Here is a 57,671-nt window from a genome sequence, read left to right on the forward strand (position 1 = left end):
ATCTCACGCATATTGTTTACCTCTGATCTTTTCAAGAAAGAGACTATTTTTTCTAAGTTTTATATATTTTAATAAGATTTAATCCGCCCTTCACACACCTCAAAGAAGGAAAAAGATCTTGCCAATCCCACTCTAATTTAAGAGTTATATTTCATGTTTCTTTTACAAACAAGCCAATCAAGCCAATGATGATACCTTTTCATATATTCAACACAGTCACAACTGTAGAATATTTTTTAAAAATATTATTTTAATTAAAAGTTAAATATATTGAATGAAATGGTAGAAGCAATCGTGTTTTACCACTCTATTCGTTATCCACTTACAATACGAACAGCTAAAAAAATACTTTTTGCAAAATTGTAAAGTCGAAAAAGGCTTATTATCCCCAAAAGAACAGTGTGCTTTACACATCATCAACCTTTGCTTCACCATTCCAATCATTCGTCATATCCAACAAATATTCCCTGCTCCAAATTTTTTCTCCCTAATAACTCTCCTAAACAATGATATTTTATGGCATGATAGGGCAATGACAAGACAAAATTATATCGTAAATTTTCTTTCACATATGCATATGTTTTTTTAAGCACTAAATTACCTAACACATTGTGCGTGATATACTCTACATATGCACTAGTTTAAATTGAATCACATAATTAAAAGAATAGAAATCTCATACAACCTGAAAATAATGCTTTTACACTTGTCCCTGCAGATTACTAACTGTGCAGCTGTAGCTTAATAGTGGCTTGACAATCACAATAAAAATATTTTGTCCACTGACTCGAGATCCCGCATTATCTTATAGGCAACTCTTGAAGAAGCATTTGATGAAGACGCTTAGAAAAAGGATGATTATCTCCTAAACCATGCTACTTACCCCAACTTGCATACATTCATATTTACCCGTTTAGGTGACATGCAATTATTTAATAGCTTTATCATGCCTACTCACTCTATAGTTTTAGCTAAACGCAATAACGCTGATGAAATTAAAATCGTAGCGACTCACCCTGCCCCGCAATCTCTGGTAGCTCATCAATATGACAAAGTATTTGCCAACAGCAATGCTGATGCAGCCGTTCTTTGTAAGGCTGAAAAAACCGATGCTTGTATCACAACATCGGTTGCGGCAAATCGCTATAGGCTGAGTATTGTCGAAAATTTTGGATAAGTGCCAATGGCCTTTTTGCTCCACTCGCTAAAGTCAGCTCATCATGAAAAAATCTGAAGTGCTTCTTTCCATTGTTAACTTGGTTGACAAATTTCGTGTGCGCCAAGAACGAAATGGGAGCATTAAGGAACCACCTTCAGCAGATAGTAATATGATCAATGAATTGATCACTCTGCTGAACCACCATGCCAATATTCTTGATGGATTATCTTCGGAACTTTTGGTGATCACTTCTATGATCTTCATCTGTGGATGCTCAGCGGTTTAAGTACTCCTCCTCAATTTGATAACACCTTGACTGCTTTCAAAGCGCCATTACCAGATGCTCCCTTGTTTTTCTTGGCTCCAATGCGTGCAACAAATGAACCTGATCCGGAAGGATCTTGGCTAAAATTAGTTCAAGATACCATCATGAAACGGTCTATCTACGCTTCAAAATATACAAAGAATTATGTATCACCATTTCAATATATAAAAATGGGAATAGCAACAAAGGGGTTTTTAGAAGGCAATTGCATTGTTCTATTCCCAGAATCTGTAGCGACTGCTCAAAAAATTGATAAACAAGCATTTGCTTTGTTTTTTCAGCAAATTTTGTGATATTTACAATAAGCAGACAATTATGGAAGCAGAACGTTTGCTTGGTAGAGACAATAAATTCCTATTCAGTCAATTGTATAGTCGTAACTTATCTAAGGAAGAAATTTACGATATGCGCTGTTTGTGGGGGACTATTATCACGACTATGCACATCACACCGGATACCAGACCTCGACCATTAGATAAAAATTTGTATATAAAATTAAATTGGTTTACAGGACTTTTAGAGGAAACTAAAGTTGACTTAATTACAATGCGTATTATGCTAAAAGGTTGTTCAAAGATTTGGAAAGAAAGAATTGAGTTTGTTCTCTTAGAACGCATATTTCGTTATCCAAAAGGTTCTGATCAGCATATAACATTCGATGCTGATACAGGTTTATTGCTTTTTGAAATATAGATGCGTATCAAAGCATTGATTAAAACAGATCAAGGAGGGATCTTCAATTTAATTTGGAGCATCTCAAGCAAGTAAGAGCATTGATGATTGCCGCTATAAAAGCAATTGAAACTTTAGATAATGATGCTTATTTGGCAGAGGCTAGGGATTATATCCAAAATAATCTTGGAAGACCGCAAACCTCAAAATCACGATTTAATTTTTCAACATCATCTTATCACAGTACATTATTGGGGGATTAAATCATTGAGTTTCTTAAAAGAACGGTTATTCCTATTTACCTTTGCTATTCTAGCATTGTTTTCCATAAGTTGGTTATTATCTAAGAATTTGGTTAGCAATATACCCGTCATGCATGCGGTTGGACTTAGGTTGTTTGCCACCGCTGCCACCTTATGGCTGATTGCAGTATTTCGTGAGAAAGCTGTTTTCAGATCCTTACCATTGCTTTCCATGATACCTGCTTTTTTTATTCTCTCAGTGTTAGGATTTTCGCTGTACTTTGTATGCAGTTTTGGTGCATTAAAATCACTCAAAGCCAGTGATTTAATCATGGTACTCGCTACTATTCCAGGAATTACTTATATATTAGGTGCATTGACAAATGTCCTTAAATTCTCATGGCTGAAGCTTAGTGGAGTGATAATTGTCAGTATAGCAGCTGTAGCATTCAATATAAACAGTGGAGAAGGTGGATATTATAACCTGATAGGAGTAGTTCTTGCCTTAACAGCAGCACTTTCTTACTCTGCTTATGGCTTATTATCTAAACGTTATCTTAAAAATTTACCTTTGCTCACCTCTCTGGCTTGGATCACAACAATTTCTGCCGCATCATTTATGCCATTATTTATTTTTGATCCTGCCCCACTCTTATATCTTAAGTTAGAAGATATATTTAAGATATTGATTTTAGGAACTGTCTGCTCGGCACCAGTTTACGTTTTGTACCAAAAAGTTTTAGCTGAGGGAGGTGTATTATACGCCAACACTATTGGCGTATTATCCCCTTTTGCAGTGGTTACATGTGAATGGATAATCGGCTCTAGCCCTTCTCTCAATGCTATTAAAATAATGGCTATGATGATGGCTGTTATAGGAATGACACTCTTATTTATAGATGCATCAAAGGTATCTACATGGCAACAGAAACGTCGTGCCAAAAATTCCAAATTTAATGAGGAAACAAAATGAAAAAACTCGCGTTAGTTTGTCAGCGCAATGCAAAACTCCCGTTTATATTTGAAGCAGCACAAGCAGCTAATATCGAATTAGTAATGATCTATGATACCGCTGAAAGCGCTCCTACTCAACCCGCAGCAGTCAGTGCAACTTGGCAACTTCCTGTTTTTGATAATCCAGAAGCAGCTCTAGACGCTTTTGCAGCAGGCGTAAAAGAACGCAATATCGCTGGGGTTATGACCCTTCGCGAAGAAGCCATTCTATGGACAGCTTTGGCTGCAAAAAAAATCAACACCCCAAGTATTGAACCAGAAGTAGCAGCATTAACCAGAAACAAATATCTCATGCGTCAAGCTTTTGCTAAAGCAGGCTTAAGAACACCGAAATTTCTGTATATAGATAATCCAGAAGACCTATTACAAACACAAACCTTAGACTATCCGCTCGTTATTAAACCCGTCTCTGGATGGGCGAGTACAGGCGTCATGTTAGCTAAAAATCCTGAAGAATTTTCTAAGCTTATCAAAGCTGTATGGAATGTTCAGTATAAAGACATGGCACGTTTTAATGATAAAAATAAACCTGTAGGTTTAATTGTAGAACGATATTTGCCAGGAAAAGAATTTGTCGTAGAATGTTTTGTTGATACAACAGGTGTGCATGTTTTAGCTGTTGGCGACAAAGGACAACCTGAAGGACCATGGTTTGAAGAAACAATTTATCGTCAACGCTGTGATATAGATGATCCTTTAATTATTGCTTTATGTGAGGCTGCATGCTCTGGAGTCAAAGCTCTTGGTATAAATATGGGTGCTGCCCATGTAGAGCTACGCCTAGATGCTAATAATTTACCTTATATCATTGAGATCGGCGCTCGTATAGGTGGGTCAGGTGTCTCCCATTTTATTGTAGAACAAAGTACAGGAATTTCATTTGCAAAACTCTGTATGAAAGCGGCTTTAGCTGAACAAAATTTAGATCTTCCTGATGTCCTCCCAGCTAAAAAAGTGGCTGCAAATTATATTATTCCTCTTCATGGGGATGGACGCTTCTCTGGATTTTTAGGTCTCGATAAGGTCGTACAACATCCACAAACTAGCAGAACTATCATTTTCTTTGAAACGGATCATATTTCACCACCGCCACCAGCATTTGGTGGATATCCTGGTTTTATTTTCTCTGTTCATGCCTCAAACGAAGAAGCACGCAATTACCATAAATGGCTTGATGATACTTTAAGCATCATATGGCAAAATACTGACTTATAAAAAAAATTTATTTTTTTGCATGTTGAATGAACATTCACAATATCGGAGAACTCTCTCATTCCAACCCTGTTTATATTGAAGCAGTCAAAACCATTTTCTTACACGTTACAAAAGGAGTAAAAATGCCTCTTATGCATCATCTTACGACAAGAGCTGTAGCAAAAAACATTGGAAGCTGGCAAAGTGTGTGATGGTGCCGGCTTGTTACTTCATAAGCGTAAAGATGGGGGGCTCAATGGATTTACCATTAGACCATTCAAAAATGCCGTCGCGAAAGAACTTTTGGAACGTTGAGAGAACTCTCTTTAAAACAAGCGCGTAAAACTGCACCCACTGGAAATACCACGTTTATCAATAACCCGATAAAGATATTTCTCTTACCCTTTTCAAAACCTAATGATTGAGGAAGCGATGATCTACTTTTACACCCCATTTTAATAGACTCTCTTCAATATCTCCATATTTCAAACCATAAAAAAAACTTGTCATCGACTTTTTCGATATGATCAATCTCTTCTCCCCACGCCTTAAAGAAAGAAGAAAATCTTACCACTTTCACTCCGATTTAAAAGTTATATTTCATCTCTATTTAACAAACAAAACAACGGCCTCGTTCATCTATTCAGCAACAATTCTAACAATTTCTTCAAAGGATTTATCTTGATTTTAAAATTAAAGATAGTGAATCTTATGGTGAAAGAAAGCACACTTTACCACTTTTCTTATTCCCCACTTACAATAATGCACTCGATTCCAAAGCTTCAAAAACGCTTTTTGCAAAATTTAAAAGTAGAAAAATGCCCATTATCCATGAAACTATAGAGTTGTGCATTCTTTCCCTTCACATATCCTTAAAAGAAAAGGCTCCCAATCAGCACAAACAATATTCCCCTGCCTTTTTTCATGCCTGATATCAGCATATCTTACACAACGGTGTTTTATGGCATAATAAGATAACAATGCTGTTCTTTTAAAAAGATGATAACGAAGGCATCCCAAATATTTATAGCCAAAACAACACAAAAATATTTAGAATCTAATGGACCAATTTTTTAAAAGCGTTTAAGAAATGCTATACTCAATAAAAATAAATCAACGTGATACTTTTTTATTAAAACACATGGGACTATTGTTAAAAAATTCTGCACAAACAATGGTTTTAGTTCTCGACAACAGAACAAGATTTTGAAAATCACATTTATTATTTTTAAAAAGAGTGATTAAAAATGATAGCGCAATCCACCAGAAAAACGAACTCCAGAAAAACCCGCCTTTGTTAACGTATACTGATAGCCAAGATCACTGTAAAGTGTAACTTTAGAAGAAAACTGTGAATTGACACCCAAGCCAACCTCTAAGGAAGAACCAAAAGAACTCAACTGGAAAACATCTTTAAAATGAACAAATTGTTCTTTATCAAAACAATGAGCAAGATGAATATTGCCATAAAAAGAAGTGATACGATCCTTTTCAGAGGCTGTAAATGTTTTACTTAAACGCCCACCAACACGCACAAACCATTGATCTATTTTTTTCATATCAACATCAAATCCATCAATATCACGAAACTTATCAAATTGCAGATGTTGATAAATAAGCTGAAGCTGCGGATCAAAAATAAGACCTTCACGTCCTATCATAAACACTTTACCAGCAGAAAAAGAAACGTTGAGAGGTTTTGCTTTTAATGTCGCCGTCTTACCCCAAACATGGCTACGCACATCCCCTTTAAACAAACCATAAGATAAAAGACTATCTATATAAAAACCAGTTTTGTGTTCCACACTACCATATGCCGTAAATGACCATTTATTAAACGTACTCTTTTGACTTTGTTCCACGTTATGAGGTTGTAAGGAAAGCTTTCCATAGATCCCCATAATCCCAAAAGATGTCGTACTATGTGCATTCTCTATCGTTTTAAGCAAAATATCTGTTTCTATAGCGTTATAATCAACATGACCATCGTACCCATATTTAAGTGTAGAAAGATCTGAGACATAACGATAACGCCCACCATAACTGTGAATAGATAAAGCAAAATTCTCTTCGTTTTTTAACAATTTACGAGAAATAGACCGCGTAGCTTGCAACTGCTTTTGTTGATGACGAATATCCATGAGTCCAACATGAAACAAAGCATTTGGTAATAGAAGGTAAGTGGGAACTTGTGGAACAACCTCCCTGATCTTTAACTCAGAAGGGGGAATAACAGACATCTCTAAAGTAGGCTGAATATATTTACTTTCAAGGCGGAAATCCCAAAAATCTCCATCTCCTTCAACCAATCTTTGAGAAGTTTGTGCATTTCCAAGAGAAGAATTCGGACCATAAGCATGAAGATAATATTGGTAAGGCAAACCCTCTAATGCAATATAAGCACGATCTAACTGAAAAGAATCTTCTGCCGCTTTTCCAGAAACCTGAATAAGTGAAATACTATGAGCCTTTTCACCGTTTGCTATCTCCCCCTGATTTCCTGGAACAAATTGCACATAAACTGTGGTTTTCCCAGAAACATCACCATGTATCAAAAGTCGGTCAGTCTGTTTATTATCAAGCAAACCATCACGACTGAGATGTGTATTGAGATAAATATCTGCACTATCTTGCGCACTATAAACTTCTTTCTCTCCCTTCCCAATATAAAGTGTCTGATACTCCTGAAACATTGGCGTTTCAAAAGCAATAAAACTATCAGAAAGTTTTACAAATGAAATAAACGAACTTGTACGGTCTGCAATGTGTGAAGCTATTGCTCCTCTTTTTGTCACTAACCATTTTGATCCTTCTGTCAAATAAAGTTCAGCAATAGAATCATCAGCAACACGCGTCCCTCCTATTAATGAAGAAGAAGAAGCCAAAATTGCTACAGTCCCCCCCTTTTCAGCTGTTAATAATAAATCACCAGAAATTTTTGTGCCTTCTGTTACTGCAATATAACTACGACTGTTATGACTATAAATAGCTGTTCCATCTACAATCTCAAAAACCGTCCTTTTCAAAAAAACGAGTCCCTGTTCGTACGCATTGCTCTCTCCCCCCATCTCAAAATGCATACCATGTTTGTTACCGATTACCTTAATTGTTGAATCTTCAATATTAACCCGCGAAATTAAAATATTTTCATCCCAGCCAACATTGGATTGCACCTTAGAATCTTGTCCAACCATTAAAACATGAACATTTGTAGAAACAATATTAGTCTTCTTCAAATAAACAGAACCACGCTGGTCTACATTGAAAACTGTATGCGCAATTTTTTCATTTGTATTTTCTTTATCTTCTGTTTTTTGACGTTTTGAAGTAATGGTAACATCATCTAAAGTTGCATTTCCCCTTATACCCACATAAAGTACAGCGGCATCATTTACATCAATAAGTCCACCTGTCATCTGAATGCCCGCATCAGCACCAACGAAAAGAGCACTCTCTCGACCAATACCCTGACCTTCTACTTTAATTTTTGTATTCGTTAACCTAACAGCTGCTTCTTTCTTCTCTGCATAAGCAGCTATATGAGAAGCTTCAATTGTTCCACGATTGACCTCAATTATTCCACTATCAGCTTTAAGACCTACTGATACATTTTTAAAAGCTGAATCGCTTAAAACAATTCTTCCCCCTCGTGATACAACAGCACCATAAATATCTTCTATACCTGAAATTCCTTCAACCTCTACACGCGTCGCCTGAATAACTGTATTAGGCTCCTGTACTACTATAGCAGCAGGCAATATGAGAGAACTACCTTCCCCATTCTTTTCTTTAACAGGTGCAGTGAACTTATATATTTTATCACTAATTGTATGCTTTGCACCATCTCTGCATTCATAAGGTAATTTGTTTTCACCACATGACAGTAATACAAATGAACGAGAATGTGCCTCAATATTTGTGTTTAACAAAAAAGAAAAAATAGCTGCCGTAAAAACACACGAATATAAGCGATTTTTAGATACCTTGCTTATCATTATTTTCAAAACTTTCTTTTTCTCAACAAACACAAAAAATGCCGGTAAAAAATAAACCATACATTAAATACGATAAGAACAAAATAAACAAAGTTATTTTACTGTTTTACTGATAAATTACAGCATTTCATAATATGTTTTGTATTTTATGTAAAGAAAGAACAAAAAACTTAATAATACCATTTAGGATTACGCTCTCTTAAAGAACTAATCCCTCAATTGCTGAGAATGGCAACACAAAGCGTCGGAAAAATAATCTCAAAAAAAACTTGAAGAAAGGCAAACTTTGGAGAGATATAATCTTAAATTTCTTTCACTACCAAAAAATAAAAATACAATAAAATGAGAATAATTGTTAAGATTTAAAAACTCAAAATGTTTTAATAAAAACACAATACCATGAAATAAGCTATACAAAAGCTATAATTGTACTACTTCTTCAACAGCAAAAACCTAAGTAAATGCTCACTAGCGTATAAGTTAATGTAGGTATCTAATTCTATATAAAAGCTGTAAACTACCTAGTAAAAAAATTGAATAAATTTTCTCTTAAGTCCCTATCATCAATGTTTTCAATTCATCAATAAATCACTCTAGAAGATATCATCTCGAAATAGACCATAAAATAAAAAGATATTTACATCAAAATTACTTGCATAACGCTTTAATATCTTCTGATAAAATTTAAAATACAATAAAACACTCACTTTCCTGAAATTAAAAAACATCAAAATAAAATATTTCATCAAATTCATTTTTATAAAAGTAATCTATTTATTATCGTTAAAGAGGATATTTTAGCAAAGCTATTCTTTGCCATTTTTTATATTGAATAACCTTCTCTAAAAATGCTAACCATCCCCCAATATCATTATCATCTGAAAATAATACATTGCTAAGCTAGTTTCTAATGAATATAACTATATCAAGGGTAAAAGAGCAGCACTTTTACTCCCTCACCCCTATTAATATTTTCATTGAACTATTACTTTAAAGATGAATATATTTTACTGTTAGATCACTTTTTCAAAACTTTTCTATTTTTTATCATTCTGAAGACGTAACATCAAATCTTGTTTCTGTTTCGTTGAATTGGTTACACCAAAAGTATCATTGTCCATAACCTGCTGATACCCTGCTACCATTAAATTGACTAAAAATGAATCACTTCGCGGTGTTGATGAAAAATAGATCCCTTTGAATCCTGCAATTTATACCGATAACCTGCTTTAGTCATGCACTCATAAATTGCTGCAAATTCACTTGCACGCGAATCCATATTTTCAGGAGAAACGTAGATTGGTTTCCATCTACATTTTAACAGTGCTTGTTGAACCATAGATTTATTAACACCAGGCTTTTCCCATCATGCCAATGTCGATAGGGGAGATTTACTAACACATCCCGCAGAGCTTAAAAAATCATAGCACTCAATAACTTCAATATTTTTTTCATTTTCCCCCTCCCTCAATATTTATGATAAAAAAGCCTATAAGCCTGTGCTAATTTTTTCACATGTAAGATTGCTAGTCTATTGAAAAAATAATCCCGCCCCCCCTGCGAGAACAAAAATATAAGGATTATTGATTACAACAGCATCAATATTTAAGGTTGACATTCGGGTTGCTCTTTGTGCTCTTCACAATGAGGACTATTCAAGCGCCTCTCTACACTTCGCTGAGGAATAACAGCATCAGGCTGACAAATTGGAAGATTTTCATACTTTTCACACCACTTTACCCTTCCCAATTTATCTTGGAAACCTGCTTGTATCATGCATGCATTCACAGACTCCTCTGCATTGAATCTCTCATCAGTACTTGTTTCTGTATCAAGACGACCATCAAGATACTGCATTCCACACTCTAACAGAGCTTTTTTTATCTCAAGTTGATCAGCACCAGACTTTTCCCATGCATCTACAACTGTTTGAGAAGGCTTTTCTGGATAACATCCAGCCATAACAAATAGAGTCATCCCACTTAATAATTTTAAAATCTGCTTCATTTTCCTATCCTTGAATAATTTGATATTATGAAACAATCCATAAATTACTTTACATGCTGTTTTTTCACTTCCAAAATAACGATAGACATTATCAACCTTCATGGTCATTTATCTCTTTCCGATAATTATACCTATCTCTTTCCGATAATTATACCGTCGATATTATATCAAAAATACAGCAAAATTACTACTTAAATCGTATTCTATCAACGTTATGCATATAATTATTCTCAATATTTTGATTACAACCCAAATAGATATTTTTATATTATTGTGCCAACAGTTGTGGTCCCCATAAATAAATAGCATTGACATACTAAATTAAGGGCTCTCGTGCACGGGCATGAGAAACATGAAGGTAGAGATTGTGATCATCACCAGCAAAAACTAAGGCTGGCATTCAGGTGTGGTTTTATATTTTTTACAAAACGGGCTGTTCAAACGCTTCTTGACACTTCGTTATGAGATAACAGCACCAAAACAACAAATGGGGAGGTTTTCATCTTTATTTTTCATCTTTATAAGGTATAACACCAATATAATCCTCCCCATTTGTAGTGGAGTTTTTTTGAAGCATGCAAGCTTTAATGGATGTTTTCGCATTGATGCTTATCTTTTTATTTTCTGGCAAAACATCATAAGGGGGTGGCATTCCACATTCTAACAGTGCTTCTCCTACCTCAGTAAAATCTGCTCCAAGTTTCTTCTACACACTCAAGTTCCCTCTGTTTATTAAACTAATATCCCATTATGGTGCATAAAGTGAAGACGCTCAATAATTTCTAAGATTTGTTTCATTTTTTCCTCCTTGAAGAAATTTACATTCGATTGGATTAATCATTAAAATATTCGTCACTTATCCTTCGCATGTCAAAAAAAGTATGGACGTTATAAGGATCTGTAAACACTTTCTATGCTTCTTTTTAAATATTATTGCCAGCAGGCACTATCCCATAAGTATAACCATTGCCACCAACTACTGTTTTTACAAAATCATCTTTATGCCCATCAAAGCCGATAGTGGTTTATTTGCCTCCACTCACATAACTTAATAGACCTGCTGTAGCTTCAGCGTTAGAAGCCGGCGTATAAAGATTGATAGTTGTGTTACCTGCTATATCCTATGCACCTTGTTGTTTTAAAGAATTCAGCATATTCCTCAATATTACGCCCACGCAGCTATGAGCGTAAAACTTACTCTTGTATTGTTATAGAGATACAGCAGATCTTTTGCGTCTCCTGTTGAATGGGTTAAACCAAAAAATTCTTTTCCAGAAACTTCTGGTACCCTGCAAGCATAAGTTCTAAGATAGCAGAATCAGCTTGTGGAAACACGATAAGATAAAACGGTTCATTTTGATTGTTGGCATAGTGCACCGCATAAACAGCAATCTTTTCCAACGAAGTAAAAATGCCATTGAAGAAAACAGGGCCCTTGCTATCAGAACCTGCTTTTAAATGCTATTTTTCTTCATCTCTTAAATAGAATAAGGTATTTTTATCCGCGGCTGTCTTGTATAGGATTTCCATTTTTATCTGTTGCATAGATGATATTGCTCTTTTCATCACGGTCAACGACAGCAATGGAGTGTTCTTTAATAAACATGATTTGACAGGATTAATTGCTGTATTAAAATCTTTCTTCCAGCAATTGCTTTACCATTTCTTGGTTTTCATGAACGAAACGTTCCAACTTTTCTACATCTCTTTGTGATAAACCATGATGCGCTGGCAGTGTCACGGTTAAAGCAGGCGATTGCTACTCATCGCTGCCCCCATTTGCCTTGTTAATGCCATTTTCTCTGCTTCATTTGTCAGGATGATGATAGCATTGCTAATGGAAGACTTAGTGTAATCTTCCTTTAAGTCCTACTCTTTTACATAATCTAAGACGTTTTTGGCAATATTTTTTGCGATACCATATTTACCTTGGTATATTGCCTATCCGCAAAAATGCTTACACCTTAGCTGCTGGCTTGCGCATGAACGCTGTTTACAATATCATTGAAAGTAAATTTGATCTTTGCTCTTTTGACTGCAATAACAACAAGAATCGTAAAAAAAACTGCCACATGCTCATCATTATCTTAAATTTACTCTTCTATGAGATTTTAGTGTGATACCTTGCTGCTCTCTATTGCAGCTTTTGCAAACACAATGATACAATGCCCCTATGGCTTCGTTATCCGCTGTTTTTGATCAACACCAGCCCTCTATCAAAAAATAATAATAGAAATGGAAAAAACATCTCCCCTTTACCCCATAATAACCCAAATATCCTTTTAAAAGACCTTCAAGATTCCACCCTTCTTTTCAAGGGAAATGCATAAGAATTTTATCTTTGTTTCTAAAAGAATAGCAGTTTCTTAAACAACAAAATTTAAAAAATTAATTTTTAAAAAAGCTTATAAAACATTTTATTGATTGAGTTGAGTATAGATAAAAGAAAAATGAATAAAATAATAAACATAATTCTTACAATAACTTCTTTTGTGAAAAAAACTTCATTAATAGATTTAGAAAAAGATATCTCCCTATAACCTTATCCCTCGTAAAATCTATTCGCACTATTAGCATTTTAACATGAAACGCTTATATTGATGGCGCAGCTCACCATTAGAAAACACCTAATATTTACACGATTTGGTGGTTACCATAAGTAATGGATCACAAAAACTTCCAAAACAAAATAATAACGAGCATATTTTTTCAATCTAGATTGTTTAACCTTTAGAGAATAACAATCAAACATCTGTTCTCCTGATGACATCAGCTATTTGTTTTGAGTTTTATCTCCATTCACATTTTATTGCTGTCTCTTTTGCTTAAAATTATAAAGTTTAAGTGCATAGAAACAAATAACAAGCCAAGAAATCCAACTAAAACCTATAATTAAAACTGGCCGTGTTTCATCAAAATACCATAAGAGAATAAAAATAAAAACCATAAATAAAATAGAAAAAATCGATCCTATTGGCCAAAATGGAATTGGAAATTTTAAACCATTCTGTGCTTCTTTAGGCATCTTAATCCGCATGAAAATTTGCGAAAGAAGAATCATCATCCAAACAAAAACTGTCGCAAATGTGGCCATTGCTGCAATAAGAAAAAAAAGCTTTTCATGATAAAAATAATTAAGGACAGCACCAAAAAGAAAAATACAAAAAATCATCAAAATAACAAAAACTGGAATACCGTTTTTTGATAAATATTGAAACTTTTTTAAAGCATAACCTTCTTGCGATAAACCATGGATCATACGACAAGCACCATACATTCCACTATTCATTGCCGAAATAGCCGCTGTAACAACAACAATATTTAAAATATTTGCTGCATATGAAATCCCAAGATTTTCAAAAATGGATACAAAAGGGCTATCTAGAAGACCAATCTCATTCCAAGGATAAAGAGACATTAAAATAGCTAACGTCATGACGTAAAAAAGCAAAATACGAACTGGAGTAGAATTAATTGCCTTTGAAATCGTCTGATGAGGGTTTTGAACTTCCATGACTGCCATGCCAATAATTTCTATGCCACCAAAAGCAAAAACAACAACACTAAAGCAAGCTAAAAAACCAAACCAACCATTGGGAAAAATACCACCATTCTTCCATAAATTATGAACAGTAACAGTGGAAGAATCTGCACCTTCACCCCACCCCCAAAAAATAATTGCTATTCCTAAAATAATCATCGCAACGATAGCAATCACTTTAATAGAAGACAGCCAAAACTCTAGTTCACCATAAACTTCTACAGCAGCTAAATTAATACCGGTGATGATTAACGTAATACTCAGAGCCCATACCCAAGGAGCAACATCAGGATACCAAAAACCCATATAAGTCGCAAAAGCTGTAATATCAGCCAAACCAACAAGAATCATCTCAAATACATATGTCCATCCCGTTAAAAAACCTGCTAATGGTGATATGTAATTTGCCGCATAACGGGCAAAAGAACCAGGCAATGGATTATGAAGTATCATCTCACCTAAAGCTCGCATAACCATAAAAATAGCCAAACCAGCAATACAATAAGCAATCAAAACACTTGGACCTGCAAGTTTAATTGCCTGTGCAGACCCATAAAAAAGACCTGTTCCAATAGCAGATCCAAGAGCTAAAAAAATAACTTGGCGCTTACTCATCCCTCTTTTCAGTTCATTTATTGCCATTTCTGTCCTTACTTTTTGAAATGCTAACAATCCACACCGCAATAACAGCTCTAAGATAAATAAAGCCTCATGTTTCTTTCACAAATATACTTCAAAAAACATCGAAGACCAGCCAGTCCAACACTTTGCTCTAAACAATAAAAAAATACTTTTATTGCGAATTATTCAGCTTTTATAGCCTGCAATTTCGTATTATTTTATTCAAATAAAGTGATAATGAATTTTTTTATAATCGTCATTTAATTCATTTCGTATTCTCTAGTTTTTTACAGAGAAAATCAACCTTAATGTAGTCTAAAATCTTAGACTTCTATTTCAGTGCACCGAAATAGAAGCCTAAAAATTCATAACAAACGCATTAACTATGCATACAATTAATTTTTTGTTACTTTAAACAAACTCTCTTTGAGTCCATAAAACAAACTTTTTACGCCAATTAAATAGCTCAATTAATGATAATACGAATCTCGCAAGTTTCCAAAAGCATGAGAAAATCTATCTACAACCCATCTTTTAAAGACTCCAGCTGCCTTAACGACAAGCTTTCCAATGAAAAAAAAATATATGGTAAAAAGAGCATCTTTGATTGTTGGTCCGATGATAGTATCCTCCTTCTCTCTGGGAGTTTGCCCTGAGATAGCAATAAAATCTTTGTTTTTCGCTAAAATAAGAGGCTCTTTCTCTTGGGCCATTATCATAATGAAAACTTCCTCTGGAAAGCTAGCTCTCCTAAAATTTGCATGAATCTCAAGAATTTTAGAAAAAAAAAGAACTGTTATTAAAATACATAAGCGAGCACTTTTAAACATTTCTTTCTCCTTTTTTATTTAAAATACCAAAAATGAAATATAAAATTCATAAAGTATTAATAAATAAAAATAACATACAATAAAGTTATTTATTTTTAATTAATAAAATTCCTATAATATAATTTATACTTATAAAAATATAATATTTCAATATACAATTTGTGTATATTATTTAAACTATATTAAAAAATCTGACATAAAATTCAACTTTATAGTTTCTATAAAATTATGATGATAAATCAGAGCATTTAAAGTATCTAGTTGGCTACAAATAACAGATATATACAGGAATAAATACATAATTTATTAAATAATTAAACTATAGTACTGATCTTCTATATTGTCATATGAAGAAGTTTCAAAATTCAATATCCGCCTTTCATCATTTGCTTTAAAACAAATATTATTGAAAACTTAATGAAGGAAAAATTGTTTCTGGTAAAACAGATAATAAATGTCCTTCACGCACGAGTATATGTGCTTGATGAAGATCTGGGGCCATATAGCGATCTTCCTTAAGAGAGGCAATATTGTTGCGTAAACATTCCATAACAGATTGCAAAAAAGTACTTGTTTTTAAAGGTGCACGATATTCAATTCCTTGTGCTGCAACAAGCGTTTCAATGCCAATAAGTGTAAAAAGGTTTTCACTCATTACCAATAACCGACGAGCGCCATGGCAAGCCATTGAAACATGATCTTCTTGATTAGCTGAAGTGGGTGTTGAATCAACGGAAGCAGGATAGGCCATTTGCTTATTTTCAGACATTAAAGCAGCTGCTGTTACTTCAGCAATCATAAAACCTGAATGAAGACCTGGGTTGTGCGCTAAAAAAGCTGGAAGACCGTAAGAAATTGCTGGATCAACCATAAGAGCAATACGCCGTTGAGAAATAGATCCTATTTCACACAAAGCAAGAGCGATCTGATCTGCAGCAAATGCTACAGGTTCTGCATGGAAATTCCCACCTGATACAACCTCACCATTCCTTAAAATCAATGGATTATCTGTAACAGCATTTGCTTCAATAATAAGTGTTTTTGCTGCGGCTAACAAAATATCAAAACATGCCCCCATCACCTGTGGCTGGCAACGTATACAGTAAGGATCTTGTACACGCTCATCACCTCGTAGATGTGCTGCACGAATTTCTGAATCCTCTACAAGTTTTTCTAATGTTTTCGATACGGCAATCTGCCCATAATGTCCTCGTAAAATATGGATATCAGGATGAAATGGCGCCGTTGACCCCATGAGGGCATCTGTTGTCAAAGCTCCTGCCAACAATCCACCACACAATGCCCGATAACCTCGAAAAAGACCGGCAAGTGCAAGGGCTGTTGAGGTTTGAGTCCCATTAATAAGAGCGAGACCTTCCTTTGCCTTTAAAATAATAGGGGACAATCCCGCTTTTTCTAACGCAGCTGCTCCACTCATACGAATATTTTTAAAAAATGCTTCTCCCTCTCCCATCATAACAGCCGCCATGTGAGCAAGTGGGGCGAGATCACCGGAAGCGCCAACAGACCCTTTTTCAGGGATGACAGGAATGACGCCCTTTGCAAGCATATTTTCCAGCAAATTTATCAATTCTAGACGAACCCCTGAAGCCCCTCTTCCTAAAGAGATAAGCTTTAAGCTCATTATCAAACGCACAATATTTTCTGCTAAAGGTTCTCCCACCCCACAACAATGGGACAAAATAAGATTTCTCTGTAAAACAGCAACATTGTCCGCATCAATTTTAATGGAAGCCAATTTCCCAAAACCAGTATTAACACCATACACTGGCTTACTTCCAGCAGCAATTTCAGCAATGCGCTGCGCTCCTTTCTCGATAGCTAAATGCGTATTATTATGAAGTTTACTCACTTCTCCATTAAAATAAATATCTTTAAGTTCACTAAGCGTTACCTCGCCCGGTTTTAGTGTAATCATCATGATTTTCTTTCTTCGTTCATTAAAGTACAATGCTTAACATTATTGATCTTTCTATAAAACCTATAAAACAAAAAACTATAACGACTCTTTAAACGAAAAGCCTTTTTTAAAACTATTCCTTAAAACAAAGGCATTGTCCAAAAGCAGAATAATTAAAGACAGATGAAGATAAGATATTTACAAGCCCCACAAAGGTCGTGGATTTTAAGTCATAAACTATTCCCACTAGACTTATGAAAAAACTTAGATCAATAGCCTACACCATCTATCACGATTGTAAAATTAAACTCTCCCTTGAAGAGAAAGTAAAACGCGCAATGGAGCTATATATGAAAAATTAAAAAACTTATTCAAAACATCAACATAGAAAAGAGATTGAACTTATTTTACCACTTCTAAAATTATATTCAAAGCGCCAGATTGAAACCTGAAAAACACAAGTTCAATAAAATCACACAAAAACTCAGCCTAACCCATTATTTAAAATAGAAGATAAAGCTCGTTTTTTACATTAAAAAAATTAATTAATATATTGTTTTTATTTTATATATTTAAAAAAATAGAAATGCTTCATGACGTATTTTTCTTTTTTCGTCATTTGAAGCTGATTTTAGAGCTAATTTCAAAATTAGTTGGTTTTTAAAGATAAGCCATTTTTATCGAGTATTCATAGGCTTTCCAAAGCCTTCCACCCTCTTTACTCCCAAATTCTGATTGAGATACTTTTTTAGTTTTTTATCAAAATCTATTTTAATAAAACGCTCATTTAACAGTAAAAAATAATTATAAAATAAAGAATTACCGAATATTTTTATTTACGCCAGCTCTTCCCATTTTATAAAAATCTGTTGTTAAACTACAGGAAAGAAAAGCACTTTGATGCTATAATCAGTTCATAAAATTTTCTATTAAGAACTCCTACATATCTCAAGTGGATAATGAAGATTATATGTAACGAGGCATCAATTTAAATGTTGAGGAAGAAAAAGCTGTTCGTCCCCCCTCAAAAAACGCACCTTAATAATGTATAAATTTCCTGAACATCACCTGCTCTGATGTGCTATAAGGTCTTAAAAGGGATCATCGATATCAGATTATCCTGCATACATATAGAGCTCACTTCGATACAAAATCTCCAAACTTCCCTGCACTTCATATTGTTTTATCAATGCAACCAATTGCCGCAAATATTCTTTTCCATAGCTCGCAATAGCGCGTTGCGCTTGCGTTGAAGAGCGGCTCATTCCAATAAAAGATTTAGACGGGATCATCATCGTCCAATTATGCGTATGGAAAGAAATTTTTTCTGCTTTTACCCCAAAGCCATCACTCATTTCCTGTAAAAAATCAAAATTACGATAATAACGGGAATAATTTGGACTCATCTTCTCTAACAATGTCTCATAAGCTTCTAGAAATTCACTATGTTTGAAATCACGATTATTTTAGACAACTGCCATGACACCATTGGCTCGAAGTTGATCTGAAATAGCGCAAAGCAACTTAGGGCGATCCATCCATTGAAATGCCTGCGCTGCAACGATAAGATCTACCTTGCCTATTTGAGGCAATAGATCTTCAGCTCGGCCCTGATACCACCGCACGTTCGGAAATTTTCTTCGTCCCTGCTTAATCATATCTGCCGATACATCAATAGCATGATATTGGTGCTCGTTGCCTAAAAATTTAACAATCCCCTCTAATGCGATCCTGTCCCAGCGCCTACATCCACGATGGACAAATTCTTTTTGTTCTTAAAAGGAAAGAGCATAGTCTTAAATAAAGTAAGGGGATAGCGAGGACGATAACGATCATAATCATTAGCCAATCCATCAAACTTTTCACTTTGCCGCTGAACAATTTCTATCATAGGACTTTCACCCTCCTTCACAATTACTACCATACATAATTAAAAAGCCCTTTTTGTCCAATGTATTAAACATAACTTCTAAAGGAGGAAAATAAGAACTGCCCTTACCTTCTATCTTTCCATAAGATTGATACTTACATTTTTCTCTTTTCCAATTGTTATCTGCACGTTGTGAAACCCAAAACTCCTACGAAAATAATATAATTTTCCGTAATAATAATTGATATAAATATTATTGATCTTTTATAAGATAATATCTATATTACCATTATTATTTTGATATCAACAAGCCACTTAAGCGTATCTAAAACGCATAGAGATATCAATTTATTGATAAATACACCTGTTTATAAAGTTCAAAATACTTTCCACCAAGAAAATAAACCCTATATAATACATAAAATATCTGTGGAGACATCTTTATGTTAAATGTACAAACTTCTTCAATGTTTAAAATATTAAAACAATTGCCAATCGTGATTTTTTTGGCATGGTTAGTGCCATTTTTAAGTGGGTGCGGATTTAATACGATACCAACAAATGAAGAAAAAGCACATGCAGCATGGAGTGAAGTACTCAATCAATATCAACGTCGTACAGATCTCATCCCCAATCTTGTAGAAACAGTTAAAGCTTACGCAGCTCATGAACAAAGCGTTTTCACCAATGTAATTGAAGCACGTGCTAAAGCAACGCAAGTCAACATTAATGCAGATATGTTGAATAATCCAGAAGTTATGCAGCAATATCTCAAAAATCAAGCAAATTTATCAAGTGCACTTTCGCGGCTTATGGCTGTTGTTGAAAACTATCCGGATCTTAAAGCAAACCAGAACTTTCTTGCTCTTCAATCACAATTAGAAGGAACAGAAAACCGTATTTCCGTTGCACGCCGCGATTATATTGAAACAGTACGTGCCTACAATACTGCACTCAAAACAATGCCGACGATGATTTGGGCAAAATTATGGTTTCGTGATGCTAAACCTATGCCAACTTTTACCATCGATACTGATAGCCAACAAACACCAAAGGTTAATTTTAATTAATGAAATCATTTCGATACTCTTTGCAACGTATTGTATTTTCACAATTATGGGTTTTTATCTGCTCTCTGTATTTAGTTGCTGCATTGGGAAGTATCGCTTGTTCGCAAATAAAATTTCCTCATTTAACAGGTTATGTTAATGATGTGGCTCATTTGCTCGATAATGCAACCAAGGAAGGCTTGACAAAAAAACTGGCAGCAATCGAAGAGAAAACGGGAGATCAAATTGTTCTTGTGACACTCCCTACTCTTTCGGGCAATGATATAGAAACATACAGCAATTCTCTTTTTCGTACATGGGGATTAGGCCAAAAGAAGATCAATAATGGTGTATTACTGGTCATTGCACCGAATGAACGCACAGCACGTATCGAAGTTGGATATGGTTTGGAAGGAGAGCTAACAGATGCTCTTTCCTCTGTCATTATTAATAGCTTCATGATTCCTAATTTTCGCGAAGGAAATTATCAAAAAGGAATTGCTGAAGCAGTTGATGCAATTATCAAAGTTATTACAGAAAGTGATTCTGATTTTACTTTTCGCATCAAAGAAAAAGCTAAAATCGTTGAAGAACAACGTAAACAAGCTGAAAAAGAAGAAATGATTATAAATACAATCATGTTTCTCATACTCTTTATAGTCGTTGGTTTGCCCATTCTTGCAATGATTTTTGGTAAAAAAGTGGGTCCACAAAAGTATCTCTGGCTGGGGATCATCTTCACACCTTGGTTTCTTAACTTAAGTGCCGGTGGCAGATATCCTGGTGGAAGGTTCGGAGGTCCTCGAGGTGGAGGGGGATTTAGGGGTGGTGGTGGATCATCAGGTGGTGGCGGTGCAACAGGAAGATGGTAAAAGGAACGTGGATTTTTAAGCGTAGCAAATCTTCTTAAGATAAAATTTTATGAACGTATTCTCTTTTATTCAACAATTCTATACCTTACTCTGTAATCACTTTTATTGATTACAATACAAACTCAAACATCAAGATAAATATTACCCATGACATGTGAATTGAAACATACAGATCGTAATCACTTATCACATCATTTTAATGCAATTCTAGAAAATCCACCCGTTGAATGGAAAATAAGCGATCATCTAGTTGAGTATCCTGAAGCTTTACGTTACATGCAAGAACGTGTAGAAAAAATTCTTGCAAAAACTGCGCATGAACAAGTTTGGCTTCTCGAACACCCTTCCCTTTATACAGCGGGGACGAGTGCCAATAAAAAAGATCTTTTGGCGCCTAATTTATTCCCTGTTTATGAAGCAGGACGTGGAGGTGAATTTACATATCACGGTCCAGGACAGCGTATTGCTTATATCATGCTTGATCTTAAACGCCGGAAACAAGACATTCGTGCTTTCATTAGTGCATTAGAAGAATGGATCATACAGATGCTTGCCAACTTTAATATTAAAGGCGAACGCAGAGAAGATCGCGTTGGTGTCTGGGTTAAACAGTCTCATTGCCCATCAACACAAAATGATCTTTCTTCCGAAGATAAAATTGCAGCTATTGGCATTCGAGTGCGCAAATGGATAAGTTTTCATGGAGTTTCTATCAATGTTAATCCTAATTTAGCCCATTATTCAGGAATTGTTCCTTGTGGAATTACAAACCACGGTGTAACAAGCTTTCTTGATCTAGGTTGCCCTGTAGCAATGCATGATATTGATATTGCTCTCAAACACGCTTTTGAAAAAATTTTTGGTCCAACAATTGATGTTTCCTAAGTGCATTGATTTTTAAATAAAAAACAGGCATAAAATTTATTTTAATGAATATTTTATTTGATGAGGTGGATAGTTAAACGCTATGAGCGATAACAAAAAGGATCTTTTTAGTGTTTTAAATAAAGCCCAATCTCGGGTAAATACAAAAGAAAACACTCTGCAGTCTCCAATGAAATCAAACGCGATGATTTCAAGAAAAAGTGCAAAAGATACGCAAGAAGATGACTATAATGCCCTCTCTATTCGAGTTCTTGAGGGTTTAGAGCCGGTACGTTTACGCCCTGGAATGTATATTGGTGGAACAGACAGTAAAGCGCTTCATCATTTATTTGCCGAAATTATTGATAACGCGATGGATGAAGCTGTTGCGGGTTATGCAGATTCTATTGAGGTCTCATTAGATAGGAACGGTTATATAACCGTTACAGATAATGGACGGGGTATTCCTGTCGAAAATCATCCTCAAATGCCTGAGAAATCGACTCTTGAAGTTATTATGACACAACTCCACTCAGGGGGAAAATTTGATGGAAAGGCTTATCAAACTGCTGGTGGACTTCATGGAGTAGGAATTTCTGTCGTCAATGCTCTTTCTGATGATATGGAAGTTGAAGTTGCACGAGAACGAAAACTTTACCGCCAACGTTTCTCACGTGGTATTCCTCAATCTGGATTGGAAGATCTGGGAGATGTTTATAATCGTCGTGGTACGCGCGTTCGTTTTCATCCTGATCATGAAATTTTTGGTGAAAAAGCAGCTTTTGATCCAGAAAAAATCTATAAGATGACATGCTCCAAAGCCTATCTTTTTGGTGGCGTAAAAATTCGCTGGTCTTGTGATCCCGTCATACTTGAAGGCGCAAAAAATATTCCTGAAAAAGCTGTTTTTCATTTTCCCAATGGGCTTAAAGACTATTTACTTTCGTCACTAAAAGATGAATATCGAGTAACGTCAGAAATTTTTTCTGGCAAAACACAACAAAATAACGGCCATGGCTCCGTTGAATGGGCGATCGCTTGGCATGGTGGTGATTCTTGTGTGCAATCTTACTGCAATACGATTCCTACAGGAGAAGGCGGAACACACGAAATAGGATTACGCCAAGCTCTTTTGCGTGGATTGAAATCCTACGCTGAGTTAATAGGAAACAAGCGCGCAGCGATTATTACGTCTGACGATATTATGATTTCAACAGCCGCAATACTTTCAGTCTTTATCAGTAACCCTGAATTTGTTGGACAAACAAAAGATCGATTAGCAACCATTGAAGCACAGCGTATCGTTGAGAATGCAATCCGCGATCCTTTTGATCATTGGTTAGCAAATTCCCCGCAAGAAGCAACAAAACTTCTCGATTGGGTTATTGAACGTGCTGAAGAACGTGTTAGACGACGCCAAGATAGAGAAATAAGTCGAAAAACTGCTGTCCGTAAATTACGTCTGCCTGGTAAACTTGCAGATTGTAGCCAGAACCATGCTGTGGGTGCTGAACTATTCATTGTTGAAGGGGATTCAGCAGGAGGATCTGCTAAACAAGCAAGAAATAGAGCAAACCAAGCAATTTTACCTCTTCGTGGCAAAATCTTAAATGTCGCCAGTGCTGCACATGAAAAAATGAACTCAAGCCAAACAATTAGTGATCTTATCCTTGCTCTTGGATGTGGAACACGCTCCAAGTATCGTGAAAAAGATCTCAGATATGAACGTATTATCATCATGACAGATGCTGATGTTGATGGTGCTCATATTGCGTCACTGCTCATTACCTTCTTCTTTCAAGAAATGCCCGACCTTATTCGTCAGGGACATTTATATCTCGCCGTCCCTCCCCTTTATAGAATATCACAAGGAGGAAAAGTTGCTTATGCTCGTGACGACCTTCATAAGGATGAATTGCTCAAAACTGAATTTACTGGAAAAGCTAAAATCGAAATTGGGCGTTTTAAAGGGCTAGGTGAAATGCGCGCAGAACAACTTAAAGAAACGACTATGCATCCTCAAAAACGTACATTGCTTCGTGTTTCTATTGATGCCGTGGAACTGCAAGAAACGAAAAAGACTGTAGAAAATCTCATGGGAACAAAACCAGAAGCACGATTTCGTTTCATACAAGAAAATTCTACTTTTGCTTCTAATCTAGACATCTAATGTAAAAAATATCCCTTTCAAACCACTGCGGCTGCGTCAATCACGCGCAGTTGCGGATTGATCGTTCCATTCCAATAATTCAAACTAAGATGACCTGCTAAATGAATCATTTCACCAATATTTTCAGAAAGAAAATCACCAAGCGATGTCCCTACAGCATGAAAAGCTATTCCTTGCAGTTTTTTTCCCTCAATATTAGAGACAATGAGGCGAAGATGTCCTTTACCAACTTCAGATAAGTTTATCAATCGATGAGAGGGAAGAACAAAAACAGGTGTTGCATTCCCTGTCCCAAATGGACCTGCTTTTTCAAGCAATTCAAACAGCGTTTTATTGGCACCAGAAGCAGAAAGAGAACCATCTATCTTAAGAGACTTTTTTGCACGCAACTGTGAAACCATTAAAGAAACTTTTTCTTCTAGCCATTTTCGAAAGGTTTCAATTTTTGTTGATTGAATTGTAATTCCTGCTGCCATACTATGCCCCCCTCCTTTTTCTAATAAATTGAGTGTAACAGCTTCACGAACGATTGCTCCTAAATCTATACCATTAATTGAGCGTCCTGACCCTACGCCATTTCCATCTTCTTTCAAAGCAATAGCAAAAACAGGACAAAAAAAACGCTCTTTGAGGCGGGAAGCAAGAATACCAATAATCCCCGGATGCCATTCTTTATGAGAAATGACAAGTGACAATGGTGTTTCTTGACCTTGATAAAGAGAAGCAATATAGGATTCCGCTTGTGCTAATTGAATATTCTCCATTTCTTGTCGTTCTTGATTAAGCCGATCTAATTGTTCTGCTATTCTGTCCGCTTCATCTTTATTCTCACAGCTAAGCAAACGTGCTCCCAAAGCTTGATCACCAATGCGCCCTCCTGCATTAATTCTAGGACCTAATAAAAAGCCTAAATGAAAACTATTAAGCGGCTCCCCTATCCGTGCAACCTTTGTTAAAGCAGCTATTCCTAGATTATGCATAGAACGAGCAACTTGAATCCCTTTTACTACAAACGCGCGGTTAACACCCTTTAATGGAACAACATCACAGATGGTTGCCAATGCAACAAGATCAAGCATACCCAAAAGATCAGGCAGCTGCCCTTCAAATTGTTTTTTCCGCAGTAAATGATGAACCCAAGCCAACGTAACAAAGACAACGCCCGCTGCACATAAATGCCCCTGTTGAGAAAAATCATCAGGGCGATTAGGATTGACAAGAGCAACCGCTTCTTGATGAATCTCTGACATTTGATGATGATCTAAAATCACAACATCAGAACCTGAAAGTCTCGCCGCTTTTACTGCATCTGGACTATTCGCACCACAATCAACGGTGATAATTAAACGGGCACCTTCTTGCGCTAACATCCTCATTGCTTGTTCATTCGGACCATAGCCTTCAACAATACGATCAGGAATATAAATTTTTACTTCAATACCAAAATAACGAAAAAAACGTGCTATGAGTGCTGATGAGCAAGCACCATCAACGTCATAATCACCAAAAACTGCAACCTTCTCTTGATTTAAAAGAGCCTTAACAATGCGCTCTGCTGCGCACTGCATATCTCTAAAACTTTCTGGATCAGGCATAAGCGTGCGCAATGTTGGATTAATAAAAGCAACAGCGTCATCTTCATCTACATCTCTTGCCGAAAGTACTCGAGCTAACTGATCTGGAAAACCAAACTTTTGAGAAATAGCGCGCGCATTATTTATCCCTTGAACATCAAGGGCATCTACCCAAGCTTGACCACAAGCAGAAAATTCAACATTGAGAAAATAACGAGACCACTGCATCATTATTTATTTTTATAATGAAGATCAATAAAATACAATCATGCGTTAAAGATAAAATAGTCTTTTGCAGCATTCATTTTAAATTTAAATTGTCTATAAACTTCTTACAAGGTAGTATTATAATACCTCATTCATAAGATGCTGTTTTTATAAGTTTTTATTTTCTCTTGACGTAACTCAAAAGACATTATATCAGAGCAAGGAGTATGCGTTAAATATTTCGCTATAGTAACAATTTTCAACGCACAACAATGAAATTTCCCTTATGTTAAAGGGTTTTAATTAAAGGATACTTCTATGGCAACTTTTTCACAAAAGCCAACTGAAGTGGTGAAAAAATGGGTTATTATTGACGCAGAAAACCTTGTTTTAGGTCGTCTTGCCACATTTGTTGCGAACCGCTTACGTGGCAAACATAAAGCCACATTTACACCACATGTTGATGATGGTGACAACGTTATTGTCATCAATGCAGATAAAATCGCTCTCACCGGCAAAAAATATACCGATAAAAAATATTATTGGCATACCGGCTATATTGGTGGAATCAAAGAACGTACAGCCCGTCAGCTTCTTGAGGGGCGCTTTCCTGAGCGTGTTATTGAAAAAGCAGTAGAGCGCATGATTCCTCGTGGGCCCCTTGGTCGTCGTCAATTGAGGAATCTACGTGTTTATGCTGGAAATCAACATCCACACGAAGCACAACAGCCCGAATCTCTTGACGTTGGTGCTTTAAACCGCAAAAATAAAAGGATTGCTTGATTATGGCTGAAATTAATTCTCTTTCTGAGCTTAGCATAGCAACAAGTGTTGCAGAAACACATGAAAATGTTGTTCCTGTTCACGTGCAAAAGCTTGATTCACAAGGACGTGCCTATGCAACAGGAAAGCGTAAAGACGCTGTTGCTCGCGTATGGATTAAACCAGGTTCTGGAAAAATTACCATTAACAATAAGGAATTTGACAAATATTTTGCTCGTCCTGTACTTAGAATGATCCTTCGTCAACCAATTGTTGCAACAAACAGAGATACCCAATTTGATATTATTGCAACTGTTGCAGGTGGTGGACTTTCTGGACAAGCCGGTGCAGTACGCCATGGCATTTCCAAGGCTTTAACCTATTACGAACCAGAGCTTCGCTCAATCTTGAAAAAAGGTGGGTTTCTTACCCGTGATAGCCGTGTTGTTGAACGTAAAAAGTACGGTAAAGCGAAAGCGCGTCGTTCTTTCCAATTTTCAAAGCGTTAATTTCAATTTTTGTTCAATGCATAAAGCCTCAGATGGAAACGGGGCTTTTTTGCCTTTTAAAATAGATTTTTAAATGAATACAGAGACAAATTGTACCTGTTAGGAGAAAACAAGGATGCAAAATAATTGCTCCTCTTTAGACAAGTACTAAAAAATAGACCAACAAAATTCAAAACCTCAGTTTCAATTTTTAAAATTTATTTTGGTAACTTGGACATATTCACGTGCTAAGGCACAAAAAAATTGCAATATAATTTCAACTATCTGATAAACTGTTCAATATCTTTTTCCACCATCACTTAACAAAGCTTTAATCCAAGAAGTGCTTTACCATTGTGATAAAATGAGGGACAGAAATAGGTTTTGACATATATTCTTCACATCCACTTGCACGAATTCGTTCTTCATCTCCCTTCATAGCAAAGGCTGTTACAGCAACAACGGGGATTGATCGAAGTTCTTCATCTTCTTTTAATTGTTTAATAACATCTATGCCTGATACCTCTGGCAACTGGATATCCACAAGGATAAGAGATGGCATTGATGAGCGTGCCAAATCTAATGCCATAAGACCATTACGCGTTTCAACGGTTTCATAGCCACTCGCTTCTACAAGATCACGGAATAGCTTCATATTAAGCTCATTATCTTCCACGATCATGACTTTTTTTGACATTCGTATAACTCCACCCTTCTTAGACAAAATTAAGAAATAGAAATGAATCCACATTCTCCTTGTTTAAGATAAAATGATAAAAAAAATTGTAAACTACAAAGAGACTAAAAGATTCCAATAAAAGTATTTTTTTGCAAACATTTGTAATCTCATCACTATACTTTTTCAGTTGATAAGAATGAAATCCATAATAACCATAAGATTATGTTACCATGTATTTTTTGAGTAGATATGCAAAGTTTATGAATATCTCAATTAAAGCATATGCATTTTCATCATAGAAAAAATATCAAATACAAACTTAGCTCAAATGCGTATTTTGAAGAGAAAAAAATTAATTAACTTTAAAAAGCAGCTGATTATTTAAATTAAAGCCCCCTAGACTGCCATCCCCCCCAACAATATCTTAATGATATAAAAGGATGAGCTTATTAACATCATTAAGAGTAAAAAATAAATAAACCGTGATTGAATATCACGGTTTATTTAATATACAATATTCAATAACAGAACAATTCAAAATTTATTAAGGAAATATCTTTTACTACAAAGCCCATGCACTATAAGCAAAAGCAGTGAATGCTCTTTCACCTACGCTTGAGCTAGGATCCGGTGGCTTTCTAGTAAAGAAATATACAAGATATGCGATGAAACCAAAAATCGCTGTCTCAAACCCTATCAAACCAGCCACCTTTTGGACATCTTTTTTTCTGCTTTGTCCTCCAAATTGGCTAATAACCATATCAACAGCTCTAATAACTCTATTTTCCTGTGACATTATAGAAATAAAACCAGCATTTTGAAATCTACCATTTAAAGAATCGGCATTAGCTCCTAAAACCTGCGAAAAGAAAATAGCCACTGCAACAACACATAATATACACTGCTTAAATATTTTCATCATAATCACCTATTATAATATTCAATAAAATAAATTTTCTTTACTGTACCCTCTAAAAAAACATCCCATCATCTATCAATAATGTGTCTTTATTTTCTAAGAAGAAAAATATAATACAAAATAAATTTTAATTATAATTTTATATTATATTTATTTATAATATATCGTTACATATTTATTTAATATTGTCAATTATTTGATTTGTGTTTTTAAATTATATAATTTATGAGTAAAAATATATTAAGATATGATTATGTCACTGTTTTTATGACGTTTTTATCTTTAAGATTATAAATATTATTAAAATTATAACACAAGAAATATTACTACGTTGTTCTTTAGTTACACATAATGTTTTTATATAATAGCATAATATAAATTTTTTATACTTTATAGAAAATCCAAAAACATTTCATTAAAGTATTCTAAAAAATAGTTTTGCATTCTTATAAGGAAAAATAGCTAACCAAGTAAAAAATTAGCGTAAGAACAAGCTTAGGTCTTTGAGTGAAAAAGCTAAACGAGATAAGAGATAATCTTGATGAAAACGCCAACTTTAATTCATAAAGCCATTAAACATTCCAACGATTTTACGACAATTCGTTTCTACAGAATCGCGGAATGACTTCAGTTTAAGCTCATTACCTTCCCCGATCATGACTTTTTGATATTAATAATGCTCCACGCTTTCAAGATACAATAGAGAAATAGATAATGAATACAAACTCTCTCTAACCAAGGTTAAAAAGATAAACCATAAAGAAACAAAATAACACCTCATAAAAGCATTTTTTGAAAATATTTGTAATGCTCAGCGTTATGTTTTTCAGTTTATCAAAATGAACTCCACAATAATCGTAAAATTATATTATTCTATATTTTTATATTATCATATATTTTTGAGTGGATATGTAAAATTCATAAATATCTAATGGATCCCAATAAACTCACAAGTATTTTCATCATAGAAAAGCTATCAATCACAAAAAATTAACTCAAATACGCATTTTGAAGAGAAAAAACTTATGCAACTTTGACATGCATAGATTTTTTTATCTATAAACAACCGGTAGTTTATATGCCCAATCAAAAATTTATTCTTGTGATCTTATATTGTCTCAAACGCTTTTGTTATACATCAATACGGGCGATGCAATAACAAATCAAAATAGAACTTACTTATATAATTTTAAACAAAACTTTAGAATGAACCACACATGGTGTTAATGCATTATTAAATGCAAAAATAATCACAAAACTGGAAAATAAAAAACTCATTATAAATGCTAATAACTTAACAGCATTTATTTTTTGCTTTATATAATTTTAAAAAAAATTTGGTAAGAAGATATGAGTGATAAGCGAAAAAGTTCTCAATCTTTTCAAGATCGATATCAAAAATCACATTATTTTCATCACTGATAATCAAAAATATATGATTGTTATCAGTTATTTTACAACATCAAATTAAAGCATTATTTTTGTTTATTGAAAAAGCAGCTGTCTGGATTTCTCTTTATTTTTTAGCCAAATTTAAAAACATAATTTTATTAATAACATATCTCATAATCTCTATAGAAAGATACTTAAATAAATAATACTATAAAAAATAAAATGACTATTATTGATGATTTTTTAGAATATCAGTTTTAATATGCGCTTTAGAAGCATAATTTAGAAGCATAATATAGTTTAAATAAATTTATTAATAATATTAATAGTATTTAAATTATACATAACACTTAAAATTTATGAATTAAAATATATAGAATATATAAATAATATACCATTAAAAGATATTCTAATAATATTCTTAGATACATTTTTCATTAACATATCTACAAAATTATTATGATTTTAGAGATATATTGCAGATATTCTATAAATTTAGTACCAGCATTGATAATGCGTAATGCACGGCTCCTATAAGTCCCGCCCAACAGAGCGCCATTCATACTCACACCTGTTTGGCATCTAGTGCTCCCCCCTTGTAGCAGTTCCTATGATTAACAGTGCAGCTGCCCCCCACCTGTTTACAACCGCCCCCCCAGCTACTCCTGCAATTCCTCCAAGAACAGCACCTCTAACCGTCTCGATAGGTGCCACTATCACTGCTCCCCCTTATCCTGCTGATTTTATTTCATCCCAATACCTAAAAGACTAGATGAATTACCTGAATGATGTGATGAGCTTAAACTCTTCATTTTTTGCCTATAAAAAACGTAGCGTAGCGATACAATTAAATTTGACTATCATGACGTTGAGACGATTATTAAACATATTTAAAAATAATATAAATAAAAATACTATATAATTTATAAATACATTATGTTTATATTGTATATTTTTAATTAAACAATAATAGTATTTATAATAATAACAGAATATGACATACCAATACTATTTACTTTAAATAAAATTATAACATAAAATAAGAAATTCACAATAAAAATAAGTATCATTCTCTTTGTTTACAAGCACAACAAAGAAACATATTTATTATGTTATTGTTGTTTTGATAAGAGCTATCATGTTGTTTAGCGCAGCTCATAGCTTTCTATCGGGCAACTTAAAAGCTTTATTCTGTCAATTTTCTTATTGTTTAAGCCAAATCTCATCCACGTAATAATATATTGAATGCACCAACAAAATCCGCACGAATAACCACATTCTACACATATAAAAATTATCCATCTTTGACAATTTTTTAGCACTATAAACGCAACAAAAATAAATTTTGCTCAGATGAGAAAGCAGTACTAATATTGTACACCATCTTACCATTGGCTTGTGTCATCAAGCGGCCATCTAAACTCAAACTAAAACTGATCTAAAACCAAGAAATTTAATTCTCTGATTTTTATTGTAAATTCTTTGCTCATAGCTATAGAAATACAACCGATTTTATGCATGAATATGTCTAATAAAAAATCCTCATGTGTAAATTTTACATGCCCTATACCGCCAGCATAAATAACGATATTTTACAGTACGATAGAATTTTCACTCAATTTTTTATTTTTATAATCATGATGACTTTCATCTCATCCCCCTAATCCATTAAATTTACGCATTGTTTTCTTATAACTTATGAAAGTCATGACCATGGAAAGAAAAGCGCTCAACAGAAGATATCCAATATTCCATTCGCCTTTACCAAGCAACAATGACACAGGCAAGGAAGCAGAAAAAGCCATGGGAAGCATAAACAAAAGCCATTTTACAATGCTTGAGGGATAAATTCCTATTGGTACAAATGAAAGCTCGTAAATCATTTCATGAAAATATTCGACAGGCATCTTACGGCTAATAATAAATGTTATAAAATTGAACATCATGAAAAAACAAATATTGACGATAAAAACGCAAAATATTGCAACAACAAAAGAGACCCATCTGAGCTTAAGATCATACATATCTGGTAATGATACTAATAAATAGGCACTAACATAAAGAACAAAGAGCTTTATCAGATTAAGAGGTTTACACCAACCAAACAACATCAACAACCAGATTGAAACAGGCTTTATCAAGTATGGTTCAATTTTACCATCCGCTACTTTTTCAAAAAACGTTTCAATAGAATTAGTAAAAATATTCAAAAATATCCCAAGTAAAACAAAGACAACAAAGATAAAATGGATTTCATCTCTGCTATAGTTACCGATCTTTCCTGAAAAAGAAGATATTCTATCAATAAATATGAATTGAATAAAATAATAGCATAGAGAAAGAATAAACTCCCCAGCCAAATTCTTACCATAAACAATCTGTCGGCAGATATTCAGGCTGATAAAATGAAGGATTATTTTCATCTCAACCGCCCGCTCCATAATACATCTTCATTCCTTTATTCCAAGCAATATGAATTAAGCATAAAAAACACAAAATATAAGTAAAACTTCCGAAAATAAACTGCTGAAACAACGCTAAATTTTGCGTCGCGAAAAACTCAGCAGGAGCGGATATCATGAAACGATAAGGATTAAATTGCATAAGCGGAATAAGCCACACCGGCCAAAAAGATGGTGGTAAAAGAACACCCCCAAGAAGCGCTGAACTGAGAATACTGAAAGAGAGTAATATATTGTACTCAATCACCCAAAAACTTAATAAGGCAATCCCGAAAGAGAGTAAAAAACAAAGCAATTGTGATAGAATAACCATGAGAAAAAAGAACAGAAAAGAGATGACCAATCCCAGAATATTTTCATAGGATAAAACAAGCTTAACAATAAAAAGAGCCAATAATGGGATGCTATATAATACACTCTCCCCTAAAAAAGTAAAAAGCATTTGTGTCATATAACTAAAGGGCTTTGTAAGATATACTTCTAATTGGCCTTCTTTAACATGATGAGAGAAAAACTTAATCACATTATAACCATTATTTAAGCGACCTAGGACTAAAGCAAAAGCATAATAATACATCATATCATAAAAGCTAAAGCCATTTATGGTGTTGCCCGTATCAGAGAAAAGTGCATTCCATAATAGAAGTTGAATAACAAATGGCGAAAGTGTCCCAATGATAATATCGGTAAAAAACATTGCTCTATCACTTAGAACAGTGAGTAATCCATTCTTGGCAAAAAGAAACATACCAAAGCAGTGGTTAGATAAATTCTTTAAATTTAACACGGAGCATCTCTTCAAGCGAGGGAGTGGATACAGAGAACGTACAGTTCAATTTGGTTGTAATTTCGCGTACAAAATGCGCAAAATCCTCACGGGGCAGCGAAACCTCCAGCGAGCATTCTTCAGCGTTAAAGTGCTTATCTTTTAAAGGAGTAGATAATTTCAACGCAATCTCATCAATTTTTTCTACAACAGCTGAAGGTACAGCCATGTGTTCACAAAAAAACGTTATTCTCACCAAAGAAGGAATGACATTTTTAAGCGCGTGAAGATTACCATGAAACTGTTTCTTTCCTTTATGCAAGAGAATAATATCATCAACGTATCCATCAATATCTCCCATATCATGACTTGTGATGATATATCCAGTGCCACGCTCCTTTTTCAGTTTTTTAAGAAGCTCCCTGATTTCATGCTTAGATGTAATATCAAGACCAATACTTGGCTCATCGAGAAACAACAGTTTAGGTCTAAAGGAGAGATTAAATGCCAATTCACTTTTCACTCTCTCACCCAGACTAAGCATCCGCACTGGCTTATCCATAATATGCTCAAGACCCAGTAACTCAGCGATCTCTTTAAGATCACGGGTAAAAGAGGCGCGTTCAAGACCATATAATGGTTGAACCATATCCAGACTGTAGCGTAAGGGTAAATCCCACCATAAACAACTCTTATGACCAAAGACCACACCCAACTGTCTAAACAGATCTTTCTTGGTTTTATACGGATTAAATCCCAAGACTTTAACACTTCCCTTATCAACGAATTGTATACCAGCAAGTATTTTAATCAGTGTCGATTTACCCGCTCCGTTAGGGCCAAGAATTGCTAACGATTGCCCTGAAAAGAGGGTGAAACTCATATCTTTTAACACATGATGATTTGTATAATCCGGCTTGAAGAGAGAAAACACCTTGTTTTTAAAACCAATTCCTCTGTCAATGTTGCGATATATTTTTGAGACGTTATTAACGTCAATCAATAATGATCCCATCAGTCACTCCTAATTTCAACTTACCCCCCCTTTGCATGTTCCCATAATAAATATCTGTTTTTGTTCACTAGAAAAAACAAAAGTGTTCAAGCCCTCCTTAGAGCAATAAAATGCACCTGACGTTTTATCTTCAATTTTTTGTCTAGATATTTTTTCAATGTGATGAGTTCACTTCGATGAAGCATTAAGATACTAAAAACTTATTTCTTCTTTTATGAAAGATAGTCTTTTGGATAAACTAAGTAAGTAGAAAAATAATTGGTCATTGAAAGGAGAGCTTTGCTAAGAAGGCTTCATTGTGTAAGCAAAGATACAAAGCATAAATCTATACTATAAGCATATCAAACCACATTGATAACAAAACAAAACTCCTTGACAACAGGAATTTTTTGAGAGGCTACTTTTCCTCAGCATTACTATAAAATGCCTCCATTATTCCCCATGAAAAAACTAAAATTGCTTTCACTATTTTAGTAAATATCTTTCAGATTTTATCTAACTCATCTCCCTCAACAGACATGCCTCCCCAACATATGACCTCTGTAGATAATTCAAAGGAGCAGCTTCATAAACTCAGATTATTAAACGATACACTATATCCAAAAATAACAATACAATCAATATGGATAAAGAGCTGTAGAAAGAAAGCCTATGATATTTCCAAATTCATCACTTAAAAACACCATTTTCTCATAGCGATTACTAAAGCTCTCTTCAAATTAAGCCATATCCATCTCATCAAATTTATAGACAAAATTTTTACTAATCAAAAAGGATAAACGAAGCTTTTTTACTCTGTTTCAGCATCACTCTCATTAAAAGACAAAAGATTAAAACTTTGAACCATATGAGGTGGTAAAGGTGCAACAATGTCCAATATTCCTCCTGAAGGATGAGGAATACGAATACGACGTGCATGAAGATGAAGACGATTTTGAATTCCTCCTGGTAATGTCCAATTACTATCAGAAAAAAAATACTTTGAATCGCCAATGATAGGATGATCCATATGGGCTGCATGCACACGAAGCTGATGTGTTCTCCCTGTATAGGGTTCCATTTCAAGCCACGAAAGAGCCCGCCCTCGCGTATCTAAAACGCGATAGTAGGAAACCGCATGATGTGAATCTGGCTCCCCATGTTCACAAACACGCATTTTGTCACCTTGTGCAGTCATTTCCTTAACCATCCACGTTGAAATTTTGTCCTGCTTTTTTTTAGGCACGCCCCGAACCAACGCCCAATAAATCTTTTTTGTTTCTCGCGCTCTAAAAGCAGCTGTTAAAGACTGAGCAGCTCCCCTTGATCGCGCAACAATAAGCACACCCGACGTCTCACGATCAAGACGATGAACCAAACGCGGCTTTTCACCTTTTTTATTGCGCCATACCTCGAGCATACTATCCATATGACGTGTTAAACCAGAGCCTCCTTGGACAGCCAACCCAGCTGGTTTATTAAAAACAAATACTTTTGGATCTTCATAAAGCAGCAACTTTTTTAAAACGGTCCCATCATCCTGCCCACGAAGTGTTTTATCCGTTATTGAAAGATTTTCCTTGTCATTAATAGGGAGAGGTGGAATACGAACAGCCTGTCCTATACAAAGACGCGTATCGGCTTTAACACGTCCACCATCAACCCGTATCTGACCAGAACGCAACAATTTTTGCAAAGCTCCAAAACCAAGTCCTGGATAATGCACTTTAAACCAACGATCTAAGCGCATTCCATCTTCATCTGTCTCAACTTTTTTTATTTCTACGCCTGCCATGAAAGTTCCCTTGCCTGATAATTTTATTGATCTATTTTTGCGCCTTTATAAGCACAAATATAAACACAAAAATTCATACTTTAGTTGGCTTTATCACACCATATTACAGTTAGTATCCAAAATTGCCTTTTCTTAACGTCCAAATTTTATTAGCTAAAAATTTAAGCGTTATAAAAAAATCAATAGCCTTTACGCTTAACAGCGAATGGAGATAATTAACAGTGTCCTTATTCAAAACCTATGCACGTGTTCTCACTTACCTAAACAGAGAAAAAAATGCATCCCTTTTAATCTGTACCGCTAATGTTATGTTAGCGATTATCACCATTGCAGAACCTATTTTATTTGGACGGGTTATCGATTCTATTACAGAAAAAACAGGGATCATCTCTACTCTTGCCATTTGGGTTTGTTTTGGACTTTCACATATTATCGCTTATGTCCTTGTTGCTCGCGGTGCAGACCGCTTAGCCCATAGACGTCGCTTAACGGTTTTAACAGAATCTTTCGAACGTATCATTGCCATGCCGTTAATTTGGCATCAACAACGCGGAACGTCTAACGCACTCCATACACTTTTGCGCGCTATAGATTCCATGTCAACCATATGGCTTGATTTTATGCGTCAACATCTCTCAACGCTTGTCGCCTTATTGGTTCTCATCCCCATAGCCTTTAATATGAATTGGCGCCTTTCAATAGTCTTGGTTGTGCTTGCCATCATCTATGTATTAATTGCACGTTTAGTGATGCGAAAAACAAAAGACGGACAAGCCGCTGTAGAATGCTATCATCATAACCTTTTTAAACATGTCAATGATTCAATCTCTAATGTTTCCATTGTACAAAGTTATAACCGAATAAAAGAAGAAACTTCCATACTGCACCAACATACAAATGCTCTGCTTAAAGCACAAAATCCTGTTCTCAATTGGTGGGCGCTCGCCAGTGGCTTAAATCGAATGGCTTCAACAATTTCAATCGTTTGTGTTCTTCTCCTTGGAGCTTTTTTTGTTGCAAAAGATCAATTACGAGTAGGTGAAGTCGTTGCTTTTGTTGGATTTGCACAACTCATGATTAGCCGCCTAGACCAAATGAGCAATTTTATTCACTGTGCAATATCCTCACAAGCAAAACTGCAAGAATTTTTTGAAATGGAAGACTCAACCTTTCATATTAACGAACCGCAAAATCTTCCCTCCCTCCAAAATGTTAAAGGCACCATACAATTTCATCACGTGACCTATCAATTCCCAAATTCTTCTCAAGGTGTTTTTGACATTTCTTTTGAGGTTAAAGCAGGACAAACTGTTGCGATTGTAGGACCAACAGGGGCTGGAAAAACAACATTGATCAATCTGTTGCAGCGCGTATACGACCCTACCTTTGGGCATATCTCCATTGATGGAATAAATATATGCTCGATCAATCGCGAATCTTTACGCAAATCTCTAGCAACAGTATTTCAAGACTCGGGTCTTTTCAACCGTACTATTCATGACAATATTTCAATAGGAAAAGCGAGCGCAACGAATGAAGAACTTTATGAAGCAGCAAAAATAGCAGAAGCTCACGATTTTATTCTAAAGAAAGCTGATTATTATAACACAATAGTGGGCGAACGAGGATCTCAATTATCAGGTGGAGAAAAACAGCGACTAGCAATTGCACGCGCTGTTTTAAAAAATGCCCCTATTCTCATTCTAGATGAAGCAACAAGCGCTCTTGATGTTGAAACAGAAGCACGTGTCAAAAATGCCCTTGATTGCATAAGCCATAATCGCACCACTTTCATTATAGCACATCGCCTCTCAACAGTACGCAATGCTGATGTAGTCCTCTTTCTAGAACATGGTCATTTAATTGAAAAAGGAAGCTTTCAAGAATTAATCGAGAGAGGCGGCCGTTTCTCTCAATTCTTAAAAGCCAGTGGTTTAACAATCAAACCATCAGAAAAAGAAGGAGAAAATGAAAACGTCATCCTCTTACATGAAGCCATAGCATCATAAAAATGATACTCTTCATAGATCTTATGCAAAAAAATCCTCCTCAAGATAACAAGAGTGCTTATATGATACAAGTAAAAAGATTTCTAAAAATGCTACAATCCATTTTAGGTATTTAAGAAAAATATTAAAACAGTTTAGTATTTTCTCTGCTATTGCAATTTTACTAGATTGGGACAAAAATATTTCCCTATATCTGTGCATATTGACGAGTACACACTCTCATTTAGGGAAAATATAAAGATGTAAAGGTAAAAACAATTTCCAGTTTTACCGTCTTCTTTTAACTTAGCTTTACGAATTTCAAAACGAACTAAAGAAATATCTTTTAAATAATGAATATTATGTATTGCTTTGCACTTTTTTTATCACGTTCTTTATAGTCCTCTCATAAAGAACAGAACATCATTGTTTTGCACATTCATATGACTTTTTTTAAGAAACATTTCTCAATGCTCTTAAGCCCATTTCACAACGACATTCGTGAGTGGTTTTGATTAATTTAACATACACAGAATTTGAAATAATAAAACCCTACGAATATTCGTAGCTCTTGTTCAAAAGATAAAACGATAAATTATCATTATAATTCAATATATTAAAGAAATTTTATCATAAATAAATTAGATATTAATCTAAATATTTATATTTATGTTATATTCCTTTGATTTATATTGATAATTCATTACTTTATAACTTAAAATAAAGATTTATAAAGATAGGAGAATATTCCTTTCAAGACCTTTTAATAATAAACCAAAAAACTGTTTTCTTGTACATAACAAGCAAAATGAAAATAATAGCTTCTAAGATACAACAACTCTTTTATAAGCCTTTTCAAGGAAAGAAATTTTATTCATTTGAAAACTAATCGAATAATGATAGCTTATAACTTTATAAGGATAATCGTATGCAATAAATCTTGTATTTTTCCTTTCATAAAAAGAGATGTTTCTTCAAAAAATCTATAAGAGCAACACAATAACTAGTCTTCCTAGTAAAAGAATACACAGTAAAGCATGAAGTGCTGCATAATCTATCTTATCTTAAAAAGGTGACTCCTGAAACACTTGGAAGCTATAAAGCCAAATGATAAAGTGGTGATAAAGGCAAACACTGTCTTTATCTTTACAATTGTATTTTCCCCAATTACGCTGTATCTGCATTTCAGAAATACACCAGACAGATATTCATGATACATAGATGCCAACCAAATATAACAATGTGAAAAATACCTATGCAGAATGATTTCATTCTTTAATTTTTTTCAAGAAAATCTTTTAGTGCCGCAAATGCCTCACTAGCCTTGTTTCCCTCAGGACCACCAGCCTGCGCCATATCAGGACGACCACCACCACCTCGACCACCAAGCACAGCTGAAAGAATACGAACGAGATCAACAGCATTCAACTTATCCGTTAAATCATCCGTAACGCCAACAACAGCACTGCCTTTTCCATCCTCCGAAACACTAATAAAAGCAACCACTCCAGACTCAATTTGTTTTTTTCCAGAATCGACGAATGCCTTAAGATCCCGTGGTAAAATATTTTTGACAATGCGTCCGAGAAAAGAAAGCCCATTAATGATTGTAATATCATCTTGACTACTTTCTGTTATACCACCACTCAACACCATTTTTTTGCGTACATCATTCAACTCTTTTTCAAGTTTACGACGATCATCAAGCAAAATTCGCACCCGTTCTTCTAAACCAGAAGAAGACGTTTTTAAAAGATCAGCGATCTCATGAATACGCTCATCTTGGCGACAAAGATAAAAACGTGCTTCTTGGCCAGTTAAGGCCTCAATACGACGCACTCCTGCCGAAACAGAACTTTCAGAAACAATATGGATCAAACCAATATCGCCTGTTCGCTCCACATGTGTGCCCCCACAAAGCTCTATTGACCAATGCTTTTTTAATCCCTCTTGGTGACACTGCTTCCCCATAGAAACAACGCGAACTTCATCACCATATTTTTCACCAAATAATGCCATGGCTCCTTTAGAAATGGCTTCATCCACATCCATGAGATGCGTTACGACCTTACTATTTTGCAAAACAATCTCATTGGCTAAATCTTCTATTTTTTTCAATTCTTCCAAAGAAACAGATTTTGGATGAGAAAAATCAAAACGCAACCGATCTGGCGATACAAGAGAACCCTTTTGAGTAACATGGTCCCCCAATATTTGCCGTAAAGCCTCGTGTAATAAATGGGTAGCAGAATGGTTTGCACGAATTTTTTTACGACGAATACCATCAACGGTTAGTTCTACACAATCAGACCTCGATGCCTGACCAGATTTTACTTCTCCAATATGGATAAAAACACCATCACCCTTTTTCTGAGTATCATACACCTCAAAAACAAAATCTTCACCAGAAATGATACCGCTATCACCAACTTGCCCGCCAGATTCACCATAAAAAGGAGTCTGATTTACCACAAGAATGGCTTTTTGCCCCGAAGAAATATGATCAACAATTTTACCATCACACACAAGAGCCGTAAGAATGCCTTCAGCTTTTTCTGTTTCATAACCTAAAAATTCTGTCGCCCCTACCTTATCACGAACAGAAAACCAAATTGTCTCCGTTATAGCTTCACCAGAACCAGACCAATGAGCACGCGCTTCCTCTTTTTGGTGTTCCATCGCTTTATCAAAAGCATCAACATCAACAGATATTCCGCGACGCCGAAGCATATCTTGCGTCAAATCAAGCGGAAAACCATAGGTATCATAAAGCTTGAAAGCAACTTCACCATTTAAATGATCTCCCTCTTTAAGAAGACTACTCGCTTCATTTAACAAACCAAGTCCTCGTTCAAGTGTTTTACGAAAGCGTATTTCTTCTAACTTCAAAATTTCTGAAATCAAAGACTCAGCACGCACCAATTCAGGATAGGCTTGTCCCATTTCGCGAATTAAAGCAGGCAAAAGCCGCCACATTAAAGGCTCTTTAGCACCAAGAAGATGGGCATGACGCATAGCACGACGCATAATGCGACGTAAAACATATCCTCTTCCTTCGTTGGAAGGAAGAACACCATCAGCAATCAAAAATGCGCACGAGCGAAGATGATCAGCAATGACACGATGGCTGGCAATAAAATCACCCTTTGCCTCAATCCCTGTAATTTCTTCTGAAGCAGCAATTAATGCACGAAAAAGATCAATGTCATAATTATCATGAACACCCTGTAAAACAGCAGCAATACGCTCTAACCCCATGCCTGTATCAATAGAAGGATGAGGTAAATCAACACGTTCTTCCTTGGAAATCTGCTCATACTGCATAAAAACAAGATTCCAAATCTCAATAAAGCGATCCCCATCTTCATGAGCACTTCCAGGTGGCCCCCCCCAGATTTCATCACCATGATCATAAAAAATCTCTGAACAAGGACCGCAGGGTCCTGTATCTCCCATCGCCCAAAAATTATCAGCCGTCGCAATACGGACAATTTTTTCATCTGGAAGACCTGAAATTTTACGCCATAGTTCAGCAGCAACATCATCACTCTGATAAACTGTCACCAACAGTTTATCTTTTGGCAGACAAAATTCTTTTGTTAAAAGGTTCCATGATAAAAAAATGGCTTCTTCTTTGAAATAATCACCGAAAGAAAAATTACCCAGCATTTCAAAAAATGTATGATGGCGTGCCGTATAACCAACATTATCAAGATCATTATGCTTTCCACCCGCACGAACACATTTTTGTGCCGTTGTTGCCTGCTTATAAGGGGACTTTTCAAGTCCAGTAAAAACATTTTTAAACTGCACCATTCCTGCATTTGTAAACATAAGTGTAGGATCATTACGTGGAACAAGTGGGCTAGAAGAAAGAACTTTATGCCCATTACGATGAAAATAATCCAAAAATGTTGACCGAATGTTATTAACACTATTCATACCGACACCTGCTCAATACAGTACAAAACCATAAAAGAAAAATCCCCCTCATTAAATATCCTCTTTGCCACGCATGGAGTCAATTTAATCAAAGAATGGAATATTTGTTCAAAAAAATTGAGAAAAAATGACTGTATATTTAAAAACTCAAACAAATAAAAACAGAAAAAATCTTAAAGGGAAAAAATTATAGATGAAAAAACGCTCCATCAAATGGCTTCATCACTCTCTGTATTTTCTGAACCTGCATTTTCTAACAATTCAATGGCAATCAAACCAGCATTTTGGCGCAAAGCAGCTTCAATTTCTGTAGCAACTTCCGCATGTTCACGTAAAAACTGCTTTGCATTTTCACGCCCCTGTCCTAAACGCTGAGAATTATAAGAAAACCATGCACCAGATTTTTCCACAATACCAACCTTAACACCCAAATCAATCAATTCACCTACTTTAGAAATGCCTTCACCATAAATAATATCAAACTCAACCTGTTTGAATGGAGGTGCCAATTTATTTTTCACCACTTTAACACGCGTCTGATTACCAACGATTGCATCCCTATCTTTAATAGACCCAATGCGACGAATATCCAAACGAACAGAAGCATAAAACTTTAAAGCGTTTCCCCCTGTTGTTGTTTCAGGCGAACCAAACATCACCCCAATTTTCATGCGAATTTGATTAATAAAAACAACCATACAGTTAGAGCGAAAAATCGCTGCTGTTAATTTTCGCAATGCTTTACTCATCAATCGCGCTTGCAATCCAGGCAAAGCATCCCCCATTTCACCATCGATTTCCGCACGCGGTGTTAAAGCTGCAACAGAATCCACAACAAGCACATCAACTGCACCAGAACGAACCAACGTCTCTGTAATTTCCAATGCCTGTTCACCAGTATCTGGTTGAGAAATGAACAAATTTTCTAAATCAACACCAAGCTTACGCGCATAAATAGGATCAAGTGCATGCTCTGCATCAATAAAAGCACAAATCCCACCACTTTTCTGTGCCTCAGCAATAGCATGGAGAGCCAATGTTGTTTTCCCAGAACTTTCTGGTCCATAAATCTCAACAATGCGCCCCTTGGGTAATCCACCAATCCCTAAAGCAATATCCAAGGATAATGACCCTGTTGGAACTGTTTCAATTTCAACAACCTGCTCTTTTTGCCCAAGACGCATAATTGAGCCTTTACCAAAAGAACGTTCAATTTGTGAGAGAGCAGCATCGAGAGCTTTTGTTTTATCCACGACTATATCCTTGACCGATTCATAAATAATCTAACACTTAAATTTTACACTGTACTTTTAATTTAACTAAAGTCTTGAGTTTAGATTTTCACAGACTATTTGCATTCCTATCCCTACCTTATGTCCATATAACATACCATGAGCATCACAATAAAGAACTGGCATTGCTTATCTTATGACACAAAATAAATTCCAATAAAACAATACTTCCTAGGAGAGCAAGTTAACACATTTATATCTCTCTAGAAAAGGAACAATTTAAATTTCAACACAATGTTCTATAGCCCTTCTGTTTATCCCTTTGATTAAGTCCTTAATAGAGAAAAGCTCCCCTAGCTCTTAATCACATAAAAACGCATCATCAATCAAAATCACACCATATTGCATCCAATTAAAATCATAAAAATCAAAGTAGTTTAATATTTTAATGAAATATTTTTTCAATTTGAATCTGTAAAAAGATATCTGTTTTTGAAGATACCAATAAAAAAATTGCTCTACGAGCAATGAAATAAGTATCTAAAAATAAGCTAAATTGTTCATACAATTATATAAGGGATAACCAATAAATTCAAAATCAATAAAAAACGTATTTCAATTTAAATGTTATTTTTGATTTTTACGTTTTTGGCGCAATTGTTTCCACCATTCAAGACGTTTCACAATTTCACGTTCAAAACCACGCTCAACTGGTTTATAATAACTCTGACGCCCAAGTTTTTCAGGAAAGTACTCTTGCCCTGAAAAAGCATCTGGTGCATCATGATCATAACAATAACCATCTCCATACCCTTCCTCCTTCATAAATTTCGTAGGTGCATTAAGAATATGCTTAGGAGGCGGCAAAGAGCCATTTTTGCGAGCACAATACAATGCTGCTTTATACGCGAGATATGTTGCGTTTGACTTTGGCGCAGTTGCAACATAAAGACATGCCTGTGCCAAAGCCAGTTCTCCTTCCGGTGATCCTAAATAATCATAGGCGTCTTTTGCCGCATTACAAATGACAAGAGCTTGAGGATCTGCCAAACCAACATCTTCAACAGCCATACGAACCAATCTTCGCCCAATATAGAGAGGATCTTCACCAGCATCCAACATACGTGCTAAATAATAAAGCGCTGCATCAGGATCAGATCCACGAACAGATTTATGCAAAGCTGAAATGAGATTATAATGCCCATCTCGTCCTTTATCATAAATGGGCGCACGGCGCTGAATAACTTTTTGCAAAGCAACAACATCAAGAATTTCTCCCGATGGTGTAATAGACCAAACTTCCTCTGCCAATGTCAATGCTACCCGTGCATCACCATCAGACATTTCTATCAAAACGTCTCTAGCATCATTATCCAAGGGTAGACATTTTCCCTCCACTTCTTCAGCGCGCCTCAAAAGCATGTTCAAACTTTCATGATCATGGGGAAAAAATGTCAAAACGCGTGCCCGCGAAAGAAGAGCAGCATTAAGCTCAAAAGAAGGATTTTCGGTTGTTGCTCCTATAAGTACCACAGTACCTTCTTCCATAACAGGAAGAAAACTATCCTGCTGTGCACGATTAAACCGATGAATTTCATCAACAAACAAAAGAGTTTTATCTCCAGAGATAAAACGTCTCTGTGCACCTTCAAAAATCCTTTTAAGTTCAGAAACGCCTGTAAAAATAGCAGAAACTTGTTCAAACGCAAAATTTGTTTCAAGCGCTAACAAACGTGCAACAGTCGTTTTTCCCGTCCCTGGAGGCCCCCAAAAAATCATCGATCCAATTGAACCAGTTGCCGCCATACGTGAAAGCAAACCATCCTCTCCAATCAAATGCTTTTGTCCCACAACATCATTGAGAGAACAAGGGCGCATTCTTTCTGCAAGTGGCCGATTTTTATGAATTTGAAGATCAAACGACGAAGTAAAAAAATCTTTCTTCAAAAAAAAACCTCAACGAATAAATTGGCGAATATACATACCATCACGTTCATATTCCAATTGCCAAGTACGCGAACGAGCTTGCATAAGAATCTTTTTCAATTGATGAACTGTTTGAATTTTATGGCCATTGACCACACGTAGAATATCTCCTGACCGAAAAATTCCAGCAGCATTGCTCATTTCATCAAGATTAGTAATCACAACACCTTTTGCAGATATAGGAAGATTAAAACGTCGACTATTTTGCGGCGTTAAATCTAACACTTCAGCACCAGCAAGAGGATTTTCACCCGTAATTCTTTCAGATTTTAAAAATTCAGTTTCCGAAATCGATGAAAGCATTATTTGTGTTTTTAAAGTTTTTGCACTTCGTAAATATTCTAAATCAAGACTATGCCCAATGCCCGCGATCATCAAACGATACCCAAGACTATCTGGACTATCAACGCGCATCCCCTGCACACTCAAAATGACATCGCCCACTTTCAAACCAGCTTTTTCAGCGGGACTATCTTTGATAACTTCAACAATAAGAGCACCATAGGGACGTTCTAAACCTAACCCACCAGCAATATCAGGCGTAACATTTTGAAAAGATGCCCCAATATAAGGCGGCACAAAATATTTTCCACCGCGTTTAACAGTATCAAGCATCACTTTTACAAGATTAACTGGAATAGCAAAACCAATCCCTACAGAACCACCCGAACGCGAATAAATAGCCGTATTAATCCCGATTAACTCACCTTTCATATCAATTAAAGCGCCACCAGAATTCCCTGGATTAATGGCAGCGTCTGTTTGAATAAAAAAGTCAAAATCAGAAATTCCAACACGTGTACGCGCTTGCGCTGAAACAATTCCACTAGTAACCGTTTGACCAACACCAAAAGGATTACCAATAGCAAGAACAAGATCACCAACTTCAACAGCATCAGAATTTCCCAAAGGTAAAACGGGAAATTGAGCATCTTTTGCATCAACTTCAAGAACAGCAATATCAGTTGCTTCATCTTTGAGTACGATCTTGCTCTCAAACTCGCGCCCATCAGAAAAAGCCACTTTAATTTCGCTTGCATCTTTAATGACGTGGTAATTTGTAACAATCAAACCCCGTGCATCAACAATCACCCCTGATCCTAATGACGATTGCTTACGGACAGGAAAATTATTTTGAAAACGACCAAAAAATTGCTCAAAAAATGGATCACCCTCAAAAGGTGATCGTGCTCTAATTTGTCGAGCTGCATAAATATTTACAACAGATGGAACTGTCTTTTTAACTAACGGAGCAAATGAAAGAGTGATTTCTTTTTGTGTTTGAGGGATATGAGCATATGCATGATCAAACGATATCGGTATCATAATCGCTAAAAAAAGCCGCACCCAAAAAGAATACCTCATAATCTACTCCTTATAAAATCAGCATATTCTGTTGAAAATTAATAGAATTAAAAAAACACATCCCCGCAAATTAAGGCTCTCTTATTAATATTTCATAATAGAGAATAAAAACAACTTATTTAAATAATAAATATTATAAAAATCAGATAATTCAATATCCTATAATTTTCTCTCTGCATCTATTTTTCAAGTAAAATAACTTAAAAATTCCCGCAAAAAAACCGCCCAAGACAAGGCGGCCTTTAAAAATTCAACAGAATAAAAAAACTTTACGAAGAAGTTTCCTTTTCATTCTCAGAAGCTTCCATACGAGCGCGATCCCCAGCCCCTTTCGCTTCGACATCACGATCAACAAATTCTATAACAGCCATGGGCGCATTATCACCGGTACGAAACCCTGCTTTCATAATCCGTAAATACCCACCATTGCGCAATGCATAACGTGGCGCAAGCGTATCAAATAATTTTGCAACCTTCCCTGCATCACGAAGTGCTGCAATTGCTTGTCGACGCGCATGCAAACCACCACGCTTACCAAGAGTAACGAGTTTTTCAACAATAGGACGAATTTCCTTAGCCTTTGGCAATGTTGTTACAATCTGCTCATGCTCGATCAACGAAGTTGCCATATTTGCAAACATCGCTTTACGGTGACTGGCAGTCCGATTCAACTTGCGGCCTGACTTACTATGGCGCATAAGCCCTCTCCTTAAATTCTAATTTTAATACTGATCTTCATAGCGTTTAGCAAGATCATCAATGTTTTCAGGCGGCCATGCAGGAATTTCCATTCCAAGATGTAACCCCATACATGCTAAGACTTCTTTAATTTCATTCAACGACTTGCGACCAAAATTTGGTGTCCGAAGCATTTCAGACTCCGTTTTTTGAATAAGATCACCAATATAAACAATATTATCATTCTTAAGACAATTTGCTGAACGAACTGAAAGTTCTAATTCATCCACTTTTTTGAGAAGTGCAGGATTAAAAGAAAGCTCAGAATCAGTCTCTTCAACAGCCTCCTTCTGTGGCTCTTCAAAGTTGATAAATAACGACAATTGATCTTGAAGAATACGTGCGGCAAAAGCAACAGCATCTTCTCCATTAACAGCACCATTTGTTTCAATCGTCAACGTTAATTTATCATAATCCAGAACTTGACCTTCACGCGTATTTTCTACCTTATAAGACACTTTACGAATTGGTGAATAGAGACTATCAATTGGAATAAGTCCTATGCGTGCATCATCAACACAATTACGATCAGATGGAACATAGCCTTTTCCTGTATTGACAATAAACTCCATACGAATTTCAGCATCTTCATCAAGAGTACAAATAACATGATCTGGATTTAGAATTTCCATATCTCCAACGGTATTGATATCTCCCGCTCTCACAACACCAGGACCCTCTTTATAAACAACGACACGCTTAGGCCCCTCTTCTTGCATACGAAGCGCAATCTCTTTGATATTCAAAATAATATCTGTAACATCTTCACGAACACCAGGAATTGACGAAAATTCATGTAAGACACCGTCAATCTGCACAGCAGTAATAGCCGCACCACGAAGCGAAGATAACAAAACACGACGAAGCGCATTTCCTAACGTTAAGCCAAAGCCCCGCTCAAGAGGTTCAGCAATCACGCTCGTAATATTTGGATTATCATGCGCACATGACTCAACCTTATTGGGTTTAATAAGTTCCTGCCAGTTTTTCTGGATCATATTTTTATTCCCGTTCTTTAGTTCCGTTACCATTCAATCGTAACGACCAATGTGAACATCAGAGAAATCTCCGACAACAAAAAAACAACACCCAATTAAACACGCCGTCTTTTTCGAGGACGACATCCATTATGAGGAATTGGTGTTACATCACGAATAGAAGTAATGACAAAACCAACAGATTGCAACGCACGTAGAGCAGATTCACGCCCTGAACCAGGACCACAAACTTCAACTTCCAAAGAACGCATACCATGCTCTTGCGCTTTTCTCGCACAATCTTCCGCAGCAACTTGAGCGGCAAAAGGTGTAGATTTACGGGCCCCTTTAAATCCCTGAGCACCAGCAGACGACCATGCAATCGCATTTCCCTGAGCATCAGTAATAGTAATCATTGTGTTATTAAATGTTGAATTAATATGTACAACACCCGATGAAATATTTTTACGTTCGCGACGACGAACACGTGTGGCTTCCTTGGCCATAATTTCCCTTTCAACGATCTCATCACTGCCGTAACATCAGCAGCTCCACCTTACTTTTCCTTGTCAAACAAATAGAACAAAAAAAGAATATATAAAAAACCTTATACAAATGCCCTTATTTCTTTTTACCGGCAATTGCTTTAGCAGGCCCCTTACGCGTACGAGCATTCGTATGCGTACGCTGTCCTCGGACAGGCAAAGACCGACGATGCCGCAATCCACGATAACAACCAAGGTCCATCAAACGCTTAACATTCATAGCCACTTCACGACGAAGATCACCTTCAACTTGATAGCCCTGATCTATCGCCTCACGAATCTGCAACACTTCGGCATCTGAAAGCTCATGCACACGACGCCCTATAGGAATGCCAACCCGTTCAATAATTTCCTGAGCAAATTTTGGTCCAATCCCGTGGATATATTGAAGTGCAATAATTACACGCTTATTTGTCGGGATATTGACTCCAGCAATACGAGCCACGTTCACTCTCCTTAGTTATGTTGACAAATTGGCATCAAATACCTGATGTACCTTACAAAAAAAATAGACTCAGAACAAAATTCTTCCGAATCCTCTTATTTCACTGAAATAAATTGAATTTGTTTGTGATAGATTTCATCTCAAAAGTCAACTCTTTTCATTTACTTCTAAAAAAAATCTTATGAAAGAAACCCTCTAATCATACGTGCCACTTCAGTAATACCAATCATTCCATCAACGACCTTTAACATTCCCCTCTCCGAATAAAATTTTGATAAGGGAGCTGTTTTTTCACGATATTCTACTAATCTTTTTGCAAAAACAACAGGATTGTCATCTAAACGAACCTGTCCACCAGCCGCTATTGTTTCCTGAACACGCATCTTCATACGTTCAATCAACACTTCTTCATCAACACACAACTCAATAACAGCATCAAGCTGCATATTTTTTAACTCTAGTATCTGTTGTAACGCTTCTGCCTGCTGCACAGTTCGTGGATACCCATCCAAAACAAAACCATTTATACAATCAGTTTCATCAATCCGATCTGATACGATTTGATTAACAATGCTATCAGGAACTAAAGCACCAGAGCTTATAATACTCTTAGTTTTTTTACCAATTTCCGTTTCTTTAGTAATAACCTCACGCAACATATCCCCTGTTGATAAATGAGGAATGTTATATTCCTCAGTCAACATTTTAGCTTGCGTCCCTTTCCCCGCTCCAGGAGGACCTAAAAGAATAACCCTCATCGATTCCTTCTACCTCCACGAAGTTTTGATTTTTTTATCAACCCTTCATATTGGTGAGCAACAAGGTATCCCTGAATTTGAGCAACTGTATCAAGTGTGACAGTAACAACAATCAACAAGGACGTCCCCCCAAGATAAAAAGGAACCTGTAATGCAGATATCATAAATTCAGGCAACAAACAAACCAAGATGATATAAAGAGCCCCCACAACAGTAATACGTGTCAAAACGTAATCAATATATTGGGCTGTGCGTTCACCTGGACGAATCCCTGGAATAAAACCAGAATGTTTTTTCAACTGATCTGCAGTATCACTTGGATTAAACACTATCGCCGTATAAAAAAAGCAGAAAAACGCCATTAAAAATGCATAAACGATCATATAAAGTGGCTGTCCATGACCAAGAGAATAAGAAATAGCCTGAACCCATTGTGGCATTTTATCAGAAAAGTTATTAATAGTGGCTGGTAATAACAATAAAGATGAAGCGAAAATAGGTGGAATAACACCAGCAGTATTCAACTTTAAAGGAAGATGCGACATATCGCCTTGAAACATTTGATTACCAACCTGACGCTTCGGGTACTGAATAAGAATTCGCCGTTGCGCACGCTCTATAAAAACAATAAGTCCGATAACCAAAACAGCAATAAGGACGATTCCTATTAAAAGAAAAGTTGATAAATCAGCTTGGCTATGAGCTGTCAAAAGCTGAGCAAAAGTAGAAGGAAAGTTAGCTACAATTCCTGTAAAAATGATGAGAGAAACCCCATTACCAACACCGCGTGACGTAATTTGCTCGCCAAGCCACATGAGAAACATTGTCCCACCAACAAGTGTAATAACAGAAGAGATACGAAACATCAGACCTGGTTCTAAAACAATTTGAAGCCCTGTCCCTATACCGCTTTCAAGCGCAACCGCGATACCGAAAGCTTGTAGAATTGCCAATACAACTGTTACATAACGCGTATACTGATTAATAATCTTACGACCTAATTCCCCTTCTTTTTTAAGAGTCTCCAAAGAAGGAATAATAGATGTTAACAACTGTACAATAATAGATGCTGAGATATAAGGCATGATACCCAGCGCAAAAATCGCCATACGCCCAACAGCACCCCCTGCAAACATATTAAAGAGTCCTAATACACCTGATGCATGATGTTCAAAGGTTTGCCGTAAAGCATCAATATTAATACCTGGAAGAGAGATATAAGTGCCAAAACGATAGACAAGAAGTGCCGCCAGAGTAAACCAGATGCGTTTCTTTAATTCAGTTGCACGCGAAAAGGTACCGAAGTTTATATTGGAAGCAAATTGCTCTGCTGCTGATGCCATAAAACGTCTCCACTTCACACTCCAGTTCTTTAAATCACAGAAGTATAACCCTAAAACTCATATCTTTATACAAGAATAAATGCGGAACTTAAAAAATTCCACACAAAATATTTTGCAGAATATATATAACCCTTCTTCAGATCTCTACTCATATCAAAAAAATTATTGAACAACATCAGGAAAAATAATCTGACCACCCACTTTTTCAACTTTAACACGAGTAGCTTCTGAAGCTCCAGAAACATGAAAGATAATCTTAGCTTTCAAATCACCATCAGAAAGAAGACGAACCCCATCCTTTTTACGACGAATAATACCAGCCTCTTTCAAAGCAATCATATCAACAGGCTTTTCAATATCCAACTTTCCTGCATCAACGGCTAACTGAATACGTCCCAAAGAAACTTCATTATAGGTTTTGGCAAAGAAATTCTTAAATCCACGTTTCGGTAAACGACGATAGATAGGCATTTGCCCACCTTCAAAACCATTAAGGGAAACACCAGAACGTGACCTTTGTCCTTTGACACCGCGACCACCAGTCTTACCAATACCCGAGCCAATTCCTCGTCCAACACGCTTACGATTTTTTGTTGCGCCTTCGCAATCACGCAGTTCATTGAGTTTCATATCTAATACTCCTGCAACCCTTAATCTTCATCTATAACGCGAACAAGATGCCGAACCTGAGCAATCATACCCCGTACACAAAGTGTATCTTCTAAAACACGCCGCCGACGCATCTTATTTAATCCAAGCCCTTTTAAGGTTGCACGCTGAATCTGTGATTTCCGAATAGGGCTTCCAATTTGCTCTACTATCACAGTTTTACCACTCTGAGATTTTTTTTGAACCATTTCCTAATTCCTTTTCTGATAATCTCAGAAACTACCCTTCTACATCAACTAAATGGCGACGACGCGCCTGCAAAGTTGAGTATTTTATACCACGCTGAGCAGCAATATCTCGAGGATGCATTTGATGTTTCAATGCATCAAATGTTGCACGAACCATGTTATAAGGGTTCGAAGATCCTAATGATTTTGCAACAACATCCTGCATACCAAGAGCTTCAAAAATAGCCCGCATCGGCCCCCCAGCAATAATCCCAGTACCCGCAGAAGCTGAACGCAATAAAACACGCCCCGCTCCGTGACGACCTTCAAGATCATGATGCAATGTGCGTCCAGACCGAAGCGGAACATAAATCATCCCACGCTTTGCAGATTCCGTTGCTTTACGAACAGCTTCCGGAACTTCACGAGCTTTACCATGACCAAAACCCACACGCCCTTTTTGATCTCCAACAACAACAAGAGCAGCAAAACCAAAACGCCGTCCACCCTTTACAACTTTAGCAACACGATTAATATGAACGAGCCTATCGACAAACTCATTATCGCGTTCTTCTCTTTCACTACGTTCTTTTTGTGCCATTCCTCATTCCTTTTTCTTTTCCGGAAGCACGATAATAAAGCTCCTCATCAAACCAGAAGAACCTAAACGAAATACTCTAAACTCTCCTTACGCATTCATAAAGAGGAAATTTTAGAAATTCAAACCACCTTCACGAGCAGCTTCAGCCAAAGCCTTGACACGACCGTGGTACACATAGGCTCCACGATCAAAAACCACGTCGCTCACACCAACTTTCTTCGCACGTTCAGCAATTAACTTACCAACAGCAAAAGCAGCTTCTTTATCAGCACCACTCTTTAACGACTTCTTTAAATCACTTTCAAGAGTAGAAGCTGAAACAAGTGTACATCCCCGTAAATCATCGATAACTTGAGCATAGATATTCTGATTTGAACGATAAATACTAAGTCGAGGACGATTATGAGAAACCATTTTGATCCTACGACGAACACGTCTTGCACGACGCCGGATAATGTCCTTAGATGAAACCATAATACAAAATCCTTATTTCTTTTTACCTTCTTTACGGAAGATATGTTCATCTGCATGTTTAACGCCTTTACCCTTATAAGGCTCAGGTCTACGATACTCGCGAATCTCTGCTGCGACTTGCCCAACTTGCTGTTTATTAATTCCAGAAATAACAATCTCCGTGGGTTTAGGAACAGTTACAGTAACACCTGATGGAACTTTATAAACCACATCATGCGAAAAACCTAAAGATAGTTGAACATCCTTACCCTGCAAAGCAGCACGATAACCAACCCCATTGATTTCCAACCTCTTTTCAAAACCATCTTTTACACCACAAAAAATGTTTTCAATCATTGAGCGCGACATACCCCATTTAGAGCGCGCATCTTTTGATTGATCCCGCGGCGCAACTGATATAACATTTTCCTCAAGTTTGACTAAGACTTCATCATTAACGACGTAACTGAGTTCACCTTTTGGACCTTTTGCCTTAACCAGCTGACCTTCAACAGTAGCAGTAACTCCAGAAGGAATTGAAATGGGTTTCTTTCCAATACGAGACATTGTTCTAACCTAATTTTTCTTCCGTTTTCTTGACATAACTTAGAAAACACGACAAAGGAGTTCTCCACCAACATTCTGTTCACGCGCTTCATGATCCGCCATAACGCCTTTAGGAGTCGATAAAATCGAAATACCTAAACCATTTGCCACCTGCGGAAGTGACTTAGCAGAAACATACACACGACGACCTGGCTTTGACACACGTGAAATCTCACGAATAGCAGCCAGCCCTTCAAAATACTTCAATTCAATTTCAATTTCAGCTTTTCCATCACCTAAATCAACGCGATTATATCCCCGAATATAACCCTCTGACTGCAAAACATCAAGAACGTGTGCACGAAGCTTCGAAGCTGGAGTAACCACTTTGCCTTTTTTACGACCAAGTGCATTACGAATACGCGTTAACATATCACCAAGAGGATCTGACATAGACATTGAATAATCTCCTCTTACCAACTAGACTTTACAATACCAGGGATATGGCCCACAGAGCCAAGTTCACGCAATGCAATTCGCGACATTTTTAACTTACGGTAATAAGCCCGTGGACGACCTGAAACCTCACAGCGATTACGAACACGAACTTTTGCAGAATTACGTGGCAATTCTGCTAATTGAACGGAAGCTTTAAAGCGTTCCTCAAGAGAAACCTTCTGATCCATCACTATTGCTTTCAAACGTGCACGACGTGCAGCATAACACTTCACCATCACCTCACGACGTTTATTTTTTTCAACGGCACTTACTTTGGCCATAATTTCACCTCGCTACGTTTGCCGTTACGAACGAAAAGGAAAATTAAAAGCACGCAATAGTTCACGAGCTTCATCATCCGTTTTTGCTGTCGTACAAACGATAATATCCATGCCCCAAATTTGATCAACTTTATCATAGTTAATTTCTGGAAACACAATGTGTTCTTTAATACCCATAGCAAAATTGCCACGACCATCAAAGCTTTTTGGATTTAAACCACGAAAGTCACGAACCCGCGGAAGAGCAATCGTAACAAGACGATCTAAAAACTCAAACATACGATCTTTACGCAATGTAACTTTAGCCCCAAGAGGCATTCCTTCACGAACCTTAAAGGTTGCAATAGAATTACGTGCACGCGTAATAACGGCCTTCTGACCTGTTATAAGCCCTAAATCCTCAGCAGCAAGAGAAGGCTTTTTCGAATCAGCAGTCGCTTCACCTATCCCCATATTTATCACAATTTTATCAATCCGCGGAATTTGCATCGCATTTTTGTAATTAAACTTTTCTTGAAGTGTTTTACGGATCACTTCAAAATAATGCGCTTTCATACGCGGTATTTGTCTTTCCTCAGCCATTAATCAACTCTCCCGAACGCTTGGCAAAACGCACTTTATTACCATCTGCATTCATACGAAAGCCTACACGTGTAGGCTTACCATCTTTAGGATCAGCAATCGCCAAATTAGACAGATGAATTGGAGCTTCCTTAGAAATAATTCCAGCTTCTTGCTTCTGCGTTTGACGTTGATGACGTTTAATCATATTAACCCCACGAACAAAAGCCTTATTATCTTTCGGATTAACCTTAATTACTTCACCACTACATCCTTTATCCTTACCGGATAAAACAACAACTCTATCACCTTTTCGAATCTTCTGCATAACATCTACTCCTTACAGCACTTCAGGAGCGAGAGAGATGATCTTCATATGATTCCTACCACGCAATTCACGAGGAACAGGTCCAAAGATACGCGTACCAATCGGCTCTTTTTTATTATCTACTAAAACCGCAGCATTACTATCAAAACGAATGACACTACCATCTGCACGACGAATATCCTTAGCAGTACGAACCACAACAGCTTTCATAACATCACCCTTTTTAACACGGCCACGAGGAATAGCATCCTTAACCGAAACAACAATAATGTCACCGACCGAAGCATATTTTCGCTTTGAACCGCCTAACACCTTGATGCACATGACACGACGAGCACCAGAATTATCAGCAACGTCGAGGTTTGTTTGCATCTGAATCATGACTGGCCACCTTCTCTTAACATATACATCCGATTGTATCTTTTACATACTCGGATTTGCCTGCCAAATAACGATAAAGCTATCGTCCTCAAATTTATTAACGAAAAACCACTATTAAATTCTAAAACAATAAACTTACTAATTACGCTACATTGTCCTTTAAAACAATCCAACATTTATCTTTCGAAATTGGTTTAGATTCTTGAATAGAAACTTGATCCCCAATCCTGAATTGGTTGTTTTCGTCATGCGCTTTATAATTTTTAGACTGCCGAACAGTCTTCTTAAGAAGCGGATGAGAATAACGACGCTCAACTTTGACAACGACAGTTTTATCGCTTTTGTCGCTAATAACAACACCCTGCAAAACGCGTTTAGGCATCTCTTATTTTCCTTAAACCTTACTTTCACTTATCTTTTGACGAAGAAAAGTTTTAACACGCGCAATATCACGACGGACTTGTTTAACGCGCGCAGTCTTTTCTAATTGTCCAGTTGCTTTTTGAAAGCGCAAATTAAATTGCTCTTTTTTCAACTTAGCCAATTCATCTTTCATTTGGTCGAGCGTTTGCGCCCGTAATTCTGTGGCTCTCATCGCTTAACCTCTTTATTCAGCAATACGCTGGATGAAACGCGTCTTTATAGGTAACTTTGCAGCACCCAACCTCAGCGCTTCACGTGCAATATCTTCAGGAACGCCATCAAGTTCAAACATGATACGTCCAGGAGCAACACGCGCAGCCCAATAATCAACACTTCCCTTACCTTTACCCATACGAACTTCAGTCGGTTTAGATGTAACTGGAAGATCTGGAAAAATGCGAATCCACACACGACCAGAACGTTTCATATAACGTGTAATTGCACGACGCGCCGCTTCAATTTGACGAGCAGTAACCCGCTCCGGCTCAACCGCCTTCAAACCGTAGGCACCGAAATTCAAATCCGTACCACCCTTCGCAACACCGTGAATACGGCCCTTGAACTGTTTACGGAACTTTGTGCGCTTTGGCTGCAACATTGTTCTCTACTCCAAATTTAGTTCAATCTCAAAAACTAAGCACTTTCGCGGCGACGATTCGATGAAGAACCAGATTGATCAACTTCCGTAGCACGACGCTCTGAAGCCATCGGATCATGTTCAAGAATCTCACCCTTAAAGACCCAAACTTTAATACCACAAATACCATAGGCAGTCTTAGCTTCTGCTGTACCGTAATCAACATCAGAACGCAAGGTATGAAGTGGAACACGACCTTCACGATACCATTCCATACGAGCAATTTCAGCACCACCAAGACGGCCAGAACAATTGATACGAATACCTTCCGCACCAAGACGCATAGCAGACTGAACAGCACGCTTCATTGCACGACGAAAAGCAACACGACGCTCTAACTGTTGAGCAATTGATTGTGCAATAATTGTAGCATCAATCTCCGGTTTACGAATCTCCACAATATTCAATGAAGTTTCAGCATTG

52 protein-coding genes and 4 pseudogenes (2 of these 56 cut by a window edge) are annotated in these 57,671 nt (G+C 36.3%); 15 read left to right on the top strand and 41 right to left on the bottom strand.

Features of this window, described 5'->3' with window-relative positions; all coding sequences use genetic code 11:
• Positions 1-11: the start of an ATP12 family chaperone protein gene (locus ACFIMQ_RS03735; RefSeq protein WP_375703425.1), read on the bottom strand. It extends 772 nt beyond the left edge of the window; 11 of the gene's 783 nt are visible here — the first part of the coding sequence; the start codon lies at positions 9-11; its stop codon lies off the left edge, out of view.
• Between the two features lie 911 nt (positions 12-922).
• Here ACFIMQ_RS03735 and ACFIMQ_RS03740 point away from each other — a divergent pair.
• The 8 genes and pseudogenes from ACFIMQ_RS03740 to ACFIMQ_RS03775 all read left to right on the top strand — a co-directional run.
• Entirely contained in the window at positions 923-1,177 is a 255-nt protein-coding gene (locus ACFIMQ_RS03740; protein ID WP_375703452.1) for a prephenate dehydratase domain-containing protein, read from the top strand.
• 43 nt (positions 1,178-1,220) lie between these two features.
• Complete coding sequence (locus ACFIMQ_RS03745) at positions 1,221-1,445, top strand: hypothetical protein (protein WP_375703426.1); 225 nt, start codon at positions 1,221-1,223, stop codon at positions 1,443-1,445.
• Positions 1,430-1,777, top strand: a complete 348-nt coding sequence (locus ACFIMQ_RS03750; RefSeq protein ID WP_375703427.1) for a hypothetical protein — start codon at positions 1,430-1,432, stop codon at positions 1,775-1,777. The genes ACFIMQ_RS03745 and ACFIMQ_RS03750 overlap by 16 nt, the downstream gene beginning before the upstream one ends.
• A 22-nt stretch (positions 1,778-1,799) precedes the next feature.
• On the top strand, positions 1,800-2,177 hold the full coding sequence (locus ACFIMQ_RS03755) for a hypothetical protein (RefSeq protein ID WP_375616209.1): 378 nt from the start codon (positions 1,800-1,802) through the stop codon (positions 2,175-2,177).
• A gap of 53 nt (positions 2,178-2,230) precedes the next feature.
• Positions 2,231-2,419 (top strand): hypothetical protein, encoded by a 189-nt coding sequence (locus ACFIMQ_RS03760; protein WP_375703428.1) that lies wholly within the window; start codon positions 2,231-2,233, stop codon positions 2,417-2,419.
• Between the two features lie 4 nt (positions 2,420-2,423).
• Positions 2,424-3,371: a DMT family transporter gene (locus ACFIMQ_RS03765; protein WP_375703429.1), complete on the top strand. Its 948-nt coding sequence runs from the start codon at positions 2,424-2,426 to the stop codon at positions 3,369-3,371.
• Positions 3,368-4,627, top strand: coding sequence for an acetyl-CoA carboxylase biotin carboxylase subunit family protein (locus tag ACFIMQ_RS03770; RefSeq protein ID WP_375703430.1), 1,260 nt, complete (start codon positions 3,368-3,370; stop codon positions 4,625-4,627). Before ACFIMQ_RS03765 ends, ACFIMQ_RS03770 begins: the two co-directional genes overlap by 4 nt.
• Positions 4,628-4,749: 122 nt before the next feature.
• A pseudogene (locus ACFIMQ_RS03775) lies at positions 4,750-4,956 on the top strand (Arm DNA-binding domain-containing protein); the annotation flags it as partial.
• 891 nt (positions 4,957-5,847) lie between these two features.
• On the opposite strand, the gene ACFIMQ_RS03780 reads toward ACFIMQ_RS03775, so the two are convergent.
• The 8 genes and pseudogenes from ACFIMQ_RS03780 to ACFIMQ_RS03815 all read right to left on the bottom strand — a co-directional run bounded on the left by ACFIMQ_RS03780 (position 5,848) and on the right by ACFIMQ_RS03815 (position 19,449).
• On the bottom strand, positions 5,848-8,601 hold the full coding sequence (locus ACFIMQ_RS03780; RefSeq protein WP_375703431.1) for an autotransporter outer membrane beta-barrel domain-containing protein: 2,754 nt from the start codon (positions 8,599-8,601) through the stop codon (positions 5,848-5,850).
• A gap of 1,037 nt (positions 8,602-9,638) precedes the next feature.
• Positions 9,639-10,056, bottom strand: a pseudogene (locus tag ACFIMQ_RS03785) (hypothetical protein).
• A gap of 150 nt (positions 10,057-10,206) precedes the next feature.
• Positions 10,207-10,608 (bottom strand): hypothetical protein, encoded by a 402-nt coding sequence (locus ACFIMQ_RS03790; protein WP_375616296.1) that lies wholly within the window; start codon positions 10,606-10,608, stop codon positions 10,207-10,209.
• Positions 10,609-10,995: 387 nt separating this feature from the next.
• A pseudogene (locus ACFIMQ_RS03795) lies at positions 10,996-11,314 on the bottom strand (hypothetical protein); the annotation flags it as partial.
• A gap of 2,100 nt (positions 11,315-13,414) precedes the next feature.
• Positions 13,415-14,791 carry an amino acid permease gene (locus ACFIMQ_RS03800; RefSeq protein WP_375703432.1) on the bottom strand — a complete coding sequence of 459 codons (1,377 nt, stop codon included), beginning with the start codon at positions 14,789-14,791 and terminating at the stop codon, positions 13,415-13,417.
• Positions 14,792-15,240: 449 nt separating this feature from the next.
• Complete coding sequence (locus tag ACFIMQ_RS03805) at positions 15,241-15,600, bottom strand: hypothetical protein (RefSeq protein WP_375616201.1); 360 nt, start codon at positions 15,598-15,600, stop codon at positions 15,241-15,243.
• Between the two features lie 403 nt (positions 15,601-16,003).
• Complete coding sequence (gene hutH, locus ACFIMQ_RS03810) at positions 16,004-17,542, bottom strand: histidine ammonia-lyase (RefSeq protein ID WP_375703433.1); 1,539 nt, start codon at positions 17,540-17,542, stop codon at positions 16,004-16,006.
• Between the two features lie 1,094 nt (positions 17,543-18,636).
• Positions 18,637-19,449, bottom strand: a pseudogene (locus ACFIMQ_RS03815) (class I SAM-dependent methyltransferase).
• 385 nt (positions 19,450-19,834) lie between these two features.
• Here ACFIMQ_RS03815 and ACFIMQ_RS03820 point away from each other — a divergent pair.
• The 4 genes from ACFIMQ_RS03820 (at position 19,835) to parE (ending at position 24,346) form a co-directional block, all read left to right on the top strand.
• Entirely contained in the window at positions 19,835-20,461 is a 627-nt protein-coding gene (locus tag ACFIMQ_RS03820) for a LemA family protein (protein ID WP_375616198.1), read from the top strand.
• Positions 20,461-21,312, top strand: coding sequence for a TPM domain-containing protein (locus tag ACFIMQ_RS03825; protein ID WP_375703434.1), 852 nt, complete (start codon positions 20,461-20,463; stop codon positions 21,310-21,312). Before ACFIMQ_RS03820 ends, ACFIMQ_RS03825 begins: the two co-directional genes overlap by 1 nt.
• Before the next feature lie 147 nt (positions 21,313-21,459).
• Positions 21,460-22,197: a lipoyl(octanoyl) transferase LipB gene (gene lipB / locus ACFIMQ_RS03830; protein WP_375616196.1), complete on the top strand. Its 738-nt coding sequence runs from the start codon at positions 21,460-21,462 to the stop codon at positions 22,195-22,197.
• 82 nt (positions 22,198-22,279) lie between these two features.
• Positions 22,280-24,346, top strand: coding sequence for a DNA topoisomerase IV subunit B (parE, locus tag ACFIMQ_RS03835; RefSeq protein WP_375616195.1), 2,067 nt, complete (start codon positions 22,280-22,282; stop codon positions 24,344-24,346).
• Between the two features lie 17 nt (positions 24,347-24,363).
• Here the strand turns inward: parE and recJ are convergent, their stop codons facing one another.
• Positions 24,364-26,148 (bottom strand): single-stranded-DNA-specific exonuclease RecJ, encoded by a 1,785-nt coding sequence (recJ, locus tag ACFIMQ_RS03840; protein WP_375616295.1) that lies wholly within the window; start codon positions 26,146-26,148, stop codon positions 24,364-24,366.
• A gap of 297 nt (positions 26,149-26,445) precedes the next feature.
• Here recJ and rplM point away from each other — a divergent pair, with 297 nt between their 5' ends.
• Entirely contained in the window at positions 26,446-26,910 is a 465-nt protein-coding gene (gene rplM, locus ACFIMQ_RS03845) for a 50S ribosomal protein L13 (protein ID WP_375616194.1), read from the top strand.
• A 2-nt stretch (positions 26,911-26,912) separates the two neighbouring features.
• Positions 26,913-27,398: a 30S ribosomal protein S9 gene (rpsI, locus tag ACFIMQ_RS03850; protein ID WP_375616193.1), complete on the top strand. Its 486-nt coding sequence runs from the start codon at positions 26,913-26,915 to the stop codon at positions 27,396-27,398.
• Positions 27,399-27,708: 310 nt separating this feature from the next.
• Here rpsI and ACFIMQ_RS03855 read toward each other — a convergent pair whose 3' ends face one another.
• From ACFIMQ_RS03855 to ACFIMQ_RS03885, 7 genes are all read right to left on the bottom strand, one after another.
• Positions 27,709-28,074 (bottom strand): response regulator, encoded by a 366-nt coding sequence (locus ACFIMQ_RS03855; RefSeq protein ID WP_273724078.1) that lies wholly within the window; start codon positions 28,072-28,074, stop codon positions 27,709-27,711.
• Between the two features lie 544 nt (positions 28,075-28,618).
• Complete coding sequence (locus ACFIMQ_RS03860; protein ID WP_375703453.1) at positions 28,619-28,975, bottom strand: hypothetical protein; 357 nt, start codon at positions 28,973-28,975, stop codon at positions 28,619-28,621.
• Positions 28,976-30,949: 1,974 nt separating this feature from the next.
• Positions 30,950-31,081: a hypothetical protein gene (locus ACFIMQ_RS03865; protein WP_375703435.1), complete on the bottom strand. Its 132-nt coding sequence runs from the start codon at positions 31,079-31,081 to the stop codon at positions 30,950-30,952.
• 938 nt (positions 31,082-32,019) lie between these two features.
• On the bottom strand, positions 32,020-32,808 hold the full coding sequence (locus tag ACFIMQ_RS03870) for an ABC-2 family transporter protein (protein WP_375616192.1): 789 nt from the start codon (positions 32,806-32,808) through the stop codon (positions 32,020-32,022).
• On the bottom strand, positions 32,792-33,616 hold the full coding sequence (locus ACFIMQ_RS03875) for an ABC-2 family transporter protein (RefSeq protein ID WP_375703436.1): 825 nt from the start codon (positions 33,614-33,616) through the stop codon (positions 32,792-32,794). Before ACFIMQ_RS03875 ends, ACFIMQ_RS03870 begins: the two co-directional genes overlap by 17 nt.
• A complete protein-coding gene (locus ACFIMQ_RS03880) occupies positions 33,591-34,610 on the bottom strand; it encodes an ATP-binding cassette domain-containing protein (protein ID WP_375703437.1) in 1,020 nt (339 codons plus the stop codon). The genes ACFIMQ_RS03875 and ACFIMQ_RS03880 overlap by 26 nt, the downstream gene beginning before the upstream one ends.
• Positions 34,611-35,400: 790 nt before the next feature.
• Positions 35,401-36,384, bottom strand: coding sequence for an RluA family pseudouridine synthase (locus ACFIMQ_RS03885; RefSeq protein WP_375616189.1), 984 nt, complete (start codon positions 36,382-36,384; stop codon positions 35,401-35,403).
• A 221-nt stretch (positions 36,385-36,605) separates the two neighbouring features.
• On the opposite strand from ACFIMQ_RS03885, the gene ACFIMQ_RS03890 reads away from it, so the two are divergent.
• Positions 36,606-38,393 (top strand): glucan ABC transporter ATP-binding protein/ permease, encoded by a 1,788-nt coding sequence (locus tag ACFIMQ_RS03890; RefSeq protein WP_375616188.1) that lies wholly within the window; start codon positions 36,606-36,608, stop codon positions 38,391-38,393.
• A gap of 1,254 nt (positions 38,394-39,647) precedes the next feature.
• On the opposite strand, the gene alaS is transcribed toward ACFIMQ_RS03890, so the two are convergent.
• The 24 genes from alaS to rpsC all read right to left on the bottom strand — a co-directional run.
• Positions 39,648-42,314, bottom strand: a complete 2,667-nt coding sequence (gene alaS, locus ACFIMQ_RS03895; RefSeq protein ID WP_375616187.1) for an alanine--tRNA ligase — start codon at positions 42,312-42,314, stop codon at positions 39,648-39,650.
• A gap of 209 nt (positions 42,315-42,523) precedes the next feature.
• On the bottom strand, positions 42,524-43,567 hold the full coding sequence (gene recA / locus ACFIMQ_RS03900) for a recombinase RecA (protein WP_375606702.1): 1,044 nt from the start codon (positions 43,565-43,567) through the stop codon (positions 42,524-42,526).
• Between the two features lie 606 nt (positions 43,568-44,173).
• Complete coding sequence (locus ACFIMQ_RS03905; protein WP_375703438.1) at positions 44,174-45,493, bottom strand: replication-associated recombination protein A; 1,320 nt, start codon at positions 45,491-45,493, stop codon at positions 44,174-44,176.
• 9 nt (positions 45,494-45,502) lie between these two features.
• The gene (locus tag ACFIMQ_RS03910; protein ID WP_375703439.1) at positions 45,503-46,897 is read right to left on the bottom strand and encodes a DegQ family serine endoprotease; all 1,395 of its coding nucleotides are present in this window, start codon (positions 46,895-46,897) and stop codon (positions 45,503-45,505) included.
• A 269-nt stretch (positions 46,898-47,166) separates the two neighbouring features.
• Positions 47,167-47,595 (bottom strand): 50S ribosomal protein L17, encoded by a 429-nt coding sequence (gene rplQ, locus ACFIMQ_RS03915; protein WP_375703440.1) that lies wholly within the window; start codon positions 47,593-47,595, stop codon positions 47,167-47,169.
• A 24-nt stretch (positions 47,596-47,619) separates the two neighbouring features.
• A complete protein-coding gene (locus ACFIMQ_RS03920; protein WP_375608627.1) occupies positions 47,620-48,633 on the bottom strand; it encodes a DNA-directed RNA polymerase subunit alpha in 1,014 nt (337 codons plus the stop codon).
• A 95-nt stretch (positions 48,634-48,728) separates the two neighbouring features.
• Positions 48,729-49,118, bottom strand: coding sequence for a 30S ribosomal protein S11 (gene rpsK, locus ACFIMQ_RS03925; RefSeq protein ID WP_007347762.1), 390 nt, complete (start codon positions 49,116-49,118; stop codon positions 48,729-48,731).
• Positions 49,119-49,233: 115 nt separating this feature from the next.
• The gene (gene rpsM, locus ACFIMQ_RS03930; protein ID WP_375608626.1) at positions 49,234-49,602 is read right to left on the bottom strand and encodes a 30S ribosomal protein S13; all 369 of its coding nucleotides are present in this window, start codon (positions 49,600-49,602) and stop codon (positions 49,234-49,236) included.
• A gap of 179 nt (positions 49,603-49,781) precedes the next feature.
• A complete protein-coding gene (locus tag ACFIMQ_RS03935; RefSeq protein ID WP_375616183.1) occupies positions 49,782-50,360 on the bottom strand; it encodes an adenylate kinase in 579 nt (192 codons plus the stop codon).
• Positions 50,357-51,703 carry a preprotein translocase subunit SecY gene (gene secY, locus ACFIMQ_RS03940; protein ID WP_375616293.1) on the bottom strand — a complete coding sequence of 449 codons (1,347 nt, stop codon included), beginning with the start codon at positions 51,701-51,703 and terminating at the stop codon, positions 50,357-50,359. The genes ACFIMQ_RS03935 and secY overlap by 4 nt, the downstream gene beginning before the upstream one ends.
• Positions 51,704-51,865: 162 nt before the next feature.
• Positions 51,866-52,333, bottom strand: coding sequence for a 50S ribosomal protein L15 (rplO, locus tag ACFIMQ_RS03945; RefSeq protein WP_375703441.1), 468 nt, complete (start codon positions 52,331-52,333; stop codon positions 51,866-51,868).
• 20 nt (positions 52,334-52,353) lie between these two features.
• On the bottom strand, positions 52,354-52,560 hold the full coding sequence (gene rpmD / locus ACFIMQ_RS03950; protein ID WP_375703442.1) for a 50S ribosomal protein L30: 207 nt from the start codon (positions 52,558-52,560) through the stop codon (positions 52,354-52,356).
• Positions 52,561-52,591: 31 nt separating this feature from the next.
• Positions 52,592-53,140 (bottom strand): 30S ribosomal protein S5, encoded by a 549-nt coding sequence (gene rpsE / locus ACFIMQ_RS03955; protein WP_375608624.1) that lies wholly within the window; start codon positions 53,138-53,140, stop codon positions 52,592-52,594.
• A gap of 111 nt (positions 53,141-53,251) precedes the next feature.
• Complete coding sequence (gene rplR, locus ACFIMQ_RS03960) at positions 53,252-53,614, bottom strand: 50S ribosomal protein L18 (protein WP_375703443.1); 363 nt, start codon at positions 53,612-53,614, stop codon at positions 53,252-53,254.
• 12 nt (positions 53,615-53,626) lie between these two features.
• Positions 53,627-54,160, bottom strand: a complete 534-nt coding sequence (rplF, locus tag ACFIMQ_RS03965) for a 50S ribosomal protein L6 (protein ID WP_375616182.1) — start codon at positions 54,158-54,160, stop codon at positions 53,627-53,629.
• A gap of 39 nt (positions 54,161-54,199) precedes the next feature.
• Positions 54,200-54,598 (bottom strand): 30S ribosomal protein S8, encoded by a 399-nt coding sequence (gene rpsH, locus ACFIMQ_RS03970; RefSeq protein WP_375606711.1) that lies wholly within the window; start codon positions 54,596-54,598, stop codon positions 54,200-54,202.
• Between the two features lie 14 nt (positions 54,599-54,612).
• The gene (rpsN, locus tag ACFIMQ_RS03975) at positions 54,613-54,918 is read right to left on the bottom strand and encodes a 30S ribosomal protein S14 (protein WP_375703444.1); all 306 of its coding nucleotides are present in this window, start codon (positions 54,916-54,918) and stop codon (positions 54,613-54,615) included.
• Between the two features lie 24 nt (positions 54,919-54,942).
• On the bottom strand, positions 54,943-55,500 hold the full coding sequence (rplE, locus tag ACFIMQ_RS03980; RefSeq protein ID WP_375606713.1) for a 50S ribosomal protein L5: 558 nt from the start codon (positions 55,498-55,500) through the stop codon (positions 54,943-54,945).
• The gene (rplX, locus tag ACFIMQ_RS03985) at positions 55,493-55,807 is read right to left on the bottom strand and encodes a 50S ribosomal protein L24 (protein ID WP_375616180.1); all 315 of its coding nucleotides are present in this window, start codon (positions 55,805-55,807) and stop codon (positions 55,493-55,495) included. The genes rplE and rplX overlap by 8 nt, the downstream gene beginning before the upstream one ends.
• A gap of 12 nt (positions 55,808-55,819) precedes the next feature.
• Positions 55,820-56,188 carry a 50S ribosomal protein L14 gene (gene rplN / locus ACFIMQ_RS03990; protein ID WP_004855715.1) on the bottom strand — a complete coding sequence of 123 codons (369 nt, stop codon included), beginning with the start codon at positions 56,186-56,188 and terminating at the stop codon, positions 55,820-55,822.
• A 142-nt stretch (positions 56,189-56,330) separates the two neighbouring features.
• The gene (gene rpsQ / locus ACFIMQ_RS03995) at positions 56,331-56,570 is read right to left on the bottom strand and encodes a 30S ribosomal protein S17 (protein WP_375616179.1); all 240 of its coding nucleotides are present in this window, start codon (positions 56,568-56,570) and stop codon (positions 56,331-56,333) included.
• 12 nt (positions 56,571-56,582) lie between these two features.
• Positions 56,583-56,783, bottom strand: a complete 201-nt coding sequence (gene rpmC / locus ACFIMQ_RS04000; protein ID WP_375616178.1) for a 50S ribosomal protein L29 — start codon at positions 56,781-56,783, stop codon at positions 56,583-56,585.
• 12 nt (positions 56,784-56,795) lie between these two features.
• Positions 56,796-57,209, bottom strand: a complete 414-nt coding sequence (rplP, locus tag ACFIMQ_RS04005) for a 50S ribosomal protein L16 (protein WP_375616177.1) — start codon at positions 57,207-57,209, stop codon at positions 56,796-56,798.
• Between the two features lie 35 nt (positions 57,210-57,244).
• Positions 57,245-57,671: the 3' portion of a 30S ribosomal protein S3 gene (rpsC, locus tag ACFIMQ_RS04010; protein ID WP_375616176.1), read on the bottom strand. The gene runs 284 nt beyond the window's last position; 427 of the gene's 711 nt are visible here — the last part of the coding sequence; the start codon falls outside the window, past its right edge — the gene reads right to left on this strand; the stop codon is at positions 57,245-57,247.

It is taken from the genome of Bartonella sp. AD13SXNS, assembly GCF_042196465.1.
In the GTDB taxonomy this organism is placed as follows: Bacteria; Pseudomonadota; Alphaproteobacteria; order Rhizobiales; family Rhizobiaceae; genus Bartonella.

Coding starts and splice junctions, on each gene's coding strand:
- ACFIMQ_RS03750 (WP_375703427.1), top strand. CDS start 1,430: ATGCTCAGCGGTTTAAGTACTCCTCCTCAATTTGATAACACCTTGACT.
- ACFIMQ_RS03825 (WP_375703434.1), top strand. CDS start 20,461: ATGAAATCATTTCGATACTCTTTGCAACGTATTGTATTTTCACAATTA.
- rplQ (WP_375703440.1), bottom strand. CDS start 47,595: ATGCGCCATAGTAAGTCAGGCCGCAAGTTGAATCGGACTGCCAGTCAC.
- lipB (WP_375616196.1), top strand. CDS start 21,460: ATGACATGTGAATTGAAACATACAGATCGTAATCACTTATCACATCAT.
- ACFIMQ_RS03885 (WP_375616189.1), bottom strand. CDS start 36,384: ATGGCAGGCGTAGAAATAAAAAAAGTTGAGACAGATGAAGATGGAATG.
- ACFIMQ_RS03870 (WP_375616192.1), bottom strand. CDS start 32,808: ATGGAGCGGGCGGTTGAGATGAAAATAATCCTTCATTTTATCAGCCTG.
- alaS (WP_375616187.1), bottom strand. CDS start 42,314: ATGAATAGTGTTAATAACATTCGGTCAACATTTTTGGATTATTTTCAT.
- rpsI (WP_375616193.1), top strand. CDS start 26,913: ATGGCTGAAATTAATTCTCTTTCTGAGCTTAGCATAGCAACAAGTGTT.
- rpsK (WP_007347762.1), bottom strand. CDS start 49,118: ATGGCCAAGGAAGCCACACGTGTTCGTCGTCGCGAACGTAAAAATATT.
- ACFIMQ_RS03910 (WP_375703439.1), bottom strand. CDS start 46,897: ATGAGGTATTCTTTTTGGGTGCGGCTTTTTTTAGCGATTATGATACCG.
- ACFIMQ_RS03740 (WP_375703452.1), top strand. CDS start 923: ATGCAATTATTTAATAGCTTTATCATGCCTACTCACTCTATAGTTTTA.
- ACFIMQ_RS03855 (WP_273724078.1), bottom strand. CDS start 28,074: ATGTCAAAAAAAGTCATGATCGTGGAAGATAATGAGCTTAATATGAAG.
- ACFIMQ_RS03800 (WP_375703432.1), bottom strand. CDS start 14,791: ATGGCAATAAATGAACTGAAAAGAGGGATGAGTAAGCGCCAAGTTATT.
- ACFIMQ_RS03755 (WP_375616209.1), top strand. CDS start 1,800: ATGGAAGCAGAACGTTTGCTTGGTAGAGACAATAAATTCCTATTCAGT.
- ACFIMQ_RS03805 (WP_375616201.1), bottom strand. CDS start 15,600: ATGTTTAAAAGTGCTCGCTTATGTATTTTAATAACAGTTCTTTTTTTT.
- parE (WP_375616195.1), top strand. CDS start 22,280: ATGAGCGATAACAAAAAGGATCTTTTTAGTGTTTTAAATAAAGCCCAA.
- rplM (WP_375616194.1), top strand. CDS start 26,446: ATGGCAACTTTTTCACAAAAGCCAACTGAAGTGGTGAAAAAATGGGTT.
- ACFIMQ_RS03935 (WP_375616183.1), bottom strand. CDS start 50,360: ATGAGGGTTATTCTTTTAGGTCCTCCTGGAGCGGGGAAAGGGACGCAA.
- rplE (WP_375606713.1), bottom strand. CDS start 55,500: ATGGCTGAGGAAAGACAAATACCGCGTATGAAAGCGCATTATTTTGAA.
- rpmD (WP_375703442.1), bottom strand. CDS start 52,560: ATGGTTCAAAAAAAATCTCAGAGTGGTAAAACTGTGATAGTAGAGCAA.
- rpsE (WP_375608624.1), bottom strand. CDS start 53,140: ATGGCACAAAAAGAACGTAGTGAAAGAGAAGAACGCGATAATGAGTTT.
- secY (WP_375616293.1), bottom strand. CDS start 51,703: ATGGCATCAGCAGCAGAGCAATTTGCTTCCAATATAAACTTCGGTACC.
- rpsQ (WP_375616179.1), bottom strand. CDS start 56,570: ATGCCTAAACGCGTTTTGCAGGGTGTTGTTATTAGCGACAAAAGCGAT.
- ACFIMQ_RS03780 (WP_375703431.1), bottom strand. CDS start 8,601: ATGATAAGCAAGGTATCTAAAAATCGCTTATATTCGTGTGTTTTTACG.
- ACFIMQ_RS03860 (WP_375703453.1), bottom strand. CDS start 28,975: ATGAAAATATTTAAGCAGTGTATATTATGTGTTGTTGCAGTGGCTATT.
- rplF (WP_375616182.1), bottom strand. CDS start 54,160: ATGTCTCGTATTGGAAAGAAACCCATTTCAATTCCTTCTGGAGTTACT.
- rplP (WP_375616177.1), bottom strand. CDS start 57,209: ATGTTGCAGCCAAAGCGCACAAAGTTCCGTAAACAGTTCAAGGGCCGT.
- ACFIMQ_RS03770 (WP_375703430.1), top strand. CDS start 3,368: ATGAAAAAACTCGCGTTAGTTTGTCAGCGCAATGCAAAACTCCCGTTT.
- rplO (WP_375703441.1), bottom strand. CDS start 52,333: ATGAAACTCAATGAACTGCGTGATTGCGAAGGCGCAACAAAAAATCGT.
- rpsN (WP_375703444.1), bottom strand. CDS start 54,918: ATGGCCAAAGTAAGTGCCGTTGAAAAAAATAAACGTCGTGAGGTGATG.
- rpsH (WP_375606711.1), bottom strand. CDS start 54,598: ATGTCTATGTCAGATCCTCTTGGTGATATGTTAACGCGTATTCGTAAT.
- rpmC (WP_375616178.1), bottom strand. CDS start 56,783: ATGAGAGCCACAGAATTACGGGCGCAAACGCTCGACCAAATGAAAGAT.
- rplX (WP_375616180.1), bottom strand. CDS start 55,807: ATGCAGAAGATTCGAAAAGGTGATAGAGTTGTTGTTTTATCCGGTAAG.
- ACFIMQ_RS03745 (WP_375703426.1), top strand. CDS start 1,221: ATGAAAAAATCTGAAGTGCTTCTTTCCATTGTTAACTTGGTTGACAAA.
- hutH (WP_375703433.1), bottom strand. CDS start 17,542: ATGATGATTACACTAAAACCGGGCGAGGTAACGCTTAGTGAACTTAAA.
- rplR (WP_375703443.1), bottom strand. CDS start 53,614: ATGGTTTCATCTAAGGACATTATCCGGCGTCGTGCAAGACGTGTTCGT.
- ACFIMQ_RS03880 (WP_375703437.1), bottom strand. CDS start 34,610: ATGGGATCATTATTGATTGACGTTAATAACGTCTCAAAAATATATCGC.
- ACFIMQ_RS03820 (WP_375616198.1), top strand. CDS start 19,835: ATGTTAAATGTACAAACTTCTTCAATGTTTAAAATATTAAAACAATTG.
- recJ (WP_375616295.1), bottom strand. CDS start 26,148: ATGCAGTGGTCTCGTTATTTTCTCAATGTTGAATTTTCTGCTTGTGGT.
- ACFIMQ_RS03790 (WP_375616296.1), bottom strand. CDS start 10,608: ATGAAGCAGATTTTAAAATTATTAAGTGGGATGACTCTATTTGTTATG.
- ACFIMQ_RS03920 (WP_375608627.1), bottom strand. CDS start 48,633: ATGATCCAGAAAAACTGGCAGGAACTTATTAAACCCAATAAGGTTGAG.
- rplN (WP_004855715.1), bottom strand. CDS start 56,188: ATGATTCAGATGCAAACAAACCTCGACGTTGCTGATAATTCTGGTGCT.